Below are 56,513 nucleotides of genomic sequence, written 5' to 3'. Positions count from 1 at the left end.
GTAGGCGGGTTCAGGCGGCGGGCGGCCGGTCCGCGCTGCGGGCGCGGGCCGGTCGTGCGCGGGCTCGGTGTTTCGAGCCTGCCCGGACAGGTCAGTAGCGGACCGGCGCGGCCGGCGAAAGTTCGATGCCGGACGACGCGGCCGCGCGGACGGTGCGGCCTCAGACCGCCATCAGTTCCTGTTCCTTGGCCTTGATCACCTCGTCGACGTCCTTGATCGCGCTGTCGGTGATCTTCTGGATCTCGGTTTCGCTGCGGCCGGCCTCGTCCTCGGTGATCTGCTTGTCCTTCAGCAGTTCCTTGATCTGGTGGTTGGCGTCGCGGCGGATGTTGCGGATCGCGATCTTGGCGGTTTCGCCTTCGCCGTGGACGTGCTTGCTCAGCTCCTTGCGGCGCTCCTCGGTGAGGGCGGGCAGGTTGATCCGGATCACGGTGCCGGCGGTGTTCGGGGTCAGGCCGAGGTCGGAGGCCAGGATCGCCTTCTCGACCGGGCCGACCATCTGCTTTTCCCAGGGCGTGATCATCAGCGTGCGGGCGTCGGAGATGGCGACGCTGGCGACCTGCGACAGGGGCATGTCGGAGCCGTAGTAGTTGACCTTGAGGTGGTCGACCAGCGCGGTCGAGGCGCGGCCGGTGCGGACCCGGGTCAGGTCGTGGCGAAACGCTTCGACGCTTTTGGCCATGCGGGTCTGGGCGTCTTTCTTGATGTCGTTGAGCATCGCCGGCTCCGGTCCTTATGAACGGTAATCGCGGGATTATATAGGCCCGGGGCCGCATTTGCGGCCCGAAGGCAGGCCCGGAGCCGGTTCCGGGGGCGCCGCGCGGGCGCCGGCGTCAATGCTCGTGGGCGTGATCGCCGTGCGGCGCGCGGTCGTGGCGGTCGTGTTCGCAGCTGCGGCCGTGCTCGACCTGCAGGGTCGGGTGGTTGATGCCGAAGCGCTCGTCGAGTGCGTGGTTGAGGCGGTCGATGAACACGTCGTGGTCGCTGTCGTCCGGGCGCACCAGGTGCGCGGTCATCGCGATTTCGCCCGCGCCCAGCGACCAGATATGCAGATGATGGACCGCGACCACGCCGGGCTGCTGCGCCAGGAAGGCCGCGACCTGGGTCTGGTCGATGCCGCGCGGCACCGCGTCCATCGCCGCATTGAAGCTTTCGCGCAGCAGCCCGAACGCGCCGACCGCGACCACCACGCCGATCAACAGCGCGATCACCGGGTCCAGCCATTCCCAGCTCAGCCACCACATGCCGGCGCCGGCCAGCACCGCCGCCAGCGACACCGCGGCGTCGGCGACCAGGTGCAGGAAGGCGCCGCGGCGGTTGAGGTCCTGGGCGTGGCCGTCGCGCACGAACCAGGCCGCCCCCAGGTTGACCGCGATGCCGATCGCGGCGACCACCATCACCGGCAGCGCCGGGATTTCCGGCGGGGCGCTGAAGCGGCGGATCGCCTCCCAGGCCAGGGCGCCGGAGAACGCGACCAGCAGCAGCGCATTGGCCAGCGGCGACAGCAGGGTGGCGCGGCGCCAGCCGTAGGTGTGGCGGTCGGTGGGCGTGCGCTTGGCCAGCACCGCCGCGCCCCAGGCCAGGCCCAGGCCGAGCACGTCGCCGAGGTTGTGCAGCGCATCGGACAACAGGGCCAGCGAATTAGTGGCGAAACCGTAACCGGCCTCGAGCGCGGTGTAGGCGAGATTGATCAGGGTGATGGCGGCGAAGGCGCGGGTGCCGTTCGCGGCGTGATCGTGGTTGTGCGAGTGCATGCGCGGATGCTGCCACGGCGCACGCGGGGACACTATTACAGGCCGTCAGCCGTCGATGCGCTGCACGTCGCCGGCCCAGAAGCGGATGCCCGGCGCGTCCTCGGAGCCCTGGACCCGGATACGGGTGCGCTCCCAACCGATGCTGGATACGTCCAGGAGCTCGAGGCCCATGTAGCAGTAGGGAAATCCCGGGTCTATCGCCAGATCGTGCGCATCGGTGAAACGCAGCACCAGGCGCTGGCCGTCCTTTTCCAGGACAAGGTCGAGCGTTCCGAACGGACGCCTTCCTGCCACGTAGCGCGCTTCGACGACGTCGTAGGTCCAGGGGTCGTTCAGGACCCCATGATCGGGCATGTCTGCCAGGTTCGCTTCGTGCAGCGCGATCATTTTGCGGATCAGAGCGAGTCTTGCCGCGCAGCCGCGATCAGCCGCGCCCCTGCACCAGCGTACCGATGTGCTCGCCGCGCAGGATCCGCAGCAGCACGCCCGGCTGGCTCATGTCGAAGATGCGCAGCGGCAGGTCGCTGTCGCGGCACAGCGCGAACGCGGCCGTGTCCATGACCTGCAGGTCGCGCGCGATCACCTGGTCGTAGCTGAGCTTGTCGTAGCGGACCGCGTCGCTGTGCTTCTTCGGGTCCTTGTCGTAGACGCCGTCGACCTTGGTCGCCTTCAGCAGCAGGTCGGCGCCGATCTCGATCGCGCGCAGCGCGGCGCCCGAGTCGGTGGTGAAGAAGGGGTTGCCGGTGCCGGCGGCGAAGATCACCAGGCGGCCCTTTTCCAGGTGGCGGATCGCGCGCCGGCGGATGTAGTCCTCGCAGACGTCGTTGATCTTGATCGCGCTCATCACCCGCGCCTTGGCGCCGAGCTTCTCCAGCGCGTCCTGCATCGCCAGGGCGTTGATGACGGTGGCGAGCATGCCCATCTGGTCGCCGGTGACCCGGTCCATGCCGCCGGCGGCCAGGCCGGCGCCGCGGAAGATGTTGCCGCCGCCGATCACCAGCGCGACCTCGGCCCCGGCGTGCTGGGCCTCGACCACCTCGCGGGCGAGCCGGCCGATCACCTTGGGGTCGATGCCGTAGTCCTCGTCCCCCATCAGCGCCTCGCCGGACAACTTGAGCAGGACACGGCGACAGGCGAGCTGGGACATACGGACCTCTGGGTGAGCAAACCCCGAGATTCTAGCCGAGTTGGGTAGGGTTCCACGAGCCGGATCGCGTTACGGGATTGCGATGAGGGTCGCGCTTGATCGGCTTCGGCACGGTCGCCGGCCCTTCTTAGGGGTAGCGGATTCCATGTTACAAAGCTAGCGCATGCCGGTTCGCCGCCCAGCGCGGCCGTTCCGGTGTTACCACGCAACGCCAACAGGGGCAGGTGCCGATGAACGATCTGGTTTCCAGCGCAGCAGCCGGCGCCTCGCGCCACGGTCCGTCGCGCCGGCACCGCGCCGCGGCGGCCTGAGCCCTTGGTTCGCCCCGTGCATCACGCTTATATGAACGCCTATTCGGATCCGCCCGAGCCGGAGCATCCCGAGCCGGAGCATCCTGCGCCGCGTCCGCGCGGCGACGACGGCTTCGAGCGCTTCGTGCTCGAGCACCGCGAGGCCCTGGTCCGCTTCCTGAGCAAGCGCACCGGCGAGGAAGACGCCAAGGACATCGCCCAGGAGAGCCTGGTCCGGCTGATGCGCTACCGCGGCCAGCCGGCCGAGCAGCTCAAGCTGCTGATGTACCGGATCGCGATGAACGAGTTCAACGACCGCGGCCGCCGCCAGCAAAGCCAGCACGCGTCGGCGCACGTGAGCTTCGATCAGCATTTCCACGGCTTGCCGTCGGCGGACCTCGCCCACGACCAGCGCGTGGCCAACCAACAGGAGCTGGCGCGCGTGCGTGAGGCGATCCTGCGGCTGCCGGCCAAGTGCCGGCAGGTCTACCTGCTCAACCGCATCGAAGGCATGAGCTATACCGAGATCGCGCGCCATTGTGGGATCTCCATCAAGGCCGTGGAGAAACATATCGGCCGCGCGCTGGTCCTGTTGCGCTTGCATCTGAGAGAAAATCTACCTGACATGGCAGGTGGCGCATGAATACCGCAAGCGCGAATTCGAACCGATACGACGAACCGGACCAGGCCGAAGCCTGGGTGGCGCGGCTGAACGCGCCCGACAGCGACGCCCGCGACCGCGAGGCCTTCGAGCGCTGGCTGGGGCAGTCGCCGGCCCATCCCCGCGATTACCGCGAGGTCGAGCGTATCCACGAGCTGTCGGCCGCGCTGGGCGACGACGACTTGCTGCGCGCGGCCGCGCGCGCGGCGCGCCGCGACACCGCCCGGCGCGGCGCCGGCCTGCACCCCTGGCTGGCCCCGGGCGCGGCGATCGCCGCGACCCTGGCGGTCGCGATCGGCGTGGCGGCGTGGATGCAGCGCGCGCCGCCGGCCCAGATCGCGCGCTATGCCACCTCCATCGGCGAGCAGCGCAGCGTCGTCCTGAGCGACGGCACCACCCTGCTGCTGGACACCCATACGGCGGTGACCACGCGCTTCGACCGCGATGCGCGCACGGTCGAGGTGGCCCAGGGGCGGGTCCAGTTCGCGGTCGGCGGGGATACCGGCAGCGGCCGCGCGCCGCGTCCGTTCCTGGTCAAGGCCGGAGCCGGCACCATCCGCGACATCGGCACCACCTTCCAGGTCAGCCGCGACGGCACGGCGGTCGATGTCGGCCTGATCGAGGGCGTGGTCGAGGTCGCGGTCGGCGCCGACGCCGCGCGCGCCGTCAGCACCCTGGCGCCGGGCGAGCAGGTCCGCATCGACGGCAGCGGCGCGCTCGCGGCCAAGCGTCCGCTGGACCTGGCGGTGGCCCAGGCCTGGCCGCAGGGCGATCTGGTGTTCAAGGACCGCCGTCTCGACCAGCTGCTGGGCGAGATGAACCGCTATTCCAAGACCCAGCTGCGCCTGGAGCAGCCGGAGCTGGGTGCGCTCAAGGTCAGCGGCGTGTTCCACATCGACGATCAGGACGCCCTGCTGGCGGCCCTGGAGCGCGGCTGGTCGCTGCAGTCGCGGCGCGTGGGCGAGCACGAAATCCTGCTTCACGCCGCACGCCAGTGAAGCCGTCGCCCGCCGGGTGCAACCAATAGTGGCGTCGCGTTGCAGGCGTTCCCGGGCTTCCGTATGGTTGCTCGCTCGGGGGGAAAGACGCACCGGATGAATGGCCAGTTCTAGGCACACGTTAGCCATCTCTAGTGCGTTCTTGTTGTGCCTCGCAGCGCAGGGCACGCAGACCGCTGCGGCCGCGCCGTCGGCCGTCACACGCTTCTCGATCCGGGCCGGCGCGCTCGACGACGCGCTGCAGGCGCTGGCCACCCGCAGCCGGATCCAGATCATCTACGCCCCGGTCCTGGTCGCGGGCAAGCGCAGCGCCGGCCTGCGCGCCGAGCTGACCCCGGCGCAGGCGCTGGAGCGGCTGCTGCAGGGCAGCGGCCTGCTCGTGGTCAAGGTCAACGGCGACACTTTCCTGCTGCAGCCCGCGCCCAAGCCGGTGGCGGTCGCCAAGCCCAAGCCGCCGCGGCCGCTGCCGCCGCCGCCGCCGCGCATCGAAGAGCCGACCAACCTGGGGCCGATCCACGTCACCGGCAGCCACATCCCGCGCAGCGATCTGGAATCGGTGCCGGTCTCGCCCATGACCCTCATCAGCCGCAGCGAAATCGAAGCCAGCGGCCACCAGACCCTGTTCGAACTGCTGCGCTTCCAGCCCGGCATGGTCGGCCACCACCCGATCTCGGTCGCGTCCGAGGGCGGCCAGCCGTACCAGCAGCCGTTCGCGGCCGCGGCCACCACCAGCCTCAACGCCTTGGGGCCGCGCGCGACCCTGTTCCTGGTCGACGGCCAGCGCATCGCCAACTACGGCCTGATCTCGGCCGAACTGGGCGGCCTGACCGACCTGGATGGGATTCCGCTCAGCATCGTCGAGCGCATCGAGATCATCCGCGGCGGCGCCTCGGCGATCTACGGCGCCGACGCCATGGCCGGCGTGGTCAACATCATCCTGAAGAAGGATCAGCAGGGCTCGGAAGCGATCGCGCGCCTGGGCGTGTCCGATCGCAACGACGCCAAGCAGCGCCGCGTCTCGGTCAGCACCGGGGTCGATCTCAAGCGCGGCGGCAACCTGTTCCTCAGCGCCGACTATTTCCAGCAGGACGGCCTGTCGGGCGCGCAGCGCTCCTGGCGGAGCGTGGACCGCAGCGCCGACGGGCTGGGCGACTGGCGGATTCCGCTGGGCTACATCGGCTACGAGACCGGCAACTTCTGGTGGGCCTGCCCGCGTCAGCACCGCGACGGGAAAGGGCGCTGCATTTTGGACACGGCCAAGCACATCAGTCTGCAGCCCGAAGCCGAGCGCACCTCGTTCTACGCGCACTGGCGCCAGCCCTTCGGCGCCGACACCGAGGCCTACGCCGACCTGCGCGTGGGCGAGGTCTCGCAGCAATTGCTGGGCGCGCCGTTCTACGGCAACGTCTTCTTGCCGGACGAACATCCGGACGCGTTCTTTCCGGGCGAATTCACTTCGCTGTATTACGCCTTCTACGATGCCGGACAGATCCGCACCCGCAGCGTGGCGCGCACCCTGGACCTGAGCGCGGGCGTCAAGACCTACCGCGGCGATTGGGAATGGAGCGCGGGTTTCGCCCACCACGAGAATTCGGTGGTCAACCGCATCGACGGCATGGTCAGCGAGAGCGCGTTCTACGAACTGGTCGGCAACCTCAGCTACCGCTTCAACGCACACAACAGCCGCGAGACCCTGGAGGCGTTCTCGCCGCGCCTGACCTCGCGCGGCAAGGCCGAACTCGACCAGATCACGCTGGGCGTCAACGGCCCCTGGTTCTCGCTGCCGGCCGGGCGCACGCGCGTGGCCGCAGGGCTGGAGCTGGGGCGCGACGCGCTGGAAAACAATCCCGACCCGCGCATGGTCGAGCACGACGTCGCGCTCAGCCCGCCCAAGGTGCGCGTCGACGGCTCGCAGATCATCGCGGCGCTGTACGCCGAACTCAGCGCGCCGCTGGCGCCGCGCCTGCAGGGCGAGTTCGCGCTGCGCGCCGACTACCGCGAACGTTACCGCCACAAGCTTTCGCCCAAGCTGGGACTGAAGTGGAACGCGCTGGACACGCTGACGTTCCGCGGCACCTGGGCCACCGGCTATCGTGCGCCGTCGCTGTACGAACTGCGCCGCCCCAACGTCAGCGACCAGAGTGCGGTGGTGCAGGATCCGGGTTTCGGTCCCTGCCGCAATCCCATCGTCGGGCCGAACGGCGAGACCCAGTGCGTGGTCACGCGCGGCGCGTTCGAGAACACCGAGCTCAAGCCGGAAACCTCGCGCAGCTATACCCTGGGCCTGGTGTGGGCGCCGAACTCCAGCTTCACTCTGGCGCTGGACCATTTCGACATCCAGCGCCGCAACGAGATACTGGCCGTGAGCGGCATGGACGCCAGCGTGATGAGCGAGCGCTCGTTCAAGCGCGACGAAGCAGGCGGACTGGTCGGCTTGCAGGACTATTACGACAACATCGGCGAGACCCATGTGCGCGGCTGGGAGTTCGAGGCCGAATACCGCCTGCAGACGCAGCGCTGGGGCCGGTTCTCGTTGCGCTTGGCCGGCAATTATCTCGATCGCTTGTCGCGACGCGTCGACGACGAGAGTCGGGTCCAGGACTATGCCGGCTACAACGCACCGGACCGTACCGCGCTGGCGGGCCTGCAATGGGCCTACGGCAACTGGACCACGGCGGTGAACCTGCGCGCACTGGGCCCGTCGCGGATCGCGGACCCGGACGGCGACTGTCCCAAGCGCAACGTCCTGGCCGGGCACTGCCGCAATCCGGGTTCGGGCACGGTCGATCTGAACCTGGACTACAACGTCGAGCGCTGGCGCTTGTCGCTCAACGTGCACGATATCGGCGACCGCACGCCGGTCAACTACGACATCGCCAAGGGCGGCTACGACATCGCCTACGACGATCCGCGCGGACGCTACTACCTGTTGAGCGCGGCCTACCGCTTCTGAGCGTGGGCTGTCCGCGGCGCGAGCGCCGGTGCGCGAATCGCGGGCTTGGCAGGTTCCCGGCGTGTTTCGCGTAGAACAGGGAATGGCCGCGGGGTAGGGGGCGCAGGCGCCATTGCGTTGATGGATACCAGGGGTCGCGCTGGCGACGGTCCGCATCCACCGTCGAACAGGGGGGCGGCTCGCGTCGCAGCGCACCCCTCCTCATCCCCCATTACGCCCACGCGATCCCGTCGCGCCGCCTTCAAAGGAGCATCGGCAGCATGCAAGGCAATGCAAACGCATCGGGTCACCGCCATTGTCGCGATCGCAACCGCGTCTGCGGCCGCGGCCGTTCGGCGCTGTCGGCGGCGATCCTCGCCGGCCTGCTGTCCGGCGCGGCCGTACCGGCCTTCGCCCAGAGCGGCTACCAGGAGGCCGGCGTCGTCGGCGATCCCGGCAGCTGGCGCAGCGGTGAATTCAAGGCCGATTGGGGCCTGGGCGCTATCGGCGCCGAGTACGCCTACGCGCGCGGCCTCAGCGGTCGCGGCGTGCGCCTGGGCTTGTTCGACAGCGGTGCGGCGCTGAATCATGGCGAATTCGCCGGCCGCGACCACCGCGCGATCCGCATCGGCGATCCGGGCTGCGCCAGCAGCAGCCTGATCAGCGGCCCCGACGCCTGCTTCCTGTCCGACGGCGATATCGCCCAAATCGAGGCCTATTACCTCGGCGACAGCATCCCGCCGAACCTGTCGTTCGGCGGCAGCGGCATCCGCCTGATCCTGCAATACAACAGCCACGGCACCCACGTCGCCGGCAGCATGGTCGCCAACCGCGACGGCCGCGGCATGCACGGCGTCGCCATCGGCGCATCGCTGACCACGTCCAAGCTGTTCTTCGACCGCATCTACGAGTACTACACCGCTGCGGACGGCAGCATCCAGCGCCGCACCCTGACCCAGGGCCCGGGAGAGGCCGCGCTCGACAGCATGTTCGACCAGATGGCCGCGCAGGGCGTGCGCGCGATCAACCACAGCTGGGGCAACGGCACAGAGCCGGCCACGCCCGAGGACCTGGACCGCGAATACTCCGACTACGGCGACTACTACCGCATCTTCGCAGACGCCTCGCTGCGCAGCGGCATGATCAACGTCTGGGCCGCCGGCAACCAATACGGCAACATCGCCGGCGCTTACGCGACCCTGCCCCGCTTCGCCCCGGAGATCGAGAAGTACTGGCTCAGCGTGGTCAACGTCGGTCGCGATCTGAACCTGGACCCGAGCTCCAGCATCTGCGGACTGAGCAAGGACTGGTGCGTGGCCGCGCCCGGCACCGGCATCCGCTCCAGCGTGATCAACGGCGAGATCGACGGCCGCGTGGTCAGGAATCCCGATGGTTCCCTGAGCCTGGACATCGGCGCGCAGAACCCGAACTACGGCTACGGCGACAACACCGGCACCTCGATGGCTTCGCCGCACGTCACCGGCGCCTTGGCGCTGCTGATGGAGCGCTATCCCTATCTCGACAACCCGCAGATCCGCGACATTCTGCTGACCACCGCCACCGACCTGGGCGCCCCGGGCGTGGACGAACGCTACGGCTGGGGCCTGATCGATCTCAAGAAAGCGATCGACGGCCCGGGCCAGCTGCGCGTGGACACCGACGTGGTCATGAACCAGCGCGCCGGCGGCGCCAAGGTCTGGCAGGGCGACGCCTGGGACGATTGGAGCAACGACATCGGTGGCCCCGGCCGCCTCGGCAAGTCCGGCCTGGGCTGGCTGCGCCTGAGCGGCGACAACGATTTCGCCGGCGCCGAGGTGCGTGCGGGCCGGCTGGAGCTGGCGGGCCGCAACCAGCTCGCCGGCGCGGTCGACGTCGACGGCGGCGAGCTGCTGCTGACCGGCGAACTGCATCGCAGCGCGCTCAACGTCAACGGCGGCCTGGCCAACATCGAAGGCTCGCTCAACGACCTCGACTTCACCGTCAACCGCGGCTGGGGCCTGATCGCGGACAGCGGCGTGCTCAACGGCGGCCGGCTCGACGTGGTCGGCGGCAAGGTCGTGTTCAACGGCCGCCAGCTCGGCGGCACCACCACGGTGCGCACCGGCGGCGCGCTCGGCGGCAGCGGCCACCTGGGCACGACCCGGGTCGAAGGCACGATCGCGCCGGGCAATTCCATTGGCACTCTGACCGTCGATGGCGACTACACCCAGGCCGCGGGTTCGGTCTACCAGGTCGAGCTGTCCGCGCCGTCCGCCTCCGACCTGCTGTCGGTCAACGGCCGCGCCACCCTGGAAGGCGGCACGGTGCGGGTATTCCACAGCCCGGGCACGTACCTGCTCGGCCAAAGCTACCGCATCCTGTCGGCGACCTCCGGTGTCGACGGCCGCTTCGCCGGCATCGACCACAGCGCGTTCTCGCCCTTCCTCAAGTTCGATCTGGCCTACGGCGCCGACCGGGTCGCTATCGACGTGGTCCGTGGCGCCAGCATCGCCAGCGCCGCTAACACTTACAACCAGCGTTCGGCGGCGGGCGCGGCCGATGCGCTGGCGATGAACCAGGGCCTGCCGCAGCCGCTGACCCAGCTGTTCCCGGCCCAGGCCATGGACGCGCTCGATGCGCTCAGCGGCGAGCTGCATGCGAGCCTGCGCTCGGTATTGATCGACGACAGCCGCCACGTGCGCGAGGCGTCGCTGGCGCGCGCGCAAGCCGGCAGCGGCGCGTTCGATGCCGCTGACGAGGGCGAGGCGCAGTCCGCGGCCTGGATCCAGTTGCTCAAGAACGGCGGCAGCCTGCACGCCGACGGCAACGCCGGCGAAGTCGGCTACAACGGCGACGCCAGTCTGCTCGGCTACGACTACCGCTTCGGCAACGGCTGGCGCCTGGGCGTGCTCGGCGGCCTCGGCCGCAGCGACGCCCGGCTCGGCGCGCGGCGTTCGCGCGGCGAAGTCCGTTCCCGCCACGTGGGTGTGTACCTGGGCCAGAACTGGGGCGGTTTCGGCCTGCGCGCCGGCGCCGGCTATGCGCGCCACGACATCGAGATCGAACGCAACGTGAGCTTCCCCGGCCTGGCCGACCGCACCCGCGCCGATTACGACGGCGACACCCGCCAGGCCTTCGTCGAAGGCGGCTACCGCATCGCCACCGGCGCCTGGGAGTGGGAGCCGTACGCGCAGTACGCGCACGTGCGCGTGGGCAGCGACGGCTTCCAGGAAAGCGGCGGCGTGGCCGCCCTGAGCGGCGCTAGCGCCGACCAGCGCCTGGACCTGTCGACGCTGGGCCTGCGCTTCAACGTCGGCCTCAAGGGCGCGCAGCAGGAAGCAACCTGGCTGAGCCTGCGCGGCGGCATCGGCCGGCGCCACGTCGGCGGCGCGGAAACGCCGTCGGCCGCGGTGGCCTGGCACAACGGCGGCGCGTTCGACGTGCACGGCGCCTCGCTGGCGCAGGACGCGACCGTGCTCGAAGCCGGCCTGGCCGCGCGCCTGGGCGGCGGTGGCCTGCTCGAATTCAGCTACAGCGGCCAGTGGGCCGACGAGTCGCGCGACCACGCCGTCAACGCGCGCTACTCCCTGCAGTTCTGACCGTCGGACGACGTATAGCGCACGGCGGCCAGGCACGGTCGAGACGGAGGGGCGCCGAATGCGGCGCCGCAACGTCGGGATCTCTCTCCCAGCACCTCAGGCCGCCTGCCAGGCGGCCTTTTTTTGTCATGCCGGCGCGCTTGCGGTGGCTTATGCTGCCGGTCCCATTGGCGCAGGACCGCATATGAGCATCAAGAATCTCAAGGATTTCGTCGAAACCAGCAGCCAGAAGGACCTCAGCCCCGAGACCTTCGAACTCGAAAGCTCGCATCTGCTCGAGGTCAAACTCAACGGCCGCATCTGGGCCAAGTCCGGCTCGATGGTGGCCTATCGCGGCGGTGTGAAGTTCGTCCGCCAGGGCATGCTGGAGCAGGGCCTGGGCAACCTGCTGAAGAAGGCGATCAGCGGCGAAGGCACCCAGATGATGAAGATGGAAGGGCAGGGCCGGGTCTACATCGCCGACGCCGGCAAGAAGATCACCCTGCTGCGCCTGGCCGGCGAGTCGATCTTCGTCAACGGCAACGACGTGCTCGCCTACGAGGACGGCATCGCCTCGGAGATCAAGATGATGCGCAAGGTCTCGGGCATGATGTCCGGCGGCCTGTTCAACATGAAGCTCTCGGGCAGCGGCGTGGTCGCGATCACCTCGCACTACGAGCCGCTGACCCTGGCCGTGACCCCGGACCAGCCGGTGTTCACCGACCCCAATGCGACCGTGGCCTGGTCGGGCAACCTCAGCCCCGACATCGTCACCGACATCTCGCTGGGCACGCTGCTCGGCCGCGGTTCGGGCGAGAGCATCCAGCTCAAGTTCGCCGGCACCGGCTGGGTGGTGGTGCAGCCGTACGAAGAGGTGTATTTCCAGCAGCAGGGTTGAGCATGACGGCCCTGGTTCTTCCTTCTGCGCAATGGAGGAGGGCCGGGTGCTTAGCCGTCTTGCAGCGACAAAAAGGCCGCGGAATACGCGGCCTTTTCTTTGCCTGGCAGGTTGGACGAGCAGGGACGCCTCGCTCGTGCGACTCATCCCGCGAGCGGAACTCGGGCTGCATTCTCAAATCCCGCGCTCAGAGCCTTGAACGACGCACAAAAGAAAGCCGCGGAGGTCCGCGGCTTTCTTCGACCCGAAACAGCGGCGGCTTACGCCAGGCCCGCCTGCTTCATGACTTCGGCGGCGAAGTCGTCGGTCTGCTTCTCGATGCCTTCGCCCACGGCCAGACGCTGCGAGGTGATGACCTCGGCGCCGGCGGCCTTGAGGACCTGCTCGACGGTCTGGTTGGTGTCCAGCACGTAGGGCTGACCGTACAGGGTGACCTCGTTGACGATCTTGGCGATCTTGCCGCCGATGATCTTCTCCAGGATGTCGGCCGGCTTGGCCTTGTCCTTGTCGGTCATCTTGGCGAGCTCGATTTCCTTTTCCTTGGCGACGAACTCGGCCGGCACGTCGCTGGCCTTGATGTGCGGCGGGTTCATCGCCGCGACATGCATCGCCAGGCCACGGGCCAGGTCCATGTCGCCGCCCTTGACCTCGATCAGCACGCCGATGCGGCCGCCGTGCACGTAGGCGGCGACGTTGTTCGGGCTGTCGATGCGGACCAGGCGACGCACTTGCACGTTCTCGCCGACCTTGGCGATGACGGCGGCGCGGGTTTCCTCGATGGTCTCGCCGGAAGCCAGCTTGGCGGCCTTCAGCGCTTCGGCGTCGGCGGCGCCGGAGCTCAGGGCGACCTGGGCGACGGTTTCGGTGAAGCCGAGGAAGTTGGCGTCCTTGGCGACGAAGTCGGTCTCGGAGTTGATCTCGACCAGCACGGCCTTGCCGCCGTCCTGCGCGACCGCGATGCGGCCTTCGGCGGCGACGCGGTCGGCTTTCTTGTCGGCCTTGGCCAGACCGGACTTGCGCAGCCATTCGGCCGACGCATCGATGTCGCCGTTGTTTTCGACGAGCGCCTTCTTGCACTCCATCATGCCGGCGCCGGTGCGCTCGCGGAGTTCCTTGACCAGGGAAGCGGTGATTTCAGCCATGGGGTTACCTCAGTATTCGTAAAGTCTGGTAGGAGCGGCGTAAATCGCGGCCGCGTCGCCTGCAAGGGCGGCGGATCGCGGTTTACGCCGCTCCTACGAGAGCGGATGCGTGCAAACGCAGCCGCGCAGTGTCGCGCGGCTGCGTTACATGACGCTTACTCGGCCGCCGGAGCGTCCTTCTTGGCGCCGGCCGGAGCCGGGCCCTTCTTGGCCGGGGCGCGACCGCGCGGAGCGGCCTTGCGGTCTTCCTTCGCGACCGGGTTGCCTTCGGCGTCGAGCTCGACGAAGTCTTCCTCGCGCATGCCGGCGGCCGGCGCGGCGGCCTTGCCTTCCAGCACGGAGTCGGCGGCGGCGCGGGCGTACAGCTGAACGGCGCGGATGGCGTCGTCGTTGCCCGGGATGGCGTAGTCGACCAGGGCCGGATCGTAGTTGGTGTCGACGACTGCGACGACCGGGATGCCGAGCTTCTTGGCTTCCTTGATCGCGATGTCTTCATGACCGATGTCGATCACGAACAGCGCGTCGGGCAGACGGTTCATTTCCTTGATGCCGCCCAGCGAGGCCAGCAGCTTCTCGCGCTCGCGACGCAGGCCCAGCACTTCGTGCTTGACCAGCTTCTGGAACGAACCGTCGGTTTCGCCGGCTTCCAGTTCCTTCAGGCGCGACACCGACTGCTTGACGGTGCGGAAGTTGGTCAGGGTGCCGCCCAGCCAGCGCTGGGTCATGTACGGCATGCCGCAACGCTCGGCCTCTTCCTTGATCGACTCGCGCGCCGAGCGCTTGGTGCCGATGAACAGGATGGTGCCGCGCTTCTGCGCGATGCCCGAGATGAAGTTCATCGCGTCGTTGAACAGCGGAACGGTCTTCTCGAGGTTGATGATGTGGATCTTGCCGCGGGCGCCGAAGATGTACGGACCCATCTTGGGGTTCCAGTAACGGGTCTGGTGGCCGAAATGGACGCCGGCTTCCAGCATCTGGCGCATGGTGATCTGGGGCATTGCATGACTCCGATAGGCAAGGAACCGGCCGCCGCGAACGATGAGGGCGGTGCGCCGCAGGCGGGGCCGGCGGTGCGTGGTTCCGGGGTTGGGCCTCCCCGCTGCTTCCGTGTCCGAACCGCGTACGTTTAGCTGTACGAGGCACCCCGGCACGGGCTGTGGCAGCGGGTGTGTATTCGCCGGTGACGCCCGGCGTGGGCGGCGCGGCAGGTCGAGACCGTCCGCAAAGCCGGCGAAGTGTAGCCGGGACAGGGGTTTGGAGCAACCGAGCCGGGCTGGCGGGGGCCGCAGCGCCCATTACCGGAGCAAGCGGGCTGGGCCGGGTCTCAGCGCAGGCTGTCGTAGACCGAGCCGACGATCTGGGCCGGCTTGACCCAGCCCTGGCCCCAGCGCGGGTCCAGGTCGGCGGTCGGGGCGGCGGCCAGGACCTGTTCGCGGGTCCGGCCGGCGCGCTTGAGCCGGGCGACGCGCTCGCGGACCTCGGCGAGCATGTCTCGCGCAGCCTTGAGATCGGCCCGGCTGCCGATCGGGCCGTGGCCGGCGACGATCCGGGTGCGCTCGTCGGCCAGGCCCAGGGCCCGGTCCAGGGCGGCGATCAGGCCGTCCACGGTGCCGCCGACGCCGGTGTCGATGATCGGGTAGAGGCCGTTGAAGAAGCAGTCGCCCAGGTGCAGCACGTTGGCGGCCGGAAAGTGGACCAGCAGGTCGCCGTCGGTGTGCGCGGCCGGCACATGGATCAGCCGTACCTCCAGGCCGTCCAGGCGTACCCGGCCGTCGCCGATCAGGGTCAGGTCCGGCAACGCGGCCGCGGGCAGGGGCGGAACCACCCGGTTGTGGTGCTTTAGGAAAGTGGGCTCGGCCATGCGCCGGCGCGCGTTCTCGTGCGCTATCAGGATGGCGCCGGTCGCGGCCAGAGCCTCGTTGCCGCCGGCATGGTCGCCGTGCCAATGGGTGTTGACCACATAGCGCAGCGGCTTGCGGCCGGCCAGGGCCTGGGCCAGCGCCGGCGCGGCCTTGGCCGTTTCGCTGTCCACCAACAGCGCGCCGTGCTCGGATTCGGCCAGCAACACGGTGGTGGCCGGCCCGCTCCAGGCCGACAGCCCGGGCGCGAGCTCGACCCAGGACGGCGCCGGGTCGGCGGCATGGACCGGGCCGTTCAGCACCAGGGCGAGGGCGATCAGGGCGGTGGAAACGCGGCGCGACGGCATGCGGATTGCTCCGATTGGGCGGCTGAAGGCGGCGACGGCACGCTGTGGACCGCGCGTCGCCATGATCGAAGGGCGTGAATAGGCGATAATGCCGGCATGCCCATTACCATCAAAACCCCGGACGAGATCGAGAAGATGCGCGTCGCCGGCCGCCTGGCCGCCGAAGTGCTGCAGATGATCGCCCCGCACGTGAAGCCCGGCGTCACCACCGAGGCCCTGGACAAGCTCTGCCACGACCACATCGTGAACGTGCAGCACGCGATTCCGGCCAACGTCGGCTACAAGGGCTTCCCGAAGACGGTCTGCACCTCGGTCAACAACGTCATCTGCCACGGCATCCCGAGCGAATCCAAGGTCCTCAAGGAAGGCGACATCGTCAATATCGACGTCACCGTCATCAAGGACGGCTGGCACGGCGATACCAGCCGCATGTACATCGTCGGCGCGCCCTCGGTCATGGCCAAGCGCCTGGTCGACGTGACCCGCGAAGCGATGTTCCGCGGCATCCGCACGGTCAAGCCGGGTTCGACCCTGGGCGACATCGGCGCGGCGATCCAGCAGTACGCCGAATCCGAACGCTTCAGCGTGGTGCGCGAGTACTGCGGCCACGGCATCGGCCGCATCTACCACGAAGACCCGCAGGTGCTGCATTACGGCCGCGCCGGCGAAGGCCTGGTGCTGAAGCCGGGCATGACCTTCACGATCGAACCTATGATCAACGAAGGCGCGCGCCACACCAAGTTGTTGCCCGACGGCTGGACCGTGGTCACCAAGGACCGCAAGCTCTCGGCGCAGTGGGAGCACACGGTCGCGGTGACCGACGACGGCGTCGAGATCCTCACCCGGCTGCCCGGCGACGACAACGATCTATGACCGGTAGCGCCGCCGCCGGCTCGGGCCCGGCGGAGCCGGGTGCAACGGCGCACGGCGCCGAGCGGGCGGCATCGATCCGCGCCGCCTTGAGCGCGGTCGACGCGGCGCTGGCGCAACGCTTCGACGCCGGCGCCGACACGCCCGTCGACGGCATCGACATCGACCGCCTGCTGCGCGTGCGCGCCGACGCCGTCGACGCCGAAGTGCGCGCGGCCTGGCGCGACTGCATCGCCGCCGACGCGCCGCTGGCGCTGTTCGCGGTCGGCGGCTACGGCCGCGGCGAGCTGTTTCCGCAATCGGACATCGACCTGCTGGTGCTGGCCGAGCCCGAGGCCCAGACCGCCCAGGCCGAAGCCCTGGGCCGCTTTTTCACCCTGCTGTGGGACGCCGGCCTGCCGGTCGGCCACGCCGTGCGCTCGGCCGCGCAGTGCACCGAGGCCGCGGCCGACATCACCGTGCTCACCGCGATGCTGGAAGCGCGCCCGCTCTCGGCCGACCACCACGCCGGCGCGACCCTGCAGGCTGCGATCGCGCCGCTGTACGTGTGGCCGGCGCGCGAGTTCTTCCTGGCCAAGCGCGAAGAACTGCGCCAGCGCCATGCCCGCTACGGCGACACCGCCGACAATCTCGAACCCAACCTCAAGGAAGGCCCCGGCGGCCTCCGCGACGTCCAGACACTGCACTGGATGGCGCTGCGCATCATCGGCACCGCCGATCTGGAATCGCTGGTCGCGATCGGCCAGCTCGGCATCGATGAGCTGACCACCCTGGAACGCGAACGCCGCGCCCTGTCGCGGCTGCGCTTCGGCCTGCACCTGGTCGCGCGCAAGCGCGAGGAACGCCTGCGCTTCGACTACCAGAAGCTGCTGGCCGAACGCCTGGGCCACGTCGACAACGCCGACAACCTCGCCGTCGAACAGATGATGCAGGGCTTCTACCGCAGCGCCGCGCTGGTGCTGCGGATCGGCGAGCGCCTGCTGCAGCGCTACGAGGAGCAGATCGAAGGCGAGCCGGCGCCGGTGCCGCTGCGCGGCGCGTTCGCGGACTTCGAACTGCGCCGCGACTACATCGCCGCGCGCTCGCCGCAATGGCCGCGCGACGCCGACGATATCTTCGCCCTGTTCGCGGCCTGGGCCGAGCACGACGCGGTGCGCGGCCTGCATTCGCGCACCGCGCGCGCGCTGGCCGAATCGCTGGCGCGCATCCCCAGTTTCGACACGGCCGAACCAGCCCTGCGCGAGCGCTTCCTGGCGATCCTGCGCGGCCCGCATCCGGTCCACGCGCTCGAACGCATGGCCCGCCTGGGCGTGCTCGGGCGCTGGATTCCGGCGTTCTCGAAAGTCTCCGGGCGCATGCAGTTCGACCTGTTCCACGTCTACACGGTCGATCAGCACACCCTGGCGGTGCTGCGCAATCTGGCGCGCTTCGCTTCGGGCGTGGCCGACGAGCGTTTCAGCATCGCCCACGAAGTCTGGCCGCGCCTGCGCAAGCCGGAACTGCTGCTGTTGGCCGGCCTGTTCCACGACATCGCCAAGGGCCGCGGCGGCGACCATTCCGAACTCGGCGGCGAAGACGCGCGCGTGTTCGGCACGGTCATGGGCCTGAGCGAATCCGACACCGCGCTGATCGAATGGCTGGTGCGCCAACACCTGCTGATGTCGGTGACCGCGCAGAAGCAGGACATCGCCGATCCGGAAGTGATCCACCGCTTCGCCGGCAAGGTCGCCGATCGCGAACGCCTGGATCATCTGTATCTGCTGACCTGCGCCGACATCGCCGGCACTTCGCCCAAACTGTGGAACGCGTGGAAGGACCGGCTGATGGCCGACCTCTACACCGCCACCCGCCTGGCGCTGCGGCGCGGCCTGGAACACCCGGTCGCCGGCGCCGAGCGCGCCGCCGAAACCCGCGCCGCCGCGCACGCCATGCTGGCCGCGTTCGGCAGCGGCGACGACGAAATCGCGGCGCTGTTCGCGCGCATGCCCGAGATCGGCTTCCAGCGCGGCCGCCCCGACCAGATCGCCTGGCAGGCCGCCTCGCTGCGCGGCGTACTGGTCGGCGAGACCCGCGTGCGTGCGCGTCCGGTCAGCGCGCTCGCCGGCGCGCTCGAGGTGTTCGTGCACTCGCCCGACCGCGACGGCCTGTTCGCCGCGATCGTGGCCACGCTCGACCGCCTGGGCTTGGCGATCCAGCAGGCGCGCGTGCTCGACGGCCCGCAGGGCACGATCTTCGACACCTTCGAAGTCGTACCCACCGACCCGCGCCATCCGCCGTCGGCCGAAGAAGTCGAACGCCGCCTCGCCGCGACCCTGGCCGCGCCGCTGGACCGGGTCAAACCCGCGCGCCGCGCCCAGCCGCGCCACCTCAAGCATTTCCGCATCGTGCCGCAGATCGGTTTCAACACCGTCGACAAATCCGGCAGCGACAGCGCCGGCGGCGAACGCACGCTGCTCAGCCTGGTCTGCACCGACCGGCCGGGCCTGCTCGCCGACGTCGCCATGACCTTGCGCAACCAGGCGCTGCGCGTGCACGACGCGCGCATCGCCACCTTCGGCGAACGCGCCGAAGACGTGTTCCAGATCACCAGCCCCGACACCGACGGGCGCGACCGCGCGCTCGACGAAACGCAACAGCAGGCACTGCGCGACGCGCTGCTCGCCTGCCTGGAAGGAGACCACCGATGAGCCCCGCCAAGACCGCCAAGAAGACCGTCCGCAAGAAGTCCGCGCCCAAGGCGCCGGGCATCGACGAGCTCAAGTTCATGATCGACAGCGCGTTCGAGCGCCGCACGATGCTGACGCCGGACGAGATCGAAGGCTCGACGCGGCCGACCGTGGAGCGGGTGATCTCGGGCCTGGAACAGGGCGAGTTCCGCGTCGCCGAACCGGACGGCAAGGGCGGCTGGACCGTCAACGAATGGTTGAAGAAGGCGGTGCTGCTGTACTTCCGCGTCAACGAGATGCAGCTGGTCGAAGCCGACCCGGCGCCGTTCTGGGACAAGATCCCGGCGCGCTTCGAAGGCTACGGCGAAGCCGATTTCCGCAAGCTCGGCGCGCGCGTCGTGCCTGGCGCGATCGCCCGCCGCGGCGCCCACATCGGCAAGGACGTGGTGCTGATGCCGAGCTTCGTCAACATCGGCGCCCACGTCGGCGAAGGCACCATGGTCGACACCTGGGCCACGGTCGGCTCCTGCGCCCAGATCGGCAAGCACTGCCACCTCTCCGGCGGCGCCGGCATCGGCGGCGTGCTGGAACCGCTGCAGGCCTCGCCGACCATCGTCGAAGACCACTGCTTCATCGGCGCGCGTTCGGAAGTGGTCGAGGGCTTCGTCGTCGGCCACCACAGCGTGATCGGCATGGGCGTGTTCCTGGGCCAGAGCACCCGCGTCTACAACCGCGCCACCGGCGAGATCAGCTACGGCTACGTCCCGCCGTACAGCGTGGTCGTGTCCGGCCAGCTGCCGGCGAAGGACAGCTCGCATTCGCTGTACTGCGCGGTGATCGTGAAGCAGGTCGACGCCAAGACGCGCTCCAAGACCAGCATCAACGATTTGCTGCGCGGCCTGGCGGACTGAGGGCGGCGCCGCATGACCACGCTCTACGGCTTGAACAACTGCGACACCTGCAAGAAGGCCCGCAAGTGGCTGGACCGCTTCGGCGTCGCGCATACCTTCGTCGATTACCGCGACAACCGGCAGACGCCGGAGACGCTGCTCGGCTGGCGCGACCAGCTCGGCGGCTGGGACACGATGATCAACAAATCCTCGACCACCTGGCGCACGCTGCCGCCGAACCGTAAGGAACCGGCCTCGGACGCGGAGTGGAAGCTGTTGCTGAAGGAATACCCGCAGCTGATCCGGCGCCCGGTCGTGGTCGCCGACGACGGCACGGTCACCCAGGGCTTCAGCGACAACGGTTTCAAGCAGCGCTTCGGGATCGGTTCGTGAGCGCGGCGCCGGCCAGTGAGGTGTTGGCGCTGACCTGCGATTTGATCGCGCGTCCCTCGGTCACGCCCGACGACCTGGGCTGCCAGCGCATGATCGCCGAACGCCTGACCCGCGTGGGTTTCGCCTGCGAACACCTGCGCTACGGCGAGGTCGACAATCTCTGGGCCGTGCACGGCGCCGATGCGGGGCCGACGCTGGTGCTGCTCGGCCATACCGACGTGGTTCCGTCCGGTCCGGTCGATGCCTGGGCTAGCGATCCCTATCTGCCGGAAATACGCGACGGCGTGCTGTACGGCCGCGGCGCGGCCGACATGAAGGGCAGCGTGGCCGCGTTCGTGGTCGCGCTGGAACGCTTCGCCGCTGCGCATCCGCAGCATCCCGGCCGGGTCGCCCTGTTGCTGACCTCGGACGAGGAGGGCGACGCCATCGACGGCGTGCGCCGCGTCGCCGACACCTTCCGCGCCCGCGGCGAGCGCATCGACTGGTGCGTGACCGGCGAACCTTCATCGACGCGCAAGCTCGGCGACCTGCTGCGCGTCGGCCGTCGCGGCACCTTGTCGGCGACCTTGAACGTAATCGGCGTGCAGGGCCATGTCGCCTACCCGGACAAGGCGCGCAATCCGATCCATCAGGCGATGCCGGCGCTGTCGGAACTCGTGGCGCGCCGCTGGGACGAAGGCTACGAGACCTTCCCGCCGACCAGCTTGCAGATCAGCAACGTGCATGCCGGCACCGGCGCCAACAACGTGATCCCGGGCGAGCTGCAAGTGCTGTTCAACCTGCGCTACAACCCGAGCTGGAACGCGGAGAGCCTGGAGCGCGAGTGCGAGCAGGTGCTGCGCATGCACGGGCTGGAATACGAGATCCGCTGGTTCCGCGGTGGCGAACCGTTCTACACGCCGGAAGGGCCGCTGCGCGCCGCTGCGCGCGAGGTACTGACGGGCTTCGCAGGCGCGGCGCCGGAAGAAAGCACCGGCGGCGGCACCTCGGACGCGCGCTTCATCGCTCCGCTGGGTGCGCAATGCATCGAGATCGGCCCGATCAACGCCAGCATCCACAAGGTCGACGAAAACGTGTCGGTCGCCGATCTGGAAGCGTTGCCGGATTTGTATCTGGCCTTGATCGAGCGCTTGCTGCTGCAGGCGGCGTAATCGCTCGACTGCGTCGATGGGCGTGCGGCCAGCTTCGCACCGGATGAAGTGCCGTAATCGCGGCTTACGCCGCTCCCACAGAGAGCGGCCGTGCCTGCATTCTGTGGGAGCGGCGTGAACCGCGATCGCGCAAACCCGAATGGTTGCGCGACCCCAACATTCGCCACGCTTCAGCGCGGCTTGAACGTCAGCGTGTAGCGCGTCGCCCCCGGCAGGAACGGCGACGCCAGCGGTTGCTGCTGCAGGCGGCGTAAGCCGCTCGACTGCATCGATGGGCGTGTGGCTGGCTCCGCACCGGATGAGGTGTCGTAATCGCGGCTTACGCCGCTCCCACAGAGAGCGGCGGTGCCTGCATGCTGTGGGAGCGGCGTAAGCCGCGATCGCGCAACCCCGAACGGCTGCGCGACCCCAACCTCCGCCACGCCTCAGCGCGGCTTGAACTTCAACGTATAGCGCGTCGCCCCGGGCAGGAACGGCGACGCCCGGCCCTGCACCCAATCGTCGTGGCCCGCGCCCCAGTACGGCGACAGCGGGTGGCCGCTCTGGCCGCCGGGCATATGGATGATGCCCTCGGCCTCGTGTCCGGGCGCGACCACCATGCGCTCGGAGGCGCCGAAATCCTTGCGCTGCACGCGCGGCATGGCGACGTCGCCGGGCAGTTCGTCCGCGGGCATGCACAGCACCGGCTTGGCGAAGTCGGGCAGCGCCCGCGACAGCGGGTGGCAGATCGCGGCGGTATTGCGTTCGCCCCAGCGCCGCTCGCTCAGCGGCCCCTGTTTGGCGAGATCGTCGCGAACCTGGCGTGCGGCGTCCTCGAACAGCGCCTCCCAGCTCGGATAGCGGCGCGGCAGCAGGTGCGGCGGCCGCTGCGTGACCAGCGGCCAGGCCACGCCTTCGAACTGCGGCAGTTCCGGCATCTCGAAATCGCGGCCCTGCCGCGCCCGTGCCGGCGCAGTCAGGCCGTCGATCAGACGGTCGTGCACGGCCAGGCGCCAGGAGCGCACCAGCCGGTAGCTCACCGATTCCGGCACCGCCCGGCCTTCCCAATGCGCGGCTGCGGCCGCCAGTTCGGTCAGCGCCGGCGAATTCTTCGAGCGTGCCGCCTGGTCGCGCAGCAGGGTCCACCAGCGCGCGAGGAAGATCGCGCGGTCGTCGAGTTGGATGCGCAGCAGGTCGCGTTCGTCGAGACGCTGCTTGGACATCAGGTCGTTGCGGATCTGCTGCGCGCGCGCGCCCAGCACCAGGCCGCCGTCGCCGATGCGCGCCAGCTCCGCGCGTTCCAGGGTGCGCGAGTTCGCGGTCCAGAGGCGTCCGCCGGGCGGGTCGAGCAGTTGCGGCGCGACATCGGTGCGCACGCCCCACGGCGGGCAGGCAGCGGCCGCGTCGGCGGCCAGCGGCACCGCGCCGGTGCAGGCCGGCGCGCGCTGCGGGATCGGGCCGAGCAGGCGCCAGCCGATCCGGCCTGTGCGATCGCCGACCACCAGGTTCTGCACCGGCATCGCCACGCTCTGGGCGTCGCGCATGGCTTCGTCCAGCGATTGCGCGCGCACCAGTTTCGCCAGGCCCAGGTTGAGCCCGCCGGGCAGGTGCGCCGACCAGCGCAGCGCGAGCGCGCTGCCGTCGGCGTTGTCGTGCATCAGCGGGCCCCAGGCGGTCTCGCGCACGCGCAGCACGCGTGCGGCCTCGCCCTTGACCTCGATGCGCTCCTCATACGTGCGCAGTCCGGCGCAGGCCTTGGGCGCGGCGCCGGCGCAACCGGGCGCGATCGCCCAATCCAGCCAATCGCCATAGCTGTTGGTGAAGCCCCAGGCGATGCGGCCGTTGCTGCCGACCACCAGCGCCGGCAGGCCGGGCAGGGTGAAGCCGCCGGCGTCGATGCGGCCGCCGGGCACGCGCGGGTCGGCGTAGCGCAGGCGCGCGCGGAACCACAGGTTGGGTGCGCGCAGGCCCAGGTGCATGTCGTCGGCGACGATGGCGCGGCCGTCGCGCGTGCGCGTGCCGGCGATGGCGAAGTTGTTGCTGCCGACCTCGTTGCGGCGCGGCGCTTCGGTCAGGGTTTCGTTGCCGGGTGCGGGCAGGGCGCGCAGGTTCAGGGTGGCCGCGTCGGGCAGCTGGGCGTCGCCGCGGGCGTTGCCGAACAGCGGCGCGTCCCAGGTGCTGCCGTCGTGGGTCAGCAAGGCGTACAGGCTCGCGGGCAGGGCCGGGCGCAGCTTCCACAAGGCGCGTTCGCGCAGGTTGTCGGCGTCCTGCAGGTCGAAGTACATCGCGTAGCCGACCAGGGCCGAGTCGGCCAACTGCCAGCGCGCCGGTTCGGTGCCCAGCAGCAGGTAGGGCCAGGGCCGGGCGCGCAGCGCGGCGAGGCCGTCGTTGACGCCGTCGGTGTAGGCCTGCAGCAGTGGGCGCTGCTCGCCGGCGAAGCTGTCCAGGTGTTGTTCGGTGCGCGCGCGCAGCCGGTGCATGCGCCGGCGCTGGTCGACTTCGACCGCGATCGGCCCGAACAGCGCCGACAGCTCGCCGGCCGCGGTGCGGCGCAGCAGGTCCATCTCGAAGTAGCGTTCCTGGGCGTGTATGTAGCCCAGCGCGCGGATCGCGTCGGCTTCGCTGGCGGCGTCGATGGTGACCACGCCCTGGGCGTCGCGTTGCACGGTCACCGGCGCCGACAGGCCTTGCAGGCTCAGTTCGCCGTCCAGCTGCGGCAGACTGCCGCGCAGCAGCCACCAGGCGCCCGCGACCGCGAGCAACGCCACCACCCCCAGCGCGAGCAGGCCGCGCTTGATCCATTTGGCCATGAGTTCCCTCCGCGCCGCAGCTTAGCCGATTGGCCGCTCCGTTCCGGGGCCGCGGCGGTCCGCGGCAGGCGGCCGGGGCGGGCCGCGGCGGCGGCCGCTTGCAAACCGTCCCGGCCTCAAGCAGGATCGGGTCATGTCCCGTCCTTTCGCCCTCGTCCCGATCCGCAGCGCCGCCCTGCGCGGCCGCGCGGCCGTGGCTGCGTCGAACAATAACAATCGCAATAACGCCAGCCTCCCGCGGGCCGGCGATTAGCGCGCGCAACACACGCTCAATCGCTCACGAAGCCCGCGCCGACCAGCGCGGGCTTTTTCATTTCCAGGGTTTATCAGTCGTTCGTCCTTGAACAAGAGCCCGGCCATCCATGGCCGGGGATCTGAAGAAAAGCGGTTCCCCCTCAGCTTGGAGATTCCCCGATGTGCTCGATCCTCGGCCTGTTCGACCTCCGCCCCGGCGCCGACCTGAGACCGCTCAGGCCGCTGGCCCTGTCCCTGTCGGCGCGCCAACGCCACCGCGGCCCCGACTGGTCCGGCGTCAGCGTCGATCCGCGCGCGCTGCTGGTGCATGAGCGCCTGGCCATCGTCGACCCCACCGGCGGCTCGCAGCCCTTGCGTTCGGCGGACGGCGAGCTCGCCTTGGCCGTCAACGGCGAGATCTACAACCACCGCGAGCTCGAGCAGCAGCTGACTGCGCCCTACGCCTTCCAGACCAAGTCCGATTGCGAGGTCATCAACGCGCTGTACCGCGAGGGCGGCGACCTGGGCGAACTGCTCAACCGCCTCAACGGCATCTTCGCTTTCGCCCTGTGGGACGCGGCGCGCGGGCGCTACGTGATCGCGCGCGACCCGCTCGGCGTGTGCCCGCTGTACTGGGGGCACGATGCCGACGGCCGCCTGTGGGTGGCTTCGGAAATGAAAGTGCTGGCGCGCTTGTGCGACGACGTTGCCGCGTTCCCGCCCGGTCACTACTACGACAGCGAAGTCGGGGTGCCGGTGAAGTACTACGACAAGCCCTGGCGCGACTACGAGGCCACGCGCGGTGTCGAAGTCGGCAAGGAAGAACTGCGCAACGCCTTCGAGCGTGCCGTGCACCGGCAGATGATGAGCGACGTGCCCTATGGCGTGCTGTTGTCGGGCGGCCTGGACTCGTCGCTGGTGGCGGCCTGCGCGGCGCGTTTCGCGCGCCGCCGCATCGAAGAGGACGATCAGGCCGAGGCCTGGTGGCCGCGCCTGCACTCGTTCGCGATCGGCCTGGAGGGTTCGCCCGACCTGGCCGCGGCCGAGATCGCTGCCAAGGCGCTGGGCACCGTGCATCACGGCTTCACCTATACCTTCGAAGAAGGCCTGGATGTGCTGCCGGACGTGATCCAGCACATCGAGACCTACGACACGACCACCATCCGCGCCTCCACGCCCATGTTCCTGCTGGCGCGGCGGATCAAGGCGATGGGCGTGAAGATGGTGCTGTCGGGCGAGGGCAGCGACGAGATCTTCGGCGGCTACCTGTATTTCCACAAGGCGCCGAACGCGCGCGAGTTCCACGAGGAGCTGGTGCGCAAGCTCGACGCGTTGCACAGCTACGACTGCCTGCGCGCCAACAAGTCGATGATGGCCTGGGGCGTGGAACCGCGCGTGCCGTTCCTGGACGTCGAGTTCCTGGACGTGGCGATGCGCATGGACGCGCAGGCCAAGATGGCCGGCAAGGGCCGGATCGAGAAAGCCGTGCTGCGCGAGGCCTTCGAGGGCTATCTGCCCGACGAGATCCTGTGGCGGCAGAAGGAGCAGTTCAGCGACGGCGTCGGCTACGGCTGGATCGACGGGCTCAAGGCGCACGCCGAAGCCCACGTCAGCGACCGCGAGTTCGCCGCGGCGGCGGGGCGTTTCCCGATCAACCCGCCGCAGACCAAGGAGGCCTACTACTATCGCTCGATCTTCGAACGCCACTTCCCCGGCACCGCCTGCGCCGAGACCGTGCCCGGCGGCAAATCGATCGCCTGCTCGTCGCCGGCCGCGATCGCCTGGGACGCGGCGTTCGCGAACGCGGCCGACCCGTCGGGGCGTGCGGTCGCGGGCGTGCACCAGGCTGCGCTGGGCTGAGCCCGGCGTGCGAACGAAACGGGCGCCGCGATGGCGGCGCCCGTTCGTGGCGGCGGTGCGGCCGCCGCATTCCGCTGCGGTGTTCTCGCGTGCCTACAGACCGCAGCCGACCCAGGTCCGCTCCAGGGTCTTGTATTCCCAATTGCCGGCAGGGCAATGCACGCTGACCACGGCGTTGCCGGCCAGTTCGCAGGTCGGGCTGCGCAACACCATTTTGGTCGCGCTGGCCGGCGATGCCGGATACGCGCCGTAGCCTTCGAGGTTCTGGTCGTTGGTGACCCAGCCCGAGCTCGCGTCCGGGCGGTGCGAGGCGGCGGCGTAGACGTTGTAGTACGGGGGCGGCGGCGGGAACGGACTGAACGGTGTGCTGACCACCGTGGCTTTGGCCACGACGGTCGCGGTGGTGCCGGTATTGCCGAAGTCCAGCGACATCTCGGCGAAATAGCCGCCGTTGCAGATCGGTATGCGCGCGCTGGCATCCGGCGGCGGCGAGGCGGCGGCGATCGGGGACAGCAACAGAGCCGCTGCGAACAGCGCGGTGTTGGAGCAGGTGAGCTTCATGGACGCAGATCCTTGCGTGCTTGAGTGGATGGAGCCGACGGCGGCCTGGGTTCGCCGGCGCTTCCGCGCCGGTGCCGTCGCCGGCGGCAAACGACGGCCAGCTGGCCGTCGCGCTCAGTGTCTGGCCTGTTCCGTGACGCTGTCACTCGGACTCGTCGCTCGAAAACCGGGTTTCGTCGGATCGCATTCGTCGCTTGGCAGGGCGACCATCGAGAGTTGCGGCTTTTACGTCCGTTCGAGCCGGTACACCACCGTTTCCAAGCGAGTCACGCCTTCGGAGACGAAACCGGGTTGCTGGGCGAGGATGTCGCGGCGTTCGAGTACCTCGACCTTCCAATCTTCGGCGTAACCCTCGAACACTTCGGGCTGGGTCACCGAGAACGGCGGTCCCTGCTTCTCGTGCTGCGGATATTCCAGGGTGATCAGCAGACCGCGGCAGCCGGCGGGCAGGCGCGGATAGAGGTCATGCATGTAGCGCCGGCGCAGCGGCGGCGGCAGCGCGATCAATGCCGCGCGGTCGTACACCGCCGCGCAGCCGGCCAGCGCTTCGCTGTCCAGCGCGAAAGCATCGCCGCAGATCAGTTCGATCGCGCCGGCGCGGTAGTGGCGGCCATAACGCGACTCGACGATCTCCGGCCGCAGATCATGCTCGGCGAAGAAATCCTCGACCGCGATCCGCGACAGTTCCACGCCGAGCACCCGATGGCCCTGGCTGGCGAGCCAGGGCATGTCCAGGGTCTTGCCGGCCAAGGGTACGAATACGCGGCTGCCCGGCGCCAGACCCAGCGATGGCCAGTGCTTGAGCAACAACGGCGAGGGCCGGTCCTGATGGAAGCCGATCTGGTTGTCGCGCCAGCGCTGGTGCCAGAACTGAGCTTCCATTAGGGCGGGCTCATTCCACCGACAGGCCTTCGACCTTCTGCCAGCCGCGCGGCAGCAGACCGCCGCGGGTGGCGCGCGCGCCCACGTAGGCGTCCAGGTCCTTCCACGACAAGCTCATGCTGCGGCTGCCGGAGCGGACGCTGAGCGTGGTGCCGGGCGCGACCACCGCCACCGCGACCACGCGCTCGGTGCCGAGCTTGGCCTTGGGGATGTCGATGATCTTGTTGCCTTTGCCCTTGTCGAGTTCGGGCAGCTCCGAGACCGGGAACGCGAGCAGGTGACCGACGTTGGTCACCGCGGCCACGCGGTCCTGCTCGACCGTGCCGACCGCGGCCGGCTGCAGGACCTTGGCGTTCGGCGTCAGCGACAGCATCGCCTTGCCGGCCTTGTTGCGGCCGGTGAGGTTCTCGAAGCGGGTGACGAAGCCGTAGCCGTGGCTGGAGGCGAGCACGAAGCGGCTGTCGTTGTCGCCGCTGGCCAGGGCCTGGAACGAGGCTCCGGCCGCGGGCGAGAAGCGCCCGGTCAGCGGCTCGCCGTTGCCGCGCGCCGAAGGCAGGCCGTGGACCACGGTCGAGTACGAGCGTCCGGTCGAATCCAGGAACGCGACCTGCTGGGTGCTGCGGCTCTTGACCGAGCCGAGCAGGCCGTCGCCGTCGCGATAACTCAAGGTCGACGCGTCGATGTCGTGGCCCTTGGCCGCGCGCACCCAACCCTTTTCGCTGAGCACCACGGTCATCGGTTCGCTGGCGACCAGTTCGGTTTCCGACAGCGCCTGGGCGGCATCGCGCGCGACCAGCGGCGAACGGCGGGCGTCGCCGAACTTCTTGGCGTCGGCCAGCAGCTCGTCCTTGACCAGCTTCTTGAGCTTGGACTTGCTGCCCAGGGTGGCGATCAACTTCTCGCGCTCGGCGGCGAGTTCGTCCTGCTCGCCGCGGATCTTCATCTCTTCCAGGCGTGCCAGCTGGCGCAGCTTGGTTTCGAGGATGTAGTCGGTCTGCTCCTCGCTGAGCCCGAAGCGCGCCATCAGCACCGGACGCGGTTCGTCCTCGCTGCGGATGATGCGGATCACCTCGTCCAGGTTCAGGAACGCGACCAGCAAACCTTCCAACAGGTGCAGGCGGCGCTCGACCTTCTCCAGGCGATGGGTGAGACGGCGGGTCACGGTGTCGGTGCGGAACACCAGCCACTCGCTCAGCAGCGCCTTCAGGCCCTTGACCTGCGGACGGCCGTCCAGGCCGATCACGTTGACATTGACGCGGTAGCTCTTTTCCAGGTCGGTGGTCGCGAACAGATGGCCCATCAGCTGTTCGGCATCGACACGATTGGAGCGCGGCACCAGCACGATCCGGGTCGGATTGGCGTGGTCGGATTCGTCGCGCAGATCTTCCAGCCAGGGCAGCTTCTTGGCCCGCATCTGCTGCGCGATCTGCTCGATGATCTTGCCCGGCGAGGCCTGGTAGGGCAGCGCGGTGATGACGAAGTTCTGCGCTTCCTTCACCCAGGTGGCGCGCGCGCGCACGCTGCCCAGGCCGGTTTCGTACATCGCGAGCAGGTCGGCGCGCGGGGTGATGATCTCGGCCGTGGTCGGATAGTCCGGGCCGAGCACGTGCTCGCACAGGTCGCGGGTGGTCGCGTCCGGGTCGTCGAGCAGGCGCACGCAGGCGCTGACGACTTCGTTGAGGTTGTGCGGCGGCACGTCGGTGGCCATGCCGACCGCGATGCCGGTGGTGCCGTTGAGCAGCAGATGCGGCAGGCGCGCCGGCATCCAGGTCGGCTCTTCCAGGGTACCGTCGAAGTTGGGCACCCAGTCGACCGTGCCGTGGGCGAGCTCGCCCAGCAGCACTTCGGCGATCGGGGTCAGCTTGGATTCGGTGTAGCGCATCGCCGCGAACGACTTGGGATCGTCGCTGGAACCGAAGTTGCCCTGGCCCTCGACCAGCGGATAACGGTACGAGAACGGCTGGGCCATGAGCACCATCGCTTCGTAGCAGGCGCTGTCGCCGTGCGGGTGGTACTTGCCGATCACGTCGCCGACGGTGCGCGCCGATTTTTTCGGCTTGGCGCCGGCGTTGAGGCCGAGCTCGCTCATCGAATAGATGATGCGGCGCTGTACCGGCTTGAGACCGTCGCCGAGGAAGGGCAGGGCGCGGTCGAGCACCACATACATCGAGTAATCGAGGTAGGCGCGCTCGGCGTACTCGCGCAGCGGGATCTGTTCGAAGCCGTGGAACACCGGACGTACGGATTCAGTCATGGAACGCAATCAACTCGCTAAGGCGTGACCTCGCGATTCTACCCGTCGCTGTACCGGGCCGGAGCCGCGATCTCGGCTTATGTGCTCGCGCAAGTCGGCGCACGTGCCGGCGCCAAGGCATGGGGCGATCGGGGCCGCGGCACGGGCGCGCGCCGCGCCGGCCCGAGCGGGCGCCAGGGGGCGGCCTTGCCGAGTCCGGCGTTGAGCCGGCGTTGTGACAAAACCGTTGACAGCCGCCTCACCGCAACGCAACATACGCCTCCTCGCAGCGCCCACAGCGTCGCGATAGGCCCAGGTGGCGGAATTGGTAGACGCACTAGTTTCAGGTACTAGCGGGTAAAACCGTGGAGGTTCGAGTCCTCTCCTGGGCACCACTCTTCAGAAGAACCCCTGAGAAATCAGGGGTTTTTCGTTTTCAGAGTCCGTTCCGGCCCGATTCCGCGGCCGCAGCTGCCGCACTGGCCCCGGCTCCGGCCGCAGCCTGGGCTTCGATGTTCTTCCAACCGTCGCCGATCCGGCCGGCCTAGACTCGGCCGGCGCAGGCCTCGGCTTCGGTTTCCGCGTCCCCTGCCGGGTAACGCCCGACGGTTCCAACCGGGTCGCTCGATCCCGGTCGCTGTATCCCACGCCACACGCCGTCCTGCGCCGCCGCTCACGCGCGGCATCGCATCGCGTTACAGGCCGCCGCGCGCTCGCCGCCGGACACCCAGCTTTCCGATCCCGTGCCGCTGCGCGAGGTCATCGCCATGCCGAGTCTGCTCGCATGCGCGGCGCCGAAGCCGGTGTCGCTCGCGCCGCATCCTCGTTCCGAACCAACCACCCACGATTCCGCACAGGAGTTCGCCTCTGACACCGCCTCCCACTTCCATCGCCATCGGCGCCTGTACTCGCGTCGATGCCAGCCCCGCCGCGATCTGGACCTGCCTGATCGACATCGCCTGTTGGCCGCAATGGCACGACCGGATCTCGGCCTCCAACTTATTGGGCCCGGCGCAGCCCGGCTCCGCGCTGTGCTGGCGCGAACACGAAACGCTCTCGGTCGCGCGCCTGACCTGCGTCGAACCCGGCCGCCGGCTCGAATGGGACCTGCTGCAAGGCCCCTGGCCCGGCCAGCATCGCTGGCGCATCGAGGAAAGCGCGGGCGGCGCGCTGGTCTGCCACGCCCGCAGCCTGGCCGTCGTCGGCACCGACCAGGACGTCGCGAAGCTGCGCGAACGCTTGCTCGTCGCGGTCAACGACTGGAATGGCCGACTGCGGGCACGCTTCGCGCGTAGTTAGTCACACGAATAATCACATCGCTGCTTCGATTCGCCGCAATGTCGCCGCATACACGTCCGCGCATGCTGGGCGACGCTATTCTTATGATCATTGGAGCGGAACCGCATACGGCTCCGAGGCGCAAGTCGAGAGCCCACAAGGAGAGCGGAATGTTCGATCGATGCGTCCGGCGCAAAGCCTGGACGATGCTGTGCCTGGCTGGACTGGCTTTGTCGGGCAGCGCTTGTTCGGCGCAGAACCAGCGACCTACCGCGACGACGAGGGCGGCAACGGACGCAGGCGCCGATCCGTTCGCCGGCGACTGGGGTTTCAGCACTCGCTGCTACAAGGGGCATTACGTCGGCATCACGCTCAAGCGCGAAGGCGATCGCTATACCGGCACTTGGAGCGATGGCACCGACATCTGGGGCTCGAGCGGCGAGTTCAAGGGAATGCAGGACGACGACAAGCTCAAGTACGACGTATGCACCGTAACCGAGCAACGGGGTGGGTATGCACGTTGTCCCTCGTATACCCGCGGCGCCGGGTATTTCGTCCGCCGTGGTGAACAACTGGTGTGGTATCTCCGGGACGGCGCCGTAAGGACCGAATACCTAATCCTGGATCATCAACCCCAACAACAAGTTCCTGTCGTCGATCAGACGGAAGTATGCGACGAGTAAGCCCAGGAGGGGCGAATCATGACCGATACGCCGAATCAGCATCCCGCAGCACGACCGGGACTCACCAATGCCGAATTGGCGCGACGGCTGCGCAGGCTGGGCGGCACTATTCTTTTGATCAGTGGAGCGGGGCTGCATACGGTTCCGAGGCGAAAATCGAAGGCCCACAAGGAGAGCGGAATGTTCGATCGATCCGTCCAGCGCAAAGCCTGGACAATGCTGTGCCTGGCCGGATTGGCTTTGTCGGGCAGCGCTTGTTCGGCACAGAACGAGCGACCTACCGCGACGACGACGGCGGCGACCGAAGCAGGCGCCGATCCGTTCGCCGGCGACTGGGGTTTCAGTACGCGTTGCTCCAAGGGGCACTACGTTGGCATTACGTTCAAGCGCGAAGGCGATCTCTATATGGGGTCCTGGACCGACGGGTCGGACCTCAGCGGTTCGGACGGAAAGTTTGAAGGCCATGTGCGCGGCAAGAAGCTGGAATACGACGCTTGCAGCGAGGTCGCGCAGAACGGCGGTTACGAGGTGTGTCCGAAGTTCACCCGCAAGGTCGGGTATTTCGAACGCGAAGGCGAGCATTTGGTGTGGTACCAGCAATACAGCAAAGTGATCGATCGCTATCTCACGCTCAGTCGACAGCCCCGATTCCAGGCCGCGCCCCTGGATCCCGCGGAAACCTGCGCCGGCGAATAAGCCCAGGAGGGGCTGACCATGACCGATACTCCCCAACATCGTCCTGCAGCGCGGCCTGGCCTGACAAACGCCGAACTACGCGCCACCATCTATTTCGCTATGGGCGTGAGTTCCGAGAGTGGCGAGAAGGCCTACGGACTCGCCGTGGCCGGCGATCTGGCCGATACCGCGCGGATCGAAACGGCCGATCGCAGCGGCTACACCATAGGTACGATCCAGACCGATCTAGGGCAGCACTATCAACCCAACGTCCCCGGTGGCGAGAACGTACCTGCCGATCTGGTCAACGCCTACCAGGCCTGGGCACGGACCCATCATTCGGATTGGGTCTTGAATCAGGCACCGGTGAATCAAACCACGGCGGACCTCGGGCGTAAGGGTACGGCCATTCGTGACGAACAAGGGCGCGACATCGACGCTACGGTGCGCTCGCACCTGGATAGTTTTCTCGCGTCGGACGCTGGTGTGACCTGGGTGCATGACCGCGACGTGGCCCAAGTCGACAAGCTCATGGATCGCGCGATCGCTCCGCTGCAACGTTCTCAGGTGTACCGCGACGCCTCGGGCGACGATCAGGTCAAGCTGGCCGCGATGGTGGCCAAGGTCTACAACCAGAATGAAGCGAAAGCGCGCCCGATCCTGGCCGCGCTGGAGCGCGGCCAGTACCACAGCGTGAACGACGTCAGCGATGCCATCGGTAACTTGAGCCCGGCGGCGACCGACTACTTCCAAACCGGTCGCGACAAAGCCCTGCACGGCGCCGACGTCGTCAACGCGCTGCGCAATTCCCACCCCGACAGCCCGCTGCATCCGGTCTGGCAACACGTCACCGCCAATCCCCTGATCAACCCCACGCGCCTGGACCAGGACCGCGCCCATCCGAACCTGCCCGGCGAGTACGCGACCGTGCGCCGCCTGTTCGTGAACTACGAGCAGGCCGAGCCCTTCATCCACGCGCTGGACCGCGGCGGCGCCTACCAGCAGGCGCGCACCAGCCAGACCGAGCCGGGCCGCTTCAACGACAACGGCGTGTACGCGGCCGGCAACGACTTCGTGACCTGGGACCGCAAGGGCAACGGCCACGCCTTCGTGCGCGGCACCTGGAGCGAGGTCGACCGCGAGGACCTGTCGCGGGTCAATCAGGCCAACCGCGTGGTCGATCTCAACATCGACCGCAACGGCGCGTCCGAGCGTCTGTTGCGGGTGGATCGCAACGCGCCCGCGCTGCGCGCCGAGCCGGCGCCGGTGACGGCGCAGCCCGCGCCCGTGGCGACGCCGCCGATCGCCAACCCGGCCGGCCCCGCGCAGCCGGCGCCGCACCGGCCGACGCCGGCCGAACTCGATCGTCGCGGCAACGAGATCGGGCCGATCCCGGCGCCGGGCGCGCCGCGTCCCGCCGGCCAGCCGCTGGGCGCGAACGATGCGCGCGACCGCAACCATCCCGACCACGCCGCCTTCGGCAACATCCGCGGTGTGCTCGCCGCCGACGGACGCTGGAACGCCGAGCAATGCGACAACATTTCGGCGCAGCTGTTGTGCCGGCACAAGGCCGATCCGCTCAGCCACGGCATCGACCGCGTCGCCATCGGCCGACCGACCGCGAACGGCGAGGTCCACGTGTTCGCGATGTATTCGCCGTCCGGCGAGCGCGGCCCGCATTTCCATGCCCAGGTCGAGGCCAATCAGGCGGCACGCATTCCGGCCGCGCAGAGTTTCGACCAGTTGGCCCAGATCAGCGCGCAGCAGACGCAGCAGCAGGCACAGGGCCTGAGCGGGCCGGAGTCGCCGGGTCGCGGCGCACAGCGGATGGGCTGAGCCAGGGCCCGTTTCGCAGCCGGGCGGCGCCGCAACGGCGTGGCCCGGTATGCATCGGCGGTGCCGGGCCGACGACACCGCGTTCATGGCGATGTGCGACCATGCCGCGATGAGCAAGAAGACCCCGGCCGGGGGCAAGCCCGGCAAATCCACCCGCGCTCCTAGCGCGAAGGCCGGCGCCAAGCCGGCGAGCGGCAAGCAAGGCGCCGGCAAGAGCGGAGGCGGCAAGAAGACCGCCGCCCCGCGCCCGGCCTGGCTGCCGGAGAACCTGCAGCACGGCGCACCCGGCAAGGGCGGCAAGCGCGGCAAGGCCGATGCGGCGGCGCCGCCCGCGCCGCGCGCGCGCAATGCGCCGTCGGCCTACAACGATCCCTACGCCGAGCGCGAAGCGCGCCGCTACGAGCAGCCCATCGCCAGCCGCGAAGCGATCCTGCAACTGTTGGCCGCGGCCGACGGCCCGATGCGCGCCGAGGTCCTGGCCGAGACCCTGGGCCTGAGCGAGCCCGACCGTTTCGACGCGCTCGGCAAGCGCCTGGCGGCGATGCTGCGCGAAGGCCAGCTGCTGCAGAACCGCAAGGGCGAGTTCGCCCCGGCCGCGCGCATGGACCTGATCCCGGGCGTGGTGATCGCCAACCCCGACGGATTCGGTTTCCTGCGTCCGGAAGCCGGCGGCGGCGACGATCTGTTCCTGCCGCCGTTCGAAATGCGCAAGGCCATGCACGGCGACCGCGTGCTCGCCAGCGTCACCGGCGTCGACCGCCGCGGCCGCCGCGAAGGCGCGATCGTCGAAGTGCTGGAGCGCCGCCTCAACCGTCTGATCGGGCGCTTTACCGTGGAGTCCGGCATCAGCTACGTCGTGCCCGACGATCGCCGTATCCAGCGCAACGTGCAGATCCCGCCCGATGCGCGCCTGGAAGCGCAGAACGGTCAACTGGTGGTCTGCGAACTGGTGCAGGCGCCGGACGCCAAGCGCCCGCCGATCGGCCGCGTGCTGACGGTGCTGGGCGAACGCCTGACCGCCTCGCTGGCGGTGCAGGCCGCGATCCATGGCCATGAACTGCCGCACGAATTCCCGCAGGCCGTGCTCGACGAAGCCGCCGGCGTCGCGCTGACCGTGCCGCCCGAACTGGCCGCGCAACGCGTCGACCTGCGCTCGACCCCGCTGGTCACCATCGACGGCGAAGACGCCAAGGACTTCGACGACGCGGTCTATTGCGAACCCAACCGCGACGGTTTCCGCCTGGTGGTCGCGATCGCCGACGTCTCGCACTACGTCCGTCCCAGCACGCCGCTGGACGAAGAGGCGACCCGCCGCGCGACCTCGGTCTACTTCCCCGGCTTCGTGGTGCCGATGCTGCCGGAGACCTTGTCCAACGGTATCTGTTCGCTCAAGCCCAAGGTCGACCGGCTGTGCTTCGTCTGCGACATGCAGATCGACCGCGAAGGCCAGGTGACCGAATCGAAGTTCTACGAAGCGGTGATGAACTCGCATGCGCGCCTGACCTACACCCAGGTCTGGAGCGCGGTAGGCGAGGGCATCGAGGAAGAAGCGCGCGCGGACGCGCTGGCCCAGATCGGCTCGCTGCTGCCCGCCATCCAGCGCCTGCATCAGCTCTACCGCGTGCTGTCCAAGGCGCGCCAGCGCCGCGGCGCGATCGAGTTCGAATCCAGCGAAGTGCGTTTCGTGCTCGACCAGCGCGGCGAAGTGGTCCAGGCCGGCATGCTCCAGCGCAACGACGCCCACAAGCTGATCGAGGAATGCATGATCGCGGCCAACGTCGAAGCCGCGAAGTATTTGATCGGCGCGCACGTGCCGGCGCCGTACCGCAACCACGAACGGCCGCCGGAGCAGAAGTACGCCGACCTGCAGGAGTTCCTCAAGGAGTTCAAGCTGCGCATGCCGCCGTGGCCGCAAGTGCAGCCGCGCGACTTCACCGAGCTGCTGAAGAAGGTGCGCGAGCGTCCCGATGCGGCCCTGATCGAGTCGGTACTGCTGCGCAGCCAGAGTCTGGCGGTGTACGCGCCGGACAACCTCGGCCACTTCGGCCTGGCGCTGGAGGCCTACGCGCACTTCACCTCGCCGATCCGCCGCTATCCCGACCTGCTGGTGCACCGCGCGATCAAGTACGCGCTCAGCGGCGCGCGCCCCGATCAGTTCCTGTACTCGCCGCGCGAGATGGCGGCATTGGCGCTGCAATGTTCCGAGCGCGAACGGCGTGCCGACGAGGCCGAACGCGAGGTCGACGAGCGCTACCGCGCCGCCTGGATGGAGCAGCACGTCGGCGGCGAGTTCGAGGGCACCATCAGCGGCGTGACCAGCTTCGGCCTGTTCGTCGAGCTCGACGAGTCCAAGGTCAACGGCCTGATCCACGTTACCCAGCTGCCGCACGACTATTACCACTTCGATCCGATCCGCAAGACCTTGCAGGGCGAACGCACCGCGCGCGAGTTCCGGCTCGGCGACCGGGTCTCGATCGTGGTGATGAAGGCCAGCGTCGAGGACCGCAAGATCGACTTCAAACTGGTCGAGGAACGCGGCGCCAAACCCTTGCCGCCGCGCGGGCAGCCGGCCAAGCGCAGCAAGCAGAAGTATTGAACGGGTAGGAGCGAGTTCGCGGGCTTCTTTCCCGGACGGAGGCGCCCCGCGCCCGAAGCGGGCGAAACAAGCGCCAGGGTGCCCCCTTGAAGTGGGGGCGAGCGCCCGAACCCGGTTCCGATTCATGCGACGGAACCGCAGCGCGGGATTGGCTTCGCCGTGCAGGCAAGCCAAGGGCAAATGCCGTTGGCCCATTTTTAAAGGGGGAAACCGCGCCTTGGGGGCGCGGGACGGGGCCGGAACAGGCCTCAGGGCCCTCGCTGGCTTAGAATCTCCCCCCTTGTCCTCCCGTCGGCCCGGCTCGCGCCCGGTCGGCGGTCGCTCCCGCATACGGAACCCCCATGAGCCAGAAACAATGGATCGCCGGTATCAACGCAGTCTCGGCGGCGATCGAGCACGACGCCGACAACGTGCGTGAAGTGCTGATCGAAGCCGGCGCCAAGAACCCGCGCCTGGCCGAGATCGAAAGCAATGCGCGCCGCGTCGGCATCGACGTGCGCAAGGTCGCGAGCCAGGCCGTGGACGGCGTCGCTGGCGGTCTGCGCCATCAGGGCGTGGTCGCGCGCTACGCCGCCGCCAAGACCTGGGACGAGAACGAGCTGCAGGGCCTGATCGAGGCCGCCGAAGGCCGCGCGCTGGTGCTGATACTCGACGGCGTGCAGGACCCGCACAACTTCGGCGCCTGCCTGCGCAGCGCGGCCGCGGCCGGCACCACCGTGGTGATCATTCCCAAGGACCGCGCGGTCCAGGTCAACGCGACCGTGCGCAAGACCTCGGCCGGCGCCGCCGACAGCGTGCCGATCATTCCGGTCACCAACCTCGCGCGTACCCTGCGCGAACTGCAGCAGCTGGGCGTATGGCTGTACGGCCTGGCCGGCGAAGCCGAGGCCTCGTTCTACAGCATCGATCTGCGCGGCAACGTCGGCCTGGTGCTGGGCGGCGAATCCGACGGCCTGCGCCGGCTCACCCGCGAGAATTGTGATCAACTGGTGAAGATCCCGATGCCCGGCGGCGCCGACGGCTCCGCGGTCGAGAGCCTGAACGTGTCCGTAGCCGCGGGCGTGACCTTGTTCGAAGCGGTGCGCCAGCGCCTGGTCCCCGTGAAATAATCCACGGGCATCAGGAAGCGGGGACGACCCCGCCGCTCCAATCGCCCGGGGACGGCCCCATCGCGAAAGGAGACCTGTCATGCCTTGGATCATTCTCGTACTCGCCGGTCTGTTCGAGATCGGCTGGGCCATCGGCCTCAAATACACCGACGGTTTCAGCAAACTCTGGCCCACCGTGGGCACGGCCGCCGCGATGGCGATCAGCCTGGGCCTGCTCGGCATCGCCATGAAGTCGCTGCCGGTCGGCACTGCCTACGCGATCTGGGTCGGCGTGGGCGCGGTCGGCACCGTCATCCTCGGCATCGTCCTGTTCCAGGAGCCCCTGAACGCGTTGCGCGTGATCAGCGTGGCGCTGATCGTGACGGGGCTGGTCGGGCTCAAGCTGGCTACGCCTTGAACTTCGCCCCGCCTTGAGTCTCGCTGCGGCGGCCGGAGACGGCCGCCGAGTCGCGCGACGGCTCAGTCCAGCAGCGCCACATTCGCGTTCGCGATCCCCGCGGGGTCGGCAATGATCTCGATCGCGACGATGCGTTCGCCGACCACCCTGAAGGCGAAAGCGACGCGTGGGGCGCCGTCCGGTGCCCAGGCCGCGCCCGCGGCACCGGCGACAATGGCGGCTCGGGCGGTTTGCGCGCGACCGACGAAGGTTTCGGCGACCGTCTTGGCGCCGCGCAGTTCCGGCGCCAGGCGCGGTGCGCCGTCGGACTGGTTGGCACTGGCGGTGAGCACGGCGACGGCGTCGGCGCGCAGCACCACGTTCGGGTCCAGTACCGACAGCAGGCCGAGCAGGTCGCCGCCGCGCGAAGCCGCCAGGAACGCGTCGACGACCTTGCGTTGGCGCGCCAGGTCCGGGTCCGGCGTGACCGCGCCCTGGACGCGGCGGCGCGCGCGGCTGGCGAGCTGGCGCGCGGCGATGTCGCTGCGCCCGACGATGGGGCCGATGTCCTCGAACGACATGCCGAACAAGTCGTGCAGCACGAATGCGATCCGCTCCGACGGCGTCAGCCGATCCAGCACCACCAGCAGCGCCGGGCCCATCGCATCGGCCAGCAGCACCTGGTCTTCGGGCCCTTCCAGATCGTCGCTGCCGTAGTCGTGTTCGACCGGCTGCGCGTCCAGCGATTCCTCGGCGCGGGTCTTGCGCGAGCGCAGCACATCTAGCGAGGCGCGCGCGACCACCGTGGTCAGCCAGCCGCCGAGGTTGTCGACTTCGCTGGTGTCGGCGCGGCTCATGCGCAGCCAGGCGTCCTGGACCACGTCCTCGGCCTCGCTGTGCGACCCCAGCATGCGCTGGGCTACCGCCCGCAGATGATCGCGATGGGCCTCGAATTGCGTGGCCAGCCAGTCTTGATTGCTCATGTCACGTTTCCGATTCGTGGCGCGTCATCTCTATGACGCACCTGCATCCCTCAATGTGACAAGGAGAAACCTGCCATGCAAATCCATGCCCGTATGAACAATCCCGCCGTGCTCCTGCCCGATGCCATGAAGGCCTTGTGGGCGCTGAAGAAATCGACCGAGCAGAACGGAGTGCCGAGCACGACCTTCGATCTGGTCGAGTTGCGCGCCAGCCAGATCAACGGCTGCAGCGCCTGCGTCGACATGCATTCGCGCAAGGCCAAGAAGGACGGCGAAAGCGATGAGCGCCTGTTCGCGGTCGCGGCCTGGCGCGAGACGCCGTACTTCAACGAAGCCGAACGCGCGGCGTTGGCCTTGGCCGAATCGGTGACGCGCATCTGCGACCGTTCCGATGCGGTATCGGACAAGGTCTGGGAAGAGGCGCAGCGTCACTACGACGAGCCCGCGCTGGCCGCGCTGGTGTTGGCGATCGCCAACATCAACGTCTGGAACCGCCTCAACGTCGCGGTGCGGCAGCCGGTGGGCGATTGGGCTTGAGCCCAGAGCGAGCGGCAGGGCCGGTTCGCATCGCGATCCGGCTCGTGCTTGCGAAGCGATCGCTTACTTGAGGACGAAGCTCGCGCTCAGCGGCACTTCGACGCCGCGCAGTCGGTCCTTCAGCGTGACCCGCAGGGTCCAGCGGCCCGGCGGGTCGCCGGGTTCGGCGACGAACTGCAGGTTCGTCGTCGTCAGGTAGGTGTGGGCCGGACTGCCTTCCAGCTTGACCTTGAAACAGGGCAGATCCTTGGCGCCGGTGCTCGCGGTGCCGTCGGGGCGCAGCATGAGGAAGTCGCAGGCGACATCGGTCATGCCGTCGGCGCCGACCTTGGGATTGGCCAGGAAGGTGAGCATGGTCAGGGTGCCGCCGCTGCTGACTTCCTCGGCGGCGGTGAAGGTCGGCGTGTGCTCTGCCGGGGTGTCCCACTTTTCCTGCCAGTCGCCGTCGGCTGTGATCAGCAGGCGGCCGCTGAACTCCTGGACCGTGCGCATCGACTCGGTCTGCGGCAGTCGATTGCCTTCGCGGTCGATCCAGCCCGCTTGCGCGCAGGCCGCGCCCGGCAATGCGAGCGCGAGTGCGATCAGGGCGGTAAAAATCGTTTGCATGCGCTGCGCGTTCCTTGCGTCAGGGTGGGCCGGTCGCGGGACTCAGGCGCCGGGCAGCGGCAAGGGCCAGGCGTTGACGACCTTGCAGAACAATTGCGCGGTGCGCTCGGCGTCGTAGACGGCCGAGTGCGCCTCTTCGGCGTTCCATTCGAAGCCCGCGGCCTGCACCGCGCGCGCGAGCACGGTCTGGCCATACGCCAGGCCGCCCAGGGTCACGGTGTCGAACACGCTGAAGGGATGGAAGGGGTTGCGCTTGTGGCCGCTGCGCGCGACCGCGGCGTTGAGGAAGTTGAGATCGAAGTGGGCGTTGTGGCCGACCAGGATCGCGCGCTGGCAGCCGTGGCGCTTGACCGCCTCGCGCACCGGCGCGAACACGTTTTCCAGCGCGATCCGCTCGGGCTTGGCGTCGCGGAACGGATGGTCGATGTCGATACCGGTCACTTCCAGCGACTTGGGATCGATCTCCAGGCCGAGCGCGGGCACCACGTGCGCGCTGGCCGTGACGCCGGGAATCAGCAGGCCGTTTTCGTCGAGCTCCAGCGGAACCACGGCGATCTCGAGCAGAGCGTGGCGGTTCCAATCGAAACCACCGGTTTCGACATCGACCACGACCGGCAGAAAGCCGCGGAAACGGGTGTTCAGACGGGGCGGGGCGGTGGCGGGTTTGGGGGCGGTGCCGGCATCGATCATGCGGAAAGCCTAGCAGACGGCGATGGCAGACCCGTCTGCAGGGCCGTATGCGGCCTCGCCGAGGCGCAGCCAGCGCTGCGGGCTCCGGGGTCTGCGGTCTTCGGGACGGCCATGCGGCGCGCCGGCACGGCAGGAAACGCGCCGCTAGCGCCGGCGCCACCCAAGCAGGGCCGCGATCAGACGGAACGGTCGGCGCGCGCGCCTGGCACGACGCCGTTGCTGCGCATCTGTTCGAGCAGGGCGCGGCCCTGGACGACGAAACTGGCCAGGTCGTCGCTGCCGGCCTCGGCGGCCAGCGCCTGCAACTGCTCGCGGCCGCTGAGTTCGGGCGACTCGCCCAGGCGTTCGACCAGGCGATAGGCGAGCGGACTGAGTTCGGAGAAACGGACCTCGCCGTCGGCCTCGCGCCGCAACAGCAGCAGGGTCGGTTGCGGCGGCGGGGCCTCCGGCTGGAACTGCGCGCCGATCCGATGCACCGGCCAGACGTAGGCCAGGGGCCAGGCCAGCGGCGACAGCACCGGCACGCCGTCGAGCAGGTCGGCATCGGCGTCGAACTCGGCCGGATCGAGCGCGGCATCGGACAGCTGCAGGGCCAGCTCGACCCATTCGTAGTGCGCCAGTTCGAGCAGGAACGCCGGCTCGAGTTCGTCGCGGTCTTCGAGGTAGCGCAGGAACTCGCGCGCGAGCTCGGGAAACAGCGGCGTGCGGCAGCGGTGCTCGCGGTAGAAGTCGCGCACCAGCGCAGTCCAGCGTTGTTCGCCCAGCAGTTCGCTGACGACCGGGAAGTTGCCGGCCAGCAGGCCTTCGATGTTGTTGAACAGCAGGTCGCGATAGACCGCCAGGCGCCGCTCTTCGATACCGGCCGGGGCGGGGCTGGCATGCGGGTCGCGCAGGTGCCGGGTCAGTTCGAACTGCTGCGCGCGCAATCGCGCGGGCGCGTCGGCGCGCGGCTCAGCCATGGGCCTGGCGCGCGGCGGCGGGCGCGTGTTCGCGCAAGACGGCGCGCACGGTGTCGAGTTCGGCCACCAGCTCGGCGTAGGGCGGGAAATTGAAGTCGCGTTCGAGCAGGGTCGGGCGCGCGCCGAAGCGCCGGTAGGCCTCGCCCAGCAGCGACCACACCGCGTCCTTGACCGGGGCGCCGTGGGTGTCGATCTTGAGGTCGTCGGCTTCTTCGTAATGGCCGGCGACGTGGATGTAGGCGATGCGTTCGCCCGGCAGCGCGGCCAGGAACGCGCTCGCGTCGTAGCGGTGGTTGATCGAATTGACGTAGACGTTGTTGACGTCGAGCAACAGGTCGCAGTCGGCTTCGGCCAGTACGGCCTGGGTGAAGTCGATCTCGCTCATTTCCTGATGCGGCGTGGCGTAGGTCGAGGTGTTCTCGACCGCGATGCGGCGGCCGACGATGTCCTGGGTCTGGCGGATGCGCGCGGCGACGTGGTGCACGGCTTCCTCGGTGAACGGAATCGGCAGCAGGTCGTAGAGGTGGCCGTCGTCGCTGCAGTAGCTCAGGTGTTCGCTGTACAGGCGCACGTGGTGCTGGTCGAGGAAGCGGCGGACCCGGATCAGGAAGGTTTCGTCCAGGGGCTCGGTGCCGCCCAGCGACAGCGACAGGCCGTGGCAGACCAGCGGATGGCGCGCGGCGAGTTCGCCCAGGGCGTCGCCGTAGCGGCCGCCGACCCCGATCCAGTTCTCCGGCGCGAGCTCGAGGAAGTCGAAATCGGTGGGCGCGGCCGATCGCAGCGGGCCCAGCAGGGCCCGCCGCAAACCGAGGCCGACGGCGTCCGCGTTCAGCGGACGCACGCCTTCCATGCGTGGATCAGACCGAGCCACCGCACTTGCCTTCGCCGCACTTGCCTTCGGCGGCCTTCTTGCCCTCGGCAGCCTTCTTGTCCTTGTCGGCGCCGCACTTGCCTTCGCCGGTCTTCTTCTTGTCGGCACCGCACTTGCCTTCGCCGCACTTGCCTTCTGCGGCCTTCTTGTCCTTGTCGGCGCCGCAGCTGCCTTCGGCATGCTTCTTGTCGGCGCCGCAGCTGCCTTCGGCATGTTTCTTGTCGGCGCCACAGCTGCCTTCAGCGGCCTTGGCGTCGGTGGCCTTGGCATCGGCGGCCTTATCGGCCGTCTGCGCCTGCTGGGCGCCGAGCAGGTAACCCTGGGCGAGGTCGCTCATGGCGAAGGCGGAGGTGGACAGGGTCAAACCGCCGACCAGGGCGGCGCCGAGCGCGAGGGCGACGGGTTTCTTGATCTGCTTGGACATGCGCTTGCTCTCCATTACGTTGGCGATGATGACGGGATCGACCCGCCGGTGAAAAACACAGGGCGGAAGCGGGCGCAGTGTGCCCGGTTCCTTGTTCGAAAACTGTTCATGGATCCAGATATTCGCGCGCCAGCATGCGCGCGCGGTGCAGGCGCGCCTTGACCGCTTCGCGCGTGAGCGACAGGCGTTCGGCCATTTCGGCGATGGTCAGGCCCTGCAGATCGCGCAGCAGCACGACCTCGCGATAGTGCGCGGGCAGGGATTCGAGCGCGGCGGCGACATCGTGGCGCCACTGGCAGGGCTCGGGCAGCGCCACCGCCAGGATGTCCTCGGTGATCGCCTCGCCGGTGAGCAGGCGCATGCAGCGTTTGAGGCGGTTGCACTCGCGCTTGACGATGCGGAAGGTCCAGGAGGCGAAGCACTCCAGCGAGCGCAGGTCGCACAGCTTGCGCGAGACCGCAATCAGGGTTTCCTGGACCGCATCCTCGACGTCGTTGATGACGCAGTGGAATTCGGCGTAACGGCGCAGGTCCTGGCGCGAGCGCACCAGCACGCGTTCGAGCGCGCCGCGGTCGCCCGCACGGGCCGCTTCCAAATCGCCATAGGCCGACGTCACGCTCATGCCCTTCGTATCCCTCCGAATCCTTGCTACATAAACCGCAGCGGGGCGCTGCGAACATGTACCAAGAGTTAGGGGTTACGGCAAACGGTTCGCGGCGGAGGCAGCCGGATCGGTTTTGTTGGGCGTGCGTTCAGTTAGCGAGTGCTGGAAACGTTTGCAGTTTTGCTGCGCTGCAGCGAGACGGATCGGCGCCCGGGAGGCGCCCGCAGCCCGGCCCCGCGATCGCGGAGCCGGGCACGGCTTCGTATCAGACGACGCCGGTGGTGTTGGTGTCGTCGCGCTTCTCGCGCGGCGGCAGCAGTTCCTCGCCCTTGACCAGGAACCAGACGTTTTCGGCGATGTTGGTGGCGTGGTCGCCGATGCGTTCGATGTTCTTGGCCATGAACAGCAGATGCGTGCAGGGGGTGATGCTGCGCGCGTCCTCCATCATGTAGGTGAGCAGCTCGCGGAACAGGCCGGTGTAGGCGGTGTCGATCTCTGCGTCGCGTGCGCGCACGCGCTGGGCCAGTTCGATGTCGTTCTCGCGATAGGCGGCGAGCACGTCGCGCAGCTGCTTGACCGCGAGCGTGCCCAGCGCGTGCAGGCCGGCGATGTGCGGCAGCGGCGGCGACAGATTGAGCGCGGTCGAGCGCTTGGCGACATTGGCGGCGTAGTCGCCGACGCGTTCGATGTCGGCGGCGATGCGGATCGCGGCCAGGATCTCGCGCAGGTCGCGCGCCATCGGCCCGCGCAGGGCGAGCTTCATCACGTCGTGGCTGATTTCCTGCTCCAGCGTGTCGATCGCCTCGTCGTTGGCGATGATGCGCTCGGCGGCCTTGTCGTCGCGGCGTTCGACCACGTCGAGCGCGGCTTCGAGCTGGGACGCGGCCATCTCGCCCATGCGCAGGGTTTCGTCGAGCAGGCGGCGCTGCTCGTCGTCGTAGCTCTTGACGATATGGTCGTGCATATGGGTGCTCATGGGAGTGTCCGAATTTCGTTCCAATTCTGGTTTGTACTGCATTGCCATCCATGGCGAGACACTCGGTCTCCGGATGGTCCGGCCCGGCCATCCTGGCCGGGCGTTCGGTACCGCAGCCGATGCCGATAGGGCATCGGCTAAGCGCGGTCCCTCACCCAAACCGCCCGGTAATGTAATCCTCGGTCTGCTGCTTGCTCGGCTTGGAGAATATGGTTTCGGTCGGCGCGTGCTCGATCAGATCGCCCAGGTACATGAAGGCGGTGAAGTCCGACACGCGCGCGGCCTGCTGCATGTTGTGGGTCACGATCGCGATCGTGTAGTCCTTCTTGAGCTCCTCGACCAACTGCTCGATGCGGCTGGTCGAGATCGGGTCCAGCGCCGAGGTCGGCTCGTCCAGCAGCAGCACGTCCGGACGCAGGGCGACCGCGCGGGCGATGCACAGACGCTGCTGCTGGCCGCCGGACAGGCCCAGCGCGCTCTGGCCCAGCTTGTCCTTGACCTCGTCCCAAAGTGCGCCCTGGCGCAGGGCGTGCTCGACGCGGTCGTTCATTTCCGACTTCGACAGCTTCTCGTGGTGGCGGATGCCGTAGGCCACGTTCTCGAAGATGGTCATCGGGAACGGCACCGGCTTCTGGAACACCATGCCGACCTTGCTGCGCAGGCGGTTCATCGGGTACTTGGCGTCGAGTATGTTCTCGCCGTCCAGCAACACTTCGCCGCGCGCTTCCAGCTTCGGGTACAGCGCGTAGATGCGGTTGAAGATGCGCAGCAGGGTCGACTTGCCGCAACCGGAAGGGCCGATCAGCGCGGTGACCTGCTTCTCGGGAATCTCCAGGTTGATGCTCTTCAGCGCGTGGAACTTGTCGTAGTAGAAGTCCAGCCCGCGTGCGGCGAGCTTGACCGGCGCCGAGGCGGCGGCGGTACTGTCCCGCTCGGGCGTGGCGAGAGTGAGGCGGGCGTCGTTCATGGCCGGAGTCCGGTCGAGGGTATGAAGGGTCAGGTCAGTCATTGGAAATCCGATTCCGCAGCACCAGGGTGCGCGCGATCAAGCTGACGACGAGGACGAAGAAGGTCAGCACCAGAGCGCCGGCCCAGGCCAGGGTCTGCCAGGATTCATAGGGGCTGCCGGCGAACTGGTTCATCACCACCGGGACGCTGGCCATGGGCTGCAGCACGTTGGTGCTCCAGTACTGGTTGCCGAAGGCGGTGAAAAGCAGCGGTGCGGTTTCGCCGGAGATGCGCGCCAGGGCGAGCAGGATGCCGGTGACGATGCCGGCCGAAGCGCTGCGGTACAGCACCTGCACGATCACTTTCCACTGCGGCACGCCCAGCGACAGTGCGGCCTCGCGCATCTGCGAGGGCACCAGGCGCAGCATCTCGTCGGTGGTGCGCACCACCACCGGCAGCACGATGAAGGCCAGCGAGATCGCGCCGGCCAGGGCCGAGAAGTTGCCGCCGGTCTGCATCACCACCAGGGTGTAGACGAACAGGCCGAGCACGATCGACGGCGCCGACAGCAGGATGTCGTTGACGAAGCGGACCACGGTGCCGATCTTGCGGCCGACCCCGTATTCGGCCAGCCAGGTGCCGGCGGCGACGCCGAGCGGGGTGCCGATCAGGATCGCGATCGCGCACATCACCGCGCTGCCGAAGAAGGCGTTGAGCAGGCCGCCTTCCTGCATCGGCGGCGGCGTGTTCTGGGTGAACAGCGCCAGGTTGATGCCGCCCAGGCCTTTGGCGATCAGGGTCCACAGGATCCAGCCCAGGAAGAACAGGCCGAATGCGGCGGCGGCACAGGCCAGTGCGACCGCGATGGTGTTGCCGATGCGGCGTCGACGGTACAGGCCGTCGGCGGTGCGCAGTTCCTTGGCGGTGGCGACGGCCATCAGTTGCCCTCCTTGCGCGAGAGTTGCATCAGCATGAAGCGGGCCGCGGCGAGGACCACGAAGGTGACGATGAACAACACGAAGCCCAGCAGCAGCAGCGCCGAGCGGTAGGTCTCGGTGGCTTCGCCGAAGTCGTTGGCGATCAGCGCGGCGATGGTGGTGCCCGGCTCCAGCAGCGAGGCCGAGAAGTTGACCGAGTTGCCGATCACGAACGCGACCGCCATGGTCTCGCCCAGCGCGCGGCCGAGACCGAGGAAGACGCCGCCGATCACCGCCGAGCGCGTGTAGGGCAGGACGATGTCCCAACTCACTTCCCACTTGGTCGAGCCCAGCGCGTAGGCCGATTCCTTGAGCCGGGTCGGCACGGTCAGGAACACTTCGCGCATCACCGAGGAGATGAAGGGGATCACCATGATCGCCAGCACGATGCCGGCGGTGAGCATGCCGATGCCCAGCGGCGGGCCCTGGAACAGGCGGCCGATCACCGGCCAGGTGCCGACGTGGTCGTTGAGCCAGGGGGTCACGTATTCGGTCATCACCGGCACCAGCACGAACAGGCCCCACATGCCGTAGATGATCGAGGGGATGCCGGCCAGCAGTTCGATCGCGGTGCCGATCGGGCCGCGCGCCCAGCGCGGCGCGACTTCGGTCAGGAAGAAGGCGATGCCGAAGCTGACCGGCACGGCGATGATCATCGCGATCATCGCGGTGGCGATGGTGCCGTAGATCGGTACCAGCGCGCCGTACTGGTCCTCGACCGGATTCCATTCGGCGGTGATGAAGAAGTCGATGCCTTCCTTGGCGAGTACGGCGCGGCCGCCCCAGAGCATCGACAGCGCGGCACCCGCGAGCGCGATCAGGACGAAGATCACGGTCGCGGTCAGGACATAGCGGAACAGACGGTCGTTGCGCGCGTCGGCGTGGTCGCGCGCTAGCGGTGCGGACGTGGGTAGGGCGGTCGCGTTCATTGCGAGTAGGAGTCCGTGAGGGCGGGGCGTGCGTGCGGTGCGCTAGAACGTTGTGGTCTTGGTGGCGGACGTCGTTCCCGCACAGGCGGGCTCTGCTTTATTTCGGCGGCGCCGAACATCCGGGCTCCATCGAGGCGGGGCGCTTGGGGTGCGGGATGGCCCATCGGCAAAGCCGGGCGCTGCGCGCCCGGACCGATGGCTCACTTGAACTCCGCCGCCCAATAGGCCTCGACCTGCTTCACCAGTTCCGGCGGCAGCGGCACGTAGTCCAGCGAGCTCGCCTGGGCCTGGCCGTTCTCGAACGCCCACTTGAAGAAGGCGCGGGTATCGGCGCTGCGCTTGGCGTCCTTGGGCTGCTTGTACATCAGGATGAAATTGGTCGCGGTGATCGGCCAGGCGTTGGCGCCGCTGGCGTTGGTGATCACCAGGTTGAAGTCCTTGGCGTTGGCCCAGTCGGCGCTGGCGGCGGCGGCCTGGAAGGCCTCGGCGCTGGGCTGGACGAAGTTGCCGGACGCGTTCTGTAGCTGCGCGTAGCTCATCTTGTTCTGCAGTGCGTAGGCCAGTTCGACGTAGCCGATCGAACCCTTGATCTGCTTCACGTACGAGGCCACGCCTTCGTTGCCCTTGCCGCCGACGCCGCCCGGCCACTGCACCGAGGTGCCTTCGCCGACCTTGGTCTTCCAGGCCGGGCTGACCTTGGACAGGTAGTTGGCGAAATTGAAGGTGGTGCCCGAACCGTCGGAGCGGTGGACGATGTTGATCTTGGTCGCCGGCAGCGCGGTGCCCGGGTTGACCGCAGCGATCGCCGGATCGTTCCAGACCTTGATGTTGCCCAGGAAGATCTCGGCCAGCAGCGGGCCGGTCAGGCGCAGCTTGCCGGCGTCGAGGCCGTCGATGTTGACCACCGGCACCACGCCGCCGATCGCCGACGGGAACTGGCCCAGGCCGGCCGCGGCGAGCTCTTCGGCCGTCAGCGGTTTGTCGGAGGAGCCGAAATCGACCGTGCCGGCCTTGATCTGGGCGATGCCGCCGCCCGAGCCGATCGACTGGTAGTTGACCTTGGCGCCGGTGGCCTTGTTGTAGTCGTCGGACCACTTCGACAGCAGCGGGTAGATGAAGGTCGCGCCGGCACCGGTGATCAGGGCGGCGGTCTTGTCGCCGGCCGCAGCAGCGGCGTCCGCAGGAGCGGCGCCGTCGGCGGCGGCCTTCGGCGCGTCGGTGCCGGGCTTGCACGCGGCCACGGCCAGCGTCAGGGCGAGGGACAGGGCGGCGATGCGGGCCGGCGACGATTTCATGCGCAACTCCATGAGGGGTGCCGACGAGGCTCGCCGGCGGGGCTGTGTCATTTGATGATCTTTTTGTTACAGCGCTATGACATCGTTCGGTAACGAATTTGTAGTGAAAGGCTGAAAGGCCGTAGCGGCGGGCTTTGCGAGGGCTTTGGGGGCGAGGCCGGGCTGGTGTAGCGCCGTGAGCGCGACGTAAAGAAGGCCGTGCCGGGATCTTCAGCCCTCGCGGCTTTAGCCCCTCTCCCGCTCGCGGGAGAGGGGTTGGGGTGAGGGCCCGCGCAGCAACGAGCTTGCGTCGCCGCTTCGCTTTCGCGCGCCCTCATCCGGCCCTTCGGGCCACCTTCTCCCGCAAGCGGGAGAAGGGCTGCGGCGGGAGAAGGGCTATGGCGGGGGAGGGGCATTGGGCGTGAATCGAGCCCCAAAACGCAGAACGGGCCCGAAGGCCCGTCCCGTGCAACCCGATCCGCGGGGGATCAGTAGTTCATGTTCGCCGACCAGTAGGCTTCGATCTGCTTGACCAGCGCGTCCGGCAGCGGCACGTAGTCCAGGGCCTTGGCCTGGGCGTCGCCGTTGGCGTAGGCCCAGCGGAAGAATTCCTTGGCGTTCTTGGCGCCCGGCGCGTTCTTCGGCTGCTTGTACATCAGGATGAAGTTGGTCGCGGTGATCGGCCAGGACTTCTCGCCCGGCGCGTTGGTCATCACCAGGTAGAAGTCCTTGGCGCTGGCCCAATCGGCGCTGGCGGCGGCGGCCTGGAAGGTCTCGTCGCTGGGCAGCACGAAGTTGCCGGCGGCGTTCTTCATGCGCGAGTAGGTCATCTTGTTCTGCAGCGCGTAGGACAGCTCGACGTAGCCGATGCCGCCCTGGATCTGCTTGACGTAGGCGGCCACGCCTTCGTTGCCCTTGCCGCCGATACCGACCGGCCACTTGACCGCGGTGCCTTCGCCGACCGAGCTCTTCCACTCGCCGCTGACCTTGGACAGGTAGTTGACGAAGTTGAAGGTGGTGCCCGAACCGTCCGAGCGGTGCACGACGGTGATCTTCTTCGCCGGCAGCTGCACGCCGCCGTTGAGGGCGACGATCGCCGGGTCGTTCCACATGGTGATCTTGCCGAGGAAGATCTTGGCCAGGGTCTCGCCGTCGAGCTTCATCGCGCCCGAGGCCACGCCCGGGACGTTGATCACCGGCACCACGCCGCCGATCACCGACGGGAACTGGGCCAGGCCGAACTTGGCCAGCTCATCGGGCTTCAACGGCGCGTCGGAGGAACCGAAGTCCACGGTCGCCGCCTTGATCTGGGCGATGCCGCCGCCGGAACCGATCGACTGGTAGTTGACCTTCTTCTGGGAGGCCTGGGCGTAGTCGGCCGACCACTTGGACATGATGGGATAGACGAAGGACGCGCCGGCGCCGGTGACGTCGGCGGCCTGGGCGGCCACCGGAACGATGGCGGCGGTCGCGAGCGCGAGCGCGGCGAGACGGAAGCGGAAGGACTTGAACACGGAGGGCTCCTGGAGAGAGACGGCGGGCAATGGCCCGCTCGCTGCGAATTTCATAACGGTTCGATGACAGTCGCGGGTCGTAGATGTGACAAACCGGTGACACGCGACATTTGGCTGAAGCGCTGGACCGCCGGCGAGGCCGGTGACCGGACGCAAAAAGGGGCGCGGCGTAGGCCGCGCCCCGAGGCGATTCGCGAATTTGCTGCCAGTGGGGGGAGAGAAGCGGTACGGCTTACCAGTAGAACTGCATGCGCACTTCGGTGATGTTCGGGTTGTCGTCGACGTAGCGACGGGTGGTGCCGCCGACCCACTTGCTGCTGTCGACCTTGACGTAGTTCAGCATGAACTTGAAGTTCGAGCGCCAGTACCAGTTGACGCCCAGGGTCCAGGCATCCTGCTCGCCGCCGAGCACGCCGGTGGTGGCGCCGGTGGTGACGTTGCCGCTGCCGTCGTTCAGATCGACGGTGTCGTAACGCAGGCCGAGCTGCCACAGGCCCTTCTCGGGCGCGTCGGGCAGCGGGGTGGTCGGGGTGCCGGCCTTGTAGCCCCAGGTCTCGCCGGTGATGTTCCACAGGCCGCTGATGTAGCCGCCGTCGAAGTCCACGTCCGGCGCCACGCCGTAGCGCTTGACGCTGGTCTTCATGTACTCGCCCTGCAGCTTGAACGGGCCGTGCACCCACAGGCCTTCGACGCCGGTGGTGGCGACGCGGTCGGAGCGGGTGATCGAGCCGGTGCTGACCAGGGTCTGCGAGATGTCGGCCAGCGGACGGGCGCTGAACGAAACCGTGTCGCCGGTGCCCGCGGTGCCGCCCAGGTCGGCGTCGTAATCGACATGCGACAGGCCGAAGTGCAGGACGTTGCCGGTCTCCAGGATCGGAGCCCAGGTGCCGCGCAGGCCGAAGCCGTTGCCGTGCTTGCGGTTACGGGTCAGCTCGCGGCTGAAGTAGGTGGCGTTGACGCCCCAGTTGACGTCGCCGTAGTAGTAGCCGACGCCGACGCGACGGGCGATGCCGAAGGTGTTGGTGATCGAGCCCTTGGCGACGAAGTCGTTGTTCTTCGTCGAGGACAGCTCTTCCAGGCTGTTGGGCTGCTTGAACTGGCCGACCTGGATGAAGTGGTTGGCGTTGTTGCCGAACTTGTACTTGACGTTGGCGTCGAGGAACTTGTCGTCCTTGGCGTCGTAACCCAGCACCCACTCGAAGTTGCCAGGACCCTTGCCCTTCAGCACCAGCTCGGCGCGACGCAGTTCGTTGTCCGAATCGCTGCCGTCCGGGGCGTCGACGTTGAGGTTCTTGAGGTCGTTGCCGTAGCTGTAGTAGTCGGCCTGGAGCAGACCTTCGAAGCTGACTTCGGAGTCGCCGATCACGTCGAGCGCGACTTCGGCGTGGGCGGCCGGAGCGACGAGCGCGGCGAGCAGCGCGACGGACAGGGTGCTGCGGGAGAGTTTCATGGCGTGGCCCTAGGGCGTGGTTGGATGCCGCGCAGGCTAGGGTGTGAAAGTTGCGTAAATATGACAGGACTGACTTATTTCGCCGGCATGACCGATCCATGACGGTCCCGCCAAGCGCCCGCCGATAGCCGCAAATCAAGCGGCGACGGGCTCCGGCTGGCCTGGGGTCTTGTCCGGGTAGTGGCAAAGATCGCGGATCGCGCAGTGCGGGCAGTCCGGCTTTCGTGCCTTGCAAACGTAACGTCCGTGCAGGATCAGCCAGTGGTGCGCGTCGTGCAGGTAGGCCGGCGGTACGCGCTTGAGCAGGCTGTCTTCGACCGCGCGCACGTTCTTGCCGGGCGCCAGGCCGGTGCGGTTGGCGACCCGGAAGATGTGGGTGTCGACCGCCATGGTCGGTTCGCCGAAGGCGGTGTTGAGGACCACGTTGGCGGTCTTGCGGCCGACCCCGGGCAGGGCCTCGAGCGCGGCGCGCTCGCGCGGGACCTGGCCGCCGTGCAGATCGATCAGCTGCTGCGACAGCGCGACCACATTGGCGGCCTTGGTGTTGTACAGCCCGATCGTGGCGATATAGGGCTTGAGCCCCTCGACCCCGAGCGCGGCGATCGCCTGCGGCGTGTTGGCGACCGGGAACAACTTGCGGGTGGCCTTGTTGACGCCGACGTCGGTGGCCTGCGCGGACAGGGCGACCGCGACCAGCAGTTCGTACGGCGAGCTGTATTCGAGCTCGGTGGCCGGCTTGGGGTTCAGCGCCTTGAGCCGGGCGAACATCTCCTCGGCTTCGGCCGGGGTCATTCGGACCGCGCGCCTGGGTTTGGCGGCGGGGCCCTTCGCGGCCTTGGGCTTGGCAGCCGCCGGTTTTTCGCCGGCCGCGGTTGTCTTCGGGCCCGGGCGACGTTTCGCGACGGCCGTAGCGTTCTTGCCGACTCGACTCACGACTTGTTGCGCTCCGCGGCTTTGGCCTTGGCGCGCGCCAGCGCGGCCGCTGCCGCGGACGGCAGCGTCGGGCGTGACGGCTCGGCGGCCGGGGTCATGGCGCCGTCGCGCGTCGCGGCCTCAGGCGCGCGAGCGCCCGCGCGTTGCGCCGCGCGCTCCTGCGCGCGCTGCGCCAGGCGCGCGTTGCGGGCGCGATAGCGTGCGCGCGCGGCCAGCGCCTTGCTGCGCGCCACGCGTGCGTCGATCAGCATCGCCGTGCAATCCGGCGTGCATGCGCTGCAGGCCGCGGCGTCGAGCAAACCCAGCGCCAGCGCGCGATCGAGATCGTCCGCGGCCAGCGCGGCCACGATCGCGTGCGCCGCGGCGCCGTCGGCGCGCGCGCAGCCGCAGCGGCAGGGCGCCGCCGCGCTCACGTGCCGGAGAACACCGGCTTGCGGCGTTCCAGGAACGCGCCGGTGCCTTCGCGCATGTCGTCGGTCGCGAACATCAGGCCGAACTGCGCGGTCTCGTATTCCAGGCCTTCCTCGATCCCGCATTCGCCGCCGACCGCGACGCAGTCGAGCACGCCGCGCAGCGCCAGCGGCGCGGCCGCGGCCAGCTGCTCGGCGAGCTTGAAGGTTTCGGCTTCCAGTTCGGCCGCCGCGACCACGCGGTTGACGATGCCGAGCTGGCGCGCGCGTTCGGCGTCGATCGGCGTGCCGACCAGGCACAGTTCCAGGGTCGCGGCGCGCCCGGCCAGGCGCAGCAGGCGCTGGGTGCCGCCGAAACCCGGGATCAGGCCGAGGTTGATCTCGGGCTGGCCGACCTTGGCGGTGTCGGCGGCGATGCGCAGGTGGCAGCCCATCGCCAGTTCCAGGCCGCCGCCGAGGGCGAAGCCGTTGACCATCGCGATCACCGGCTTGGGCATTTTCTCGATCCGGCGCATCAGCTTCTGCCCGCGCAACGAGAAATCGCGGCCCTGGACCGGGGTCAGGCCGTTCATTTCCGAGATGTCGGCGCCGGCCACGAAGGCCTTGGGGCCGGAGCCGGTCAGGACCACGCAGCGCACCGCCGGGTCGGCGGCCGCGGCCTCGAAGGCCTGGTACAGCGCGTCCAGGGTCTGCGCGTTCAGCGCGTTCAGCTTGTCGGGGCGGTTGACGGCGATCACGCGCACGGCGCCGCGATCGGTGGTCAGCAGGGGCGATGAGGACATGGGTGGGGTCGTATGAATAGGTGCGGGGGAGGGGCCTGAACCGGTTGCTGCGACGGAACTCCGGCGCTTGCGCGGGGTCTGAGCCCTGGATGTCAGTGGCGGTTAAGCTCTGCGGCCGCTATCCTACCCCGTCCATCTGGGCGTATTCGACCCACTGGGCCTTATCGTCGGGGCGGTCCAAACCGCCCCGTGTCATTACCGGAGATTCCAACGAATGAAGTTGCGTTTGATTGCTGCCGCTGTCGCGGCCCTGGCTCTGACCGCCGGCAACGCCGTCGCGCAGGACACTTCGTCCGAGAAAGGCAAGCTGAGCTACGCGCTGGGCTACGACCTGGGCCGTAACGCCATCGAAAGCGGCGAGCAGGTCGATGTGAACACCATCATCAAGGGTCTGCAGGACGGCTACGGCAAGAAGCAGCCGGCCGTCGCGGTCGACCAGCTGCGCACCGCCGTGCAGAACATGCAGCAGCGCCAGCAGGCCAAGGCCAAGGCCGAGTGGGAAAAGGCCGCCGCCGAGAACAAGACCAAGAGCGACACCTACCTGGCCCAGAACAAGGCCAAGGCCGGCGTGAAGACCTTGCCCAGCGGCGTGCAGTACCGCGTGATCGAAGCCGGCACCGGCGCCAAGCCGACCCAGACCAACACCGTGCAGCTGGAAGTCGCCGGCCCCTACGCTTGGGGCGAGCGTCCGGCCACGGCGCGTCCGCCGCAGGCGATCCCGGCCATCAAGGTCAGCGAGATCGAAATGCAGGCGATGCGCGAAGTGCTGCTGCAGATGCCGACCGGCTCGAAGTGGGAAGTGACCCTGCCGCCGGCCGCCGCCTACGGCGCCGATCCGCGCACGCCGTTCCCGCCGAACGTGGCGGTGCAGTTCGAAATCAAGCTGATCAGCACCAAGTAAGCCGATCAGTGAGTCGTCAGGTTGCGCCGGCTCTGCGGGCGCAACTTTTTTGAGCAGTCCACCGGCTTGGCCGGCGTAGTTTTGGGACTCACCCGCCGGCGTCGCCGGCGAGGCGTTGAACCCGGCCCCGGCCGGTGCGATGCGGCCTGCGGGCCGCCCTGACGGCCGCGCGAGGCTGCGCGGCTTGGTGGTGTGGCGAAATGAATTTCCAATTCCGGGCGGTCCTCAGTCCCTGCATCGGCGTTTGCTCGCTGGATGAGCAGGGCCTGTGCGAGGGCTGTCACCGCACCAGCGCCGAGATCGCGCGCTGGTCGCAGATGAACGACGACGAGCGCCTGCGGCTGATGGAACACGTGCTGCCCGAACGCGTGTCGCGCAGCCGGTGAACGCGCTGCCGCCCCTTTATCCGCCCGACTATCCGCGGCTGCGCGATGCCTTGTATCCGCTCGCGATCGAGCCCGCCGGCGCCGCCTGGAACCTGGACGAACTGCACGGCCTGCTGCCCGAGGCCGCCGAGCCCGCGCGCGCCGCGGTCCTGGTCGGCCTGGTGCCGCGCGAGGACGGCACCCGCGTGCTGCTCACGCGCCGCACCGACGCGCTGCGCCAACATGGCGGCCAGGTGAGCTTCCCGGGCGGCCGCATCGAGTCCGACGACGCCGATGCGGTCGCCGCGGCGATCCGCGAAACCGGCGAGGAGATCGGCCTGATGCCGGCGCAGATCGCGCCGCTGGGCTATCTGGATCCGCTCGCGACCATCACCGGCTACCGCGTGCTGCCGGTGGTGGCGATCGTCGACAGCGACTACGTGGCGCGGCCGGACCCGAACGAAGTCGCCGACGTATTCGAAGTGTCGCTGGCCTATCTGATGGACCCGTCCAACCTGGACGCGCACACGCTCGACTACCGCGGCCGCGCGCGACAGGTGCTGGAGTTCCGTTATCCGGACCAGCGCATCTGGGGCGCGACCGCGTCCATGCTGTTGAACCTGCGGCAACGACTGGAGGCGATCGCATGATGGACTGGACCACCTTGGTGTCGGCCGAAGACTTGGCCGCGCAACTCGGCCGCGACGGCCTGG

The 56,513-nt window shown here is 68.6% G+C and carries 49 protein-coding genes, 1 tRNA gene and 1 pseudogene (1 of these 51 only partly in view); 23 read left to right on the top strand and 28 right to left on the bottom strand.

Annotation, left to right across the window (positions count from 1 at the left end):
- Positions 1–160: 160 nt before the first annotated feature.
- The 4 genes from frr to pyrH form a co-directional block, all read right to left on the bottom strand.
- On the bottom strand, positions 161–718 hold the full coding sequence (gene frr, locus ASE10_RS18290; RefSeq protein ID WP_055910628.1) for a ribosome recycling factor: 558 nt from the start codon (positions 716–718) through the stop codon (positions 161–163).
- A 115-nt stretch (positions 719–833) separates the two neighbouring features.
- On the bottom strand, positions 834–1,754 hold the full coding sequence (locus ASE10_RS18285) for a cation diffusion facilitator family transporter (protein WP_055910625.1): 921 nt from the start codon (positions 1,752–1,754) through the stop codon (positions 834–836).
- 45 nt (positions 1,755–1,799) lie between these two features.
- The gene (locus tag ASE10_RS18280; RefSeq protein ID WP_055910622.1) at positions 1,800–2,141 is read right to left on the bottom strand and encodes a hypothetical protein; all 342 of its coding nucleotides are present in this window, start codon (positions 2,139–2,141) and stop codon (positions 1,800–1,802) included.
- A 37-nt stretch (positions 2,142–2,178) separates the two neighbouring features.
- A complete protein-coding gene (pyrH, locus tag ASE10_RS18275; protein ID WP_055910619.1) occupies positions 2,179–2,901 on the bottom strand; it encodes a UMP kinase in 723 nt (240 codons plus the stop codon).
- 342 nt (positions 2,902–3,243) lie between these two features.
- Between pyrH and ASE10_RS18270 the strand changes: the two genes are divergently transcribed.
- From ASE10_RS18270 to ASE10_RS18250, 5 genes are all read left to right on the top strand, one after another.
- Entirely contained in the window at positions 3,244–3,834 is a 591-nt protein-coding gene (locus tag ASE10_RS18270; protein WP_082559968.1) for an RNA polymerase sigma factor, read from the top strand.
- Complete coding sequence (locus ASE10_RS18265; protein WP_055910616.1) at positions 3,831–4,850, top strand: FecR domain-containing protein; 1,020 nt, start codon at positions 3,831–3,833, stop codon at positions 4,848–4,850. The genes ASE10_RS18270 and ASE10_RS18265 overlap by 4 nt, the downstream gene beginning before the upstream one ends.
- A 142-nt stretch (positions 4,851–4,992) precedes the next feature.
- Positions 4,993–7,803 (top strand): TonB-dependent receptor, encoded by a 2,811-nt coding sequence (locus tag ASE10_RS18260; RefSeq protein ID WP_162250488.1) that lies wholly within the window; start codon positions 4,993–4,995, stop codon positions 7,801–7,803.
- A gap of 260 nt (positions 7,804–8,063) precedes the next feature.
- Positions 8,064–11,360, top strand: a complete 3,297-nt coding sequence (locus ASE10_RS18255; protein WP_055910610.1) for an autotransporter serine protease — start codon at positions 8,064–8,066, stop codon at positions 11,358–11,360.
- Between the two features lie 184 nt (positions 11,361–11,544).
- A complete protein-coding gene (locus ASE10_RS18250; protein WP_055910607.1) occupies positions 11,545–12,237 on the top strand; it encodes an AIM24 family protein in 693 nt (230 codons plus the stop codon).
- Positions 12,238–12,497: 260 nt separating this feature from the next.
- Here ASE10_RS18250 and tsf read toward each other — a convergent pair whose 3' ends face one another.
- The 3 genes from tsf to ASE10_RS18235 form a co-directional block, all read right to left on the bottom strand.
- Positions 12,498–13,379 (bottom strand): translation elongation factor Ts, encoded by an 882-nt coding sequence (tsf, locus tag ASE10_RS18245; RefSeq protein WP_055910604.1) that lies wholly within the window; start codon positions 13,377–13,379, stop codon positions 12,498–12,500.
- A gap of 155 nt (positions 13,380–13,534) precedes the next feature.
- Positions 13,535–14,377 carry a 30S ribosomal protein S2 gene (gene rpsB / locus ASE10_RS18240; RefSeq protein WP_055910601.1) on the bottom strand — a complete coding sequence of 281 codons (843 nt, stop codon included), beginning with the start codon at positions 14,375–14,377 and terminating at the stop codon, positions 13,535–13,537.
- 326 nt (positions 14,378–14,703) lie between these two features.
- Positions 14,704–15,585, bottom strand: coding sequence for an MBL fold metallo-hydrolase (locus ASE10_RS18235; RefSeq protein ID WP_055910598.1), 882 nt, complete (start codon positions 15,583–15,585; stop codon positions 14,704–14,706).
- Positions 15,586–15,681: 96 nt separating this feature from the next.
- On the opposite strand from ASE10_RS18235, the gene map reads away from it, so the two are divergent.
- The 5 genes from map to dapE are packed head-to-tail and all read left to right on the top strand — an operon-like array spanning position 15,682 to position 21,555.
- Complete coding sequence (map, locus tag ASE10_RS18230; protein WP_055910595.1) at positions 15,682–16,458, top strand: type I methionyl aminopeptidase; 777 nt, start codon at positions 15,682–15,684, stop codon at positions 16,456–16,458.
- Positions 16,455–19,142, top strand: coding sequence for a [protein-PII] uridylyltransferase (gene glnD / locus ASE10_RS18225; RefSeq protein WP_055910592.1), 2,688 nt, complete (start codon positions 16,455–16,457; stop codon positions 19,140–19,142). Before map ends, glnD begins: the two co-directional genes overlap by 4 nt.
- Positions 19,139–20,032 (top strand): 2,3,4,5-tetrahydropyridine-2,6-dicarboxylate N-succinyltransferase, encoded by an 894-nt coding sequence (dapD, locus tag ASE10_RS18220; protein ID WP_055910590.1) that lies wholly within the window; start codon positions 19,139–19,141, stop codon positions 20,030–20,032. The genes glnD and dapD overlap by 4 nt, the downstream gene beginning before the upstream one ends.
- Positions 20,033–20,044: 12 nt before the next feature.
- Entirely contained in the window at positions 20,045–20,404 is a 360-nt protein-coding gene (locus ASE10_RS18215) for a Spx/MgsR family RNA polymerase-binding regulatory protein (RefSeq protein WP_056306354.1), read from the top strand.
- A complete protein-coding gene (gene dapE / locus ASE10_RS18210) occupies positions 20,401–21,555 on the top strand; it encodes a succinyl-diaminopimelate desuccinylase (RefSeq protein WP_055910583.1) in 1,155 nt (384 codons plus the stop codon). Before ASE10_RS18215 ends, dapE begins: the two co-directional genes overlap by 4 nt.
- Positions 21,556–21,980: 425 nt before the next feature.
- Here dapE and ASE10_RS18205 read toward each other — a convergent pair whose 3' ends face one another.
- Entirely contained in the window at positions 21,981–24,344 is a 2,364-nt protein-coding gene (locus ASE10_RS18205) for a penicillin acylase family protein (RefSeq protein ID WP_056104346.1), read from the bottom strand.
- Positions 24,345–24,758: 414 nt separating this feature from the next.
- On the opposite strand from ASE10_RS18205, the gene asnB reads away from it, so the two are divergent.
- On the top strand, positions 24,759–26,438 hold the full coding sequence (gene asnB, locus ASE10_RS18200; RefSeq protein ID WP_055910577.1) for an asparagine synthase B: 1,680 nt from the start codon (positions 24,759–24,761) through the stop codon (positions 26,436–26,438).
- Positions 26,439–26,531: 93 nt separating this feature from the next.
- Here asnB and ASE10_RS18195 read toward each other — a convergent pair whose 3' ends face one another.
- The 3 genes from ASE10_RS18195 to parC form a co-directional block, all read right to left on the bottom strand.
- Positions 26,532–26,999, bottom strand: a complete 468-nt coding sequence (locus tag ASE10_RS18195) for a hypothetical protein (protein ID WP_055910575.1) — start codon at positions 26,997–26,999, stop codon at positions 26,532–26,534.
- Between the two features lie 225 nt (positions 27,000–27,224).
- Positions 27,225–27,881, bottom strand: coding sequence for a thiopurine S-methyltransferase (locus tag ASE10_RS18190; RefSeq protein WP_055910572.1), 657 nt, complete (start codon positions 27,879–27,881; stop codon positions 27,225–27,227).
- Between the two features lie 10 nt (positions 27,882–27,891).
- Complete coding sequence (gene parC / locus ASE10_RS18185) at positions 27,892–30,135, bottom strand: DNA topoisomerase IV subunit A (RefSeq protein WP_055910569.1); 2,244 nt, start codon at positions 30,133–30,135, stop codon at positions 27,892–27,894.
- A 289-nt stretch (positions 30,136–30,424) separates the two neighbouring features.
- Here parC and ASE10_RS18180 point away from each other — a divergent pair.
- From ASE10_RS18180 to sugE, 8 genes are all read left to right on the top strand, one after another.
- Positions 30,425–30,509: transfer RNA gene (locus ASE10_RS18180), tRNA-Leu, on the top strand.
- Between the two features lie 16 nt (positions 30,510–30,525).
- On the top strand, positions 30,526–31,413 hold the full coding sequence (locus ASE10_RS21365; protein WP_082586143.1) for an SRPBCC family protein: 888 nt from the start codon (positions 30,526–30,528) through the stop codon (positions 31,411–31,413).
- Between the two features lie 149 nt (positions 31,414–31,562).
- Complete coding sequence (locus ASE10_RS18165; protein WP_157481190.1) at positions 31,563–32,075, top strand: hypothetical protein; 513 nt, start codon at positions 31,563–31,565, stop codon at positions 32,073–32,075.
- A gap of 18 nt (positions 32,076–32,093) precedes the next feature.
- Positions 32,094–32,771 carry a hypothetical protein gene (locus ASE10_RS18160; protein ID WP_157481188.1) on the top strand — a complete coding sequence of 226 codons (678 nt, stop codon included), beginning with the start codon at positions 32,094–32,096 and terminating at the stop codon, positions 32,769–32,771.
- 18 nt (positions 32,772–32,789) lie between these two features.
- Positions 32,790–34,586, top strand: coding sequence for an XVIPCD domain-containing protein (locus ASE10_RS18155; RefSeq protein ID WP_157481186.1), 1,797 nt, complete (start codon positions 32,790–32,792; stop codon positions 34,584–34,586).
- Between the two features lie 109 nt (positions 34,587–34,695).
- Complete coding sequence (gene rnr, locus ASE10_RS18150; protein ID WP_056306365.1) at positions 34,696–37,182, top strand: ribonuclease R; 2,487 nt, start codon at positions 34,696–34,698, stop codon at positions 37,180–37,182.
- 341 nt (positions 37,183–37,523) lie between these two features.
- A complete protein-coding gene (rlmB, locus tag ASE10_RS18145) occupies positions 37,524–38,291 on the top strand; it encodes a 23S rRNA (guanosine(2251)-2'-O)-methyltransferase RlmB (protein ID WP_055910550.1) in 768 nt (255 codons plus the stop codon).
- A 79-nt stretch (positions 38,292–38,370) separates the two neighbouring features.
- Positions 38,371–38,688 carry a quaternary ammonium compound efflux SMR transporter SugE gene (gene sugE, locus ASE10_RS18140; RefSeq protein ID WP_056306343.1) on the top strand — a complete coding sequence of 106 codons (318 nt, stop codon included), beginning with the start codon at positions 38,371–38,373 and terminating at the stop codon, positions 38,686–38,688.
- 62 nt (positions 38,689–38,750) lie between these two features.
- Here sugE and ASE10_RS18135 read toward each other — a convergent pair whose 3' ends face one another.
- Positions 38,751–39,650, bottom strand: coding sequence for a sigma-70 family RNA polymerase sigma factor (locus ASE10_RS18135; RefSeq protein ID WP_056104371.1), 900 nt, complete (start codon positions 39,648–39,650; stop codon positions 38,751–38,753).
- Positions 39,651–39,725: 75 nt separating this feature from the next.
- Between ASE10_RS18135 and ASE10_RS18130 the strand changes: the two genes are divergently transcribed.
- Entirely contained in the window at positions 39,726–40,187 is a 462-nt protein-coding gene (locus ASE10_RS18130; RefSeq protein WP_200945895.1) for a carboxymuconolactone decarboxylase family protein, read from the top strand.
- A gap of 63 nt (positions 40,188–40,250) precedes the next feature.
- Here ASE10_RS18130 and ASE10_RS18125 read toward each other — a convergent pair whose 3' ends face one another.
- The 16 genes from ASE10_RS18125 to ASE10_RS18050 form a co-directional block, all read right to left on the bottom strand.
- Positions 40,251–40,793 (bottom strand): hypothetical protein, encoded by a 543-nt coding sequence (locus tag ASE10_RS18125; RefSeq protein ID WP_056306341.1) that lies wholly within the window; start codon positions 40,791–40,793, stop codon positions 40,251–40,253.
- Positions 40,794–40,835: 42 nt separating this feature from the next.
- Entirely contained in the window at positions 40,836–41,483 is a 648-nt protein-coding gene (rnt, locus tag ASE10_RS18120; protein ID WP_055910537.1) for a ribonuclease T, read from the bottom strand.
- A gap of 176 nt (positions 41,484–41,659) precedes the next feature.
- Positions 41,660–42,442, bottom strand: a complete 783-nt coding sequence (locus tag ASE10_RS18115; protein ID WP_055910535.1) for a putative DNA-binding domain-containing protein — start codon at positions 42,440–42,442, stop codon at positions 41,660–41,662.
- Positions 42,435–43,292 carry a DUF692 domain-containing protein gene (locus ASE10_RS18110; protein WP_056306338.1) on the bottom strand — a complete coding sequence of 286 codons (858 nt, stop codon included), beginning with the start codon at positions 43,290–43,292 and terminating at the stop codon, positions 42,435–42,437. The genes ASE10_RS18115 and ASE10_RS18110 overlap by 8 nt, the downstream gene beginning before the upstream one ends.
- A 7-nt stretch (positions 43,293–43,299) precedes the next feature.
- A complete protein-coding gene (locus ASE10_RS18105) occupies positions 43,300–43,737 on the bottom strand; it encodes a hypothetical protein (protein ID WP_082559975.1) in 438 nt (145 codons plus the stop codon).
- 106 nt (positions 43,738–43,843) lie between these two features.
- Entirely contained in the window at positions 43,844–44,359 is a 516-nt protein-coding gene (locus ASE10_RS18100) for an RNA polymerase sigma factor (protein WP_055910528.1), read from the bottom strand.
- A 247-nt stretch (positions 44,360–44,606) separates the two neighbouring features.
- Positions 44,607–45,317 carry a phosphate signaling complex protein PhoU gene (gene phoU, locus ASE10_RS18095; protein WP_055910525.1) on the bottom strand — a complete coding sequence of 237 codons (711 nt, stop codon included), beginning with the start codon at positions 45,315–45,317 and terminating at the stop codon, positions 44,607–44,609.
- Between the two features lie 151 nt (positions 45,318–45,468).
- Complete coding sequence (gene pstB, locus ASE10_RS18090; protein ID WP_055910522.1) at positions 45,469–46,284, bottom strand: phosphate ABC transporter ATP-binding protein PstB; 816 nt, start codon at positions 46,282–46,284, stop codon at positions 45,469–45,471.
- Positions 46,285–46,318: 34 nt separating this feature from the next.
- Positions 46,319–47,203: a phosphate ABC transporter permease PstA gene (pstA, locus tag ASE10_RS18085; protein ID WP_055910518.1), complete on the bottom strand. Its 885-nt coding sequence runs from the start codon at positions 47,201–47,203 to the stop codon at positions 46,319–46,321.
- Positions 47,203–48,171 (bottom strand): phosphate ABC transporter permease subunit PstC, encoded by a 969-nt coding sequence (pstC, locus tag ASE10_RS18080; protein ID WP_055910516.1) that lies wholly within the window; start codon positions 48,169–48,171, stop codon positions 47,203–47,205. Before pstC ends, pstA begins: the two co-directional genes overlap by 1 nt.
- 200 nt (positions 48,172–48,371) lie before the next feature.
- A complete protein-coding gene (pstS, locus tag ASE10_RS18075) occupies positions 48,372–49,466 on the bottom strand; it encodes a phosphate ABC transporter substrate-binding protein PstS (RefSeq protein WP_055910692.1) in 1,095 nt (364 codons plus the stop codon).
- Between the two features lie 467 nt (positions 49,467–49,933).
- The gene (gene pstS, locus ASE10_RS18070) at positions 49,934–50,959 is read right to left on the bottom strand and encodes a phosphate ABC transporter substrate-binding protein PstS (protein ID WP_055910514.1); all 1,026 of its coding nucleotides are present in this window, start codon (positions 50,957–50,959) and stop codon (positions 49,934–49,936) included.
- Between the two features lie 232 nt (positions 50,960–51,191).
- The gene (locus ASE10_RS18065; protein ID WP_055910512.1) at positions 51,192–52,409 is read right to left on the bottom strand and encodes an OprO/OprP family phosphate-selective porin; all 1,218 of its coding nucleotides are present in this window, start codon (positions 52,407–52,409) and stop codon (positions 51,192–51,194) included.
- Between the two features lie 135 nt (positions 52,410–52,544).
- The gene (nth, locus tag ASE10_RS18060) at positions 52,545–53,201 is read right to left on the bottom strand and encodes an endonuclease III (RefSeq protein WP_056306336.1); all 657 of its coding nucleotides are present in this window, start codon (positions 53,199–53,201) and stop codon (positions 52,545–52,547) included.
- A gap of 137 nt (positions 53,202–53,338) precedes the next feature.
- Positions 53,339–53,692, bottom strand: a complete 354-nt coding sequence (locus tag ASE10_RS18055; protein WP_082559974.1) for a hypothetical protein — start codon at positions 53,690–53,692, stop codon at positions 53,339–53,341.
- A gap of 59 nt (positions 53,693–53,751) precedes the next feature.
- Positions 53,752–54,534, bottom strand: coding sequence for an enoyl-CoA hydratase-related protein (locus ASE10_RS18050; RefSeq protein ID WP_055910503.1), 783 nt, complete (start codon positions 54,532–54,534; stop codon positions 53,752–53,754).
- A 214-nt stretch (positions 54,535–54,748) separates the two neighbouring features.
- Between ASE10_RS18050 and ASE10_RS18045 the strand changes: the two genes are divergently transcribed.
- The 3 genes and pseudogenes from ASE10_RS18045 to ASE10_RS18030 all read left to right on the top strand — a co-directional run.
- Positions 54,749–55,435 carry an FKBP-type peptidyl-prolyl cis-trans isomerase N-terminal domain-containing protein gene (locus ASE10_RS18045; RefSeq protein WP_055910501.1) on the top strand — a complete coding sequence of 229 codons (687 nt, stop codon included), beginning with the start codon at positions 54,749–54,751 and terminating at the stop codon, positions 55,433–55,435.
- Between the two features lie 200 nt (positions 55,436–55,635).
- A pseudogene (locus ASE10_RS18035) lies at positions 55,636–56,450 on the top strand (DUF1289 domain-containing protein).
- Positions 56,447–56,513, top strand: partial view of a sulfurtransferase gene (locus tag ASE10_RS18030; protein ID WP_055910491.1) — the 5' end (the start) only. Its footprint extends 785 nt past the window's final position; only the first 67 of its 852 coding nucleotides appear in the window; its start codon is at positions 56,447–56,449; its stop codon lies off the right edge, out of view. The pseudogene ASE10_RS18035 and the gene ASE10_RS18030 overlap by 4 nt, the downstream one beginning before the upstream one ends.

This window comes from Lysobacter sp. Root76, from assembly GCF_001428685.1.
Lineage (GTDB): Bacteria > Pseudomonadota > Gammaproteobacteria > Xanthomonadales > Xanthomonadaceae > Lysobacter.
This window is presented reverse-complemented; position numbering and strand designations above follow the sequence as displayed.

What these genes read in the sequence shown, in the direction of transcription:
- ASE10_RS18205 (WP_056104346.1), bottom strand. Translation starts at nt 24,344, where the DNA reads ATGGCCAAATGGATCAAGCGCGGCCTGCTCGCGCTGGGGGTGGTGGCG.
- pstC (WP_055910516.1), bottom strand. Translation starts at nt 48,171, where the DNA reads ATGAACGCGACCGCCCTACCCACGTCCGCACCGCTAGCGCGCGACCAC.
- ASE10_RS18115 (WP_055910535.1), bottom strand. Translation starts at nt 42,442, where the DNA reads ATGGCTGAGCCGCGCGCCGACGCGCCCGCGCGATTGCGCGCGCAGCAG.
- ASE10_RS18215 (WP_056306354.1), top strand. Translation starts at nt 20,045, where the DNA reads ATGACCACGCTCTACGGCTTGAACAACTGCGACACCTGCAAGAAGGCC.
- rpsB (WP_055910601.1), bottom strand. Translation starts at nt 14,377, where the DNA reads ATGCCCCAGATCACCATGCGCCAGATGCTGGAAGCCGGCGTCCATTTC.
- rnr (WP_056306365.1), top strand. Translation starts at nt 34,696, where the DNA reads ATGAGCAAGAAGACCCCGGCCGGGGGCAAGCCCGGCAAATCCACCCGC.
- ASE10_RS18065 (WP_055910512.1), bottom strand. Translation starts at nt 52,409, where the DNA reads ATGAAACTCTCCCGCAGCACCCTGTCCGTCGCGCTGCTCGCCGCGCTC.
- ASE10_RS18265 (WP_055910616.1), top strand. Translation starts at nt 3,831, where the DNA reads ATGAATACCGCAAGCGCGAATTCGAACCGATACGACGAACCGGACCAG.
- pstB (WP_055910522.1), bottom strand. Translation starts at nt 46,284, where the DNA reads ATGAACGACGCCCGCCTCACTCTCGCCACGCCCGAGCGGGACAGTACC.
- ASE10_RS18280 (WP_055910622.1), bottom strand. Translation starts at nt 2,141, where the DNA reads ATGATCGCGCTGCACGAAGCGAACCTGGCAGACATGCCCGATCATGGG.
- ASE10_RS18285 (WP_055910625.1), bottom strand. Translation starts at nt 1,754, where the DNA reads ATGCACTCGCACAACCACGATCACGCCGCGAACGGCACCCGCGCCTTC.
- ASE10_RS18250 (WP_055910607.1), top strand. Translation starts at nt 11,545, where the DNA reads ATGAGCATCAAGAATCTCAAGGATTTCGTCGAAACCAGCAGCCAGAAG.
- rlmB (WP_055910550.1), top strand. Translation starts at nt 37,524, where the DNA reads ATGAGCCAGAAACAATGGATCGCCGGTATCAACGCAGTCTCGGCGGCG.
- phoU (WP_055910525.1), bottom strand. Translation starts at nt 45,317, where the DNA reads ATGAGCACCCATATGCACGACCATATCGTCAAGAGCTACGACGACGAG.
- pstS (WP_055910692.1), bottom strand. Translation starts at nt 49,466, where the DNA reads ATGAAATCGTCGCCGGCCCGCATCGCCGCCCTGTCCCTCGCCCTGACG.
- ASE10_RS18160 (WP_157481188.1), top strand. Translation starts at nt 32,094, where the DNA reads ATGACCGATACGCCGAATCAGCATCCCGCAGCACGACCGGGACTCACC.
- rnt (WP_055910537.1), bottom strand. Translation starts at nt 41,483, where the DNA reads ATGATCGATGCCGGCACCGCCCCCAAACCCGCCACCGCCCCGCCCCGT.
- pstA (WP_055910518.1), bottom strand. Translation starts at nt 47,203, where the DNA reads ATGGCCGTCGCCACCGCCAAGGAACTGCGCACCGCCGACGGCCTGTAC.
- pyrH (WP_055910619.1), bottom strand. Translation starts at nt 2,901, where the DNA reads ATGTCCCAGCTCGCCTGTCGCCGTGTCCTGCTCAAGTTGTCCGGCGAG.
- ASE10_RS18155 (WP_157481186.1), top strand. Translation starts at nt 32,790, where the DNA reads ATGACCGATACTCCCCAACATCGTCCTGCAGCGCGGCCTGGCCTGACA.
- glnD (WP_055910592.1), top strand. Translation starts at nt 16,455, where the DNA reads ATGACCGGTAGCGCCGCCGCCGGCTCGGGCCCGGCGGAGCCGGGTGCA.
- ASE10_RS18130 (WP_200945895.1), top strand. Translation starts at nt 39,726, where the DNA reads ATGCAAATCCATGCCCGTATGAACAATCCCGCCGTGCTCCTGCCCGAT.
- sugE (WP_056306343.1), top strand. Translation starts at nt 38,371, where the DNA reads ATGCCTTGGATCATTCTCGTACTCGCCGGTCTGTTCGAGATCGGCTGG.
- nth (WP_056306336.1), bottom strand. Translation starts at nt 53,201, where the DNA reads ATGACCCCGGCCGAAGCCGAGGAGATGTTCGCCCGGCTCAAGGCGCTG.
- ASE10_RS18100 (WP_055910528.1), bottom strand. Translation starts at nt 44,359, where the DNA reads ATGAGCGTGACGTCGGCCTATGGCGATTTGGAAGCGGCCCGTGCGGGC.
- dapD (WP_055910590.1), top strand. Translation starts at nt 19,139, where the DNA reads ATGAGCCCCGCCAAGACCGCCAAGAAGACCGTCCGCAAGAAGTCCGCG.
- ASE10_RS18190 (WP_055910572.1), bottom strand. Translation starts at nt 27,881, where the DNA reads ATGGAAGCTCAGTTCTGGCACCAGCGCTGGCGCGACAACCAGATCGGC.
- ASE10_RS18195 (WP_055910575.1), bottom strand. Translation starts at nt 26,999, where the DNA reads ATGAAGCTCACCTGCTCCAACACCGCGCTGTTCGCAGCGGCTCTGTTG.
- ASE10_RS18235 (WP_055910598.1), bottom strand. Translation starts at nt 15,585, where the DNA reads ATGCCGTCGCGCCGCGTTTCCACCGCCCTGATCGCCCTCGCCCTGGTG.
- tsf (WP_055910604.1), bottom strand. Translation starts at nt 13,379, where the DNA reads ATGGCTGAAATCACCGCTTCCCTGGTCAAGGAACTCCGCGAGCGCACC.
- ASE10_RS18050 (WP_055910503.1), bottom strand. Translation starts at nt 54,534, where the DNA reads ATGTCCTCATCGCCCCTGCTGACCACCGATCGCGGCGCCGTGCGCGTG.
- ASE10_RS18105 (WP_082559975.1), bottom strand. Translation starts at nt 43,737, where the DNA reads ATGTCCAAGCAGATCAAGAAACCCGTCGCCCTCGCGCTCGGCGCCGCC.
- frr (WP_055910628.1), bottom strand. Translation starts at nt 718, where the DNA reads ATGCTCAACGACATCAAGAAAGACGCCCAGACCCGCATGGCCAAAAGC.
- ASE10_RS18125 (WP_056306341.1), bottom strand. Translation starts at nt 40,793, where the DNA reads ATGCAAACGATTTTTACCGCCCTGATCGCACTCGCGCTCGCATTGCCG.
- ASE10_RS18270 (WP_082559968.1), top strand. Translation starts at nt 3,244, where the DNA reads ATGAACGCCTATTCGGATCCGCCCGAGCCGGAGCATCCCGAGCCGGAG.
- parC (WP_055910569.1), bottom strand. Translation starts at nt 30,135, where the DNA reads ATGACTGAATCCGTACGTCCGGTGTTCCACGGCTTCGAACAGATCCCG.
- ASE10_RS18255 (WP_055910610.1), top strand. Translation starts at nt 8,064, where the DNA reads ATGCAAGGCAATGCAAACGCATCGGGTCACCGCCATTGTCGCGATCGC.
- ASE10_RS18165 (WP_157481190.1), top strand. Translation starts at nt 31,563, where the DNA reads ATGTTCGATCGATGCGTCCGGCGCAAAGCCTGGACGATGCTGTGCCTG.
- ASE10_RS18045 (WP_055910501.1), top strand. Translation starts at nt 54,749, where the DNA reads ATGAAGTTGCGTTTGATTGCTGCCGCTGTCGCGGCCCTGGCTCTGACC.
- asnB (WP_055910577.1), top strand. Translation starts at nt 24,759, where the DNA reads ATGTGCTCGATCCTCGGCCTGTTCGACCTCCGCCCCGGCGCCGACCTG.
- ASE10_RS18110 (WP_056306338.1), bottom strand. Translation starts at nt 43,292, where the DNA reads ATGGAAGGCGTGCGTCCGCTGAACGCGGACGCCGTCGGCCTCGGTTTG.
- map (WP_055910595.1), top strand. Translation starts at nt 15,682, where the DNA reads ATGCCCATTACCATCAAAACCCCGGACGAGATCGAGAAGATGCGCGTC.
- ASE10_RS18135 (WP_056104371.1), bottom strand. Translation starts at nt 39,650, where the DNA reads ATGAGCAATCAAGACTGGCTGGCCACGCAATTCGAGGCCCATCGCGAT.